Annotated in this window: 51 protein-coding genes (1 of these 51 only partly in view); 18 read left to right on the top strand and 33 right to left on the bottom strand. The window is 73.4% G+C overall.

Going from position 1 to position 57,370, the window contains the following annotated elements; translation table 11 throughout:
* Positions 1–9 precede the first annotated feature (9 nt).
* Positions 10–1,770, bottom strand: coding sequence for a 2-isopropylmalate synthase (gene leuA, locus ID804_RS05815; RefSeq protein ID WP_169078036.1), 1,761 nt, complete (start codon positions 1,768–1,770; stop codon positions 10–12).
* Between the two features lie 287 nt (positions 1,771–2,057).
* On the opposite strand from leuA, the gene ID804_RS05810 reads away from it, so the two are divergent.
* Positions 2,058–3,617 carry a trypsin-like peptidase domain-containing protein gene (locus tag ID804_RS05810; protein WP_169078035.1) on the top strand — a complete coding sequence of 520 codons (1,560 nt, stop codon included), beginning with the start codon at positions 2,058–2,060 and terminating at the stop codon, positions 3,615–3,617.
* A 25-nt stretch (positions 3,618–3,642) separates the two neighbouring features.
* Here ID804_RS05810 and era read toward each other — a convergent pair whose 3' ends face one another.
* The 9 genes from era to hrcA all read right to left on the bottom strand — a co-directional run bounded on the left by era (position 3,643) and on the right by hrcA (position 11,628).
* A complete protein-coding gene (gene era, locus ID804_RS05805) occupies positions 3,643–4,560 on the bottom strand; it encodes a GTPase Era (protein ID WP_169078034.1) in 918 nt (305 codons plus the stop codon).
* 13 nt (positions 4,561–4,573) lie between these two features.
* Complete coding sequence (locus tag ID804_RS05800; RefSeq protein WP_169078033.1) at positions 4,574–5,905, bottom strand: hemolysin family protein; 1,332 nt, start codon at positions 5,903–5,905, stop codon at positions 4,574–4,576.
* Positions 5,902–6,369: an rRNA maturation RNase YbeY gene (gene ybeY / locus ID804_RS05795; protein WP_169078032.1), complete on the bottom strand. Its 468-nt coding sequence runs from the start codon at positions 6,367–6,369 to the stop codon at positions 5,902–5,904. The genes ID804_RS05800 and ybeY overlap by 4 nt, the downstream gene beginning before the upstream one ends.
* Before the next feature lie 3 nt (positions 6,370–6,372).
* Positions 6,373–7,416 carry a PhoH family protein gene (locus tag ID804_RS05790; RefSeq protein ID WP_169078726.1) on the bottom strand — a complete coding sequence of 348 codons (1,044 nt, stop codon included), beginning with the start codon at positions 7,414–7,416 and terminating at the stop codon, positions 6,373–6,375.
* A 67-nt stretch (positions 7,417–7,483) separates the two neighbouring features.
* Entirely contained in the window at positions 7,484–7,861 is a 378-nt protein-coding gene (locus ID804_RS05785; protein WP_169078031.1) for an HIT domain-containing protein, read from the bottom strand.
* A 73-nt stretch (positions 7,862–7,934) separates the two neighbouring features.
* A complete protein-coding gene (locus ID804_RS05780; RefSeq protein ID WP_317451190.1) occupies positions 7,935–8,738 on the bottom strand; it encodes a phosphotransferase in 804 nt (267 codons plus the stop codon).
* A complete protein-coding gene (locus ID804_RS05775) occupies positions 8,735–9,496 on the bottom strand; it encodes a 16S rRNA (uracil(1498)-N(3))-methyltransferase (RefSeq protein ID WP_169078030.1) in 762 nt (253 codons plus the stop codon). The genes ID804_RS05780 and ID804_RS05775 overlap by 4 nt, the downstream gene beginning before the upstream one ends.
* 8 nt (positions 9,497–9,504) lie before the next feature.
* On the bottom strand, positions 9,505–10,608 hold the full coding sequence (gene dnaJ, locus ID804_RS05770) for a molecular chaperone DnaJ (RefSeq protein WP_169078029.1): 1,104 nt from the start codon (positions 10,606–10,608) through the stop codon (positions 9,505–9,507).
* The gene (gene hrcA, locus ID804_RS05765; protein ID WP_169078028.1) at positions 10,609–11,628 is read right to left on the bottom strand and encodes a heat-inducible transcriptional repressor HrcA; all 1,020 of its coding nucleotides are present in this window, start codon (positions 11,626–11,628) and stop codon (positions 10,609–10,611) included. It lies immediately after the preceding gene.
* Between the two features lie 249 nt (positions 11,629–11,877).
* Here hrcA and ID804_RS05760 point away from each other — a divergent pair, with 249 nt between their 5' ends.
* A complete protein-coding gene (locus tag ID804_RS05760; protein WP_169078027.1) occupies positions 11,878–12,273 on the top strand; it encodes a DUF4870 domain-containing protein in 396 nt (131 codons plus the stop codon).
* Between the two features lie 78 nt (positions 12,274–12,351).
* Positions 12,352–12,723: a DUF4870 domain-containing protein gene (locus ID804_RS05755; RefSeq protein WP_223158986.1), complete on the top strand. Its 372-nt coding sequence runs from the start codon at positions 12,352–12,354 to the stop codon at positions 12,721–12,723.
* Between the two features lie 28 nt (positions 12,724–12,751).
* Here the strand turns inward: ID804_RS05755 and hemW are convergent, their stop codons facing one another.
* Positions 12,752–13,990 (bottom strand): radical SAM family heme chaperone HemW, encoded by a 1,239-nt coding sequence (hemW, locus tag ID804_RS05750; protein WP_169078026.1) that lies wholly within the window; start codon positions 13,988–13,990, stop codon positions 12,752–12,754.
* A gap of 233 nt (positions 13,991–14,223) precedes the next feature.
* Here hemW and ID804_RS05745 point away from each other — a divergent pair, with 233 nt between their 5' ends.
* Positions 14,224–14,919 (top strand): HAD family hydrolase, encoded by a 696-nt coding sequence (locus tag ID804_RS05745; RefSeq protein WP_317451189.1) that lies wholly within the window; start codon positions 14,224–14,226, stop codon positions 14,917–14,919.
* A gap of 49 nt (positions 14,920–14,968) precedes the next feature.
* Here the strand turns inward: ID804_RS05745 and ID804_RS05740 are convergent, their stop codons facing one another.
* Together ID804_RS05740 and truB are read right to left on the bottom strand one after the other, a co-directional pair.
* Positions 14,969–15,337, bottom strand: coding sequence for a hypothetical protein (locus ID804_RS05740; protein ID WP_169078024.1), 369 nt, complete (start codon positions 15,335–15,337; stop codon positions 14,969–14,971).
* A 115-nt stretch (positions 15,338–15,452) separates the two neighbouring features.
* Positions 15,453–16,370: a tRNA pseudouridine(55) synthase TruB gene (gene truB, locus ID804_RS05735; protein ID WP_169078023.1), complete on the bottom strand. Its 918-nt coding sequence runs from the start codon at positions 16,368–16,370 to the stop codon at positions 15,453–15,455.
* Positions 16,371–16,403: 33 nt separating this feature from the next.
* On the opposite strand from truB, the gene ID804_RS05730 reads away from it, so the two are divergent.
* On the top strand, positions 16,404–17,414 hold the full coding sequence (locus ID804_RS05730; protein WP_169078022.1) for a ketopantoate reductase family protein: 1,011 nt from the start codon (positions 16,404–16,406) through the stop codon (positions 17,412–17,414).
* Positions 17,415–17,689: 275 nt separating this feature from the next.
* Here the strand turns inward: ID804_RS05730 and ID804_RS05725 are convergent, their stop codons facing one another.
* The 4 genes from ID804_RS05725 to ID804_RS05710 are packed head-to-tail and all read right to left on the bottom strand — an operon-like array spanning position 17,690 to position 22,103.
* On the bottom strand, positions 17,690–18,562 hold the full coding sequence (locus tag ID804_RS05725; RefSeq protein ID WP_169078021.1) for an aldehyde dehydrogenase family protein: 873 nt from the start codon (positions 18,560–18,562) through the stop codon (positions 17,690–17,692).
* Positions 18,559–20,076 carry an aldehyde dehydrogenase family protein gene (locus ID804_RS05720; protein WP_169078020.1) on the bottom strand — a complete coding sequence of 506 codons (1,518 nt, stop codon included), beginning with the start codon at positions 20,074–20,076 and terminating at the stop codon, positions 18,559–18,561. The genes ID804_RS05725 and ID804_RS05720 overlap by 4 nt, the downstream gene beginning before the upstream one ends.
* 3 nt (positions 20,077–20,079) lie before the next feature.
* Positions 20,080–21,093, bottom strand: a complete 1,014-nt coding sequence (gene deoC / locus ID804_RS05715; RefSeq protein ID WP_169078019.1) for a deoxyribose-phosphate aldolase — start codon at positions 21,091–21,093, stop codon at positions 20,080–20,082.
* Positions 21,090–22,103, bottom strand: a complete 1,014-nt coding sequence (locus tag ID804_RS05710) for a sugar-binding transcriptional regulator (protein ID WP_169078018.1) — start codon at positions 22,101–22,103, stop codon at positions 21,090–21,092. The genes deoC and ID804_RS05710 overlap by 4 nt, the downstream gene beginning before the upstream one ends.
* A gap of 173 nt (positions 22,104–22,276) precedes the next feature.
* Between ID804_RS05710 and ID804_RS05705 the strand changes: the two genes are divergently transcribed.
* A complete protein-coding gene (locus tag ID804_RS05705) occupies positions 22,277–23,212 on the top strand; it encodes an ROK family protein (protein ID WP_169078017.1) in 936 nt (311 codons plus the stop codon).
* Here the strand turns inward: ID804_RS05705 and ID804_RS05700 are convergent.
* The 6 genes from ID804_RS05700 to ID804_RS05675 are packed head-to-tail and all read right to left on the bottom strand — an operon-like array spanning position 23,209 to position 30,356.
* Positions 23,209–24,549, bottom strand: coding sequence for an MFS transporter (locus ID804_RS05700; RefSeq protein ID WP_169078016.1), 1,341 nt, complete (start codon positions 24,547–24,549; stop codon positions 23,209–23,211). The genes ID804_RS05705 and ID804_RS05700 overlap by 4 nt on opposite strands.
* 9 nt (positions 24,550–24,558) lie before the next feature.
* Positions 24,559–25,533, bottom strand: a complete 975-nt coding sequence (locus ID804_RS05695) for a bifunctional riboflavin kinase/FAD synthetase (protein ID WP_317451188.1) — start codon at positions 25,531–25,533, stop codon at positions 24,559–24,561.
* Positions 25,530–25,976 carry a hypothetical protein gene (locus ID804_RS05690; protein ID WP_169078015.1) on the bottom strand — a complete coding sequence of 149 codons (447 nt, stop codon included), beginning with the start codon at positions 25,974–25,976 and terminating at the stop codon, positions 25,530–25,532. Before ID804_RS05690 ends, ID804_RS05695 begins: the two co-directional genes overlap by 4 nt.
* Before the next feature lie 15 nt (positions 25,977–25,991).
* Positions 25,992–26,753 carry a DUF1990 family protein gene (locus ID804_RS05685; protein ID WP_169078014.1) on the bottom strand — a complete coding sequence of 254 codons (762 nt, stop codon included), beginning with the start codon at positions 26,751–26,753 and terminating at the stop codon, positions 25,992–25,994.
* Positions 26,754–26,755: 2 nt separating this feature from the next.
* The gene (gene lepA, locus ID804_RS05680; protein WP_169078013.1) at positions 26,756–28,624 is read right to left on the bottom strand and encodes a translation elongation factor 4; all 1,869 of its coding nucleotides are present in this window, start codon (positions 28,622–28,624) and stop codon (positions 26,756–26,758) included.
* Positions 28,625–28,655: 31 nt separating this feature from the next.
* Entirely contained in the window at positions 28,656–30,356 is a 1,701-nt protein-coding gene (locus tag ID804_RS05675) for an amidohydrolase (RefSeq protein WP_169078012.1), read from the bottom strand.
* A gap of 411 nt (positions 30,357–30,767) precedes the next feature.
* On the opposite strand from ID804_RS05675, the gene rpsT reads away from it, so the two are divergent.
* Positions 30,768–31,028 carry a 30S ribosomal protein S20 gene (gene rpsT / locus ID804_RS05670; RefSeq protein ID WP_169078011.1) on the top strand — a complete coding sequence of 87 codons (261 nt, stop codon included), beginning with the start codon at positions 30,768–30,770 and terminating at the stop codon, positions 31,026–31,028.
* Between the two features lie 483 nt (positions 31,029–31,511).
* On the opposite strand, the gene holA is transcribed toward rpsT, so the two are convergent.
* The 5 genes from holA to ID804_RS05645 form a co-directional block, all read right to left on the bottom strand.
* A complete protein-coding gene (gene holA, locus ID804_RS05665; protein WP_169078010.1) occupies positions 31,512–32,555 on the bottom strand; it encodes a DNA polymerase III subunit delta in 1,044 nt (347 codons plus the stop codon).
* Positions 32,556–32,658: 103 nt separating this feature from the next.
* Positions 32,659–35,112 carry a ComEC/Rec2 family competence protein gene (locus ID804_RS05660; RefSeq protein WP_169078009.1) on the bottom strand — a complete coding sequence of 818 codons (2,454 nt, stop codon included), beginning with the start codon at positions 35,110–35,112 and terminating at the stop codon, positions 32,659–32,661.
* Positions 35,109–35,948, bottom strand: coding sequence for a ComEA family DNA-binding protein (locus ID804_RS05655; RefSeq protein WP_317451187.1), 840 nt, complete (start codon positions 35,946–35,948; stop codon positions 35,109–35,111). Before ID804_RS05655 ends, ID804_RS05660 begins: the two co-directional genes overlap by 4 nt.
* Positions 35,949–36,051: 103 nt before the next feature.
* On the bottom strand, positions 36,052–38,634 hold the full coding sequence (leuS, locus tag ID804_RS05650; protein WP_169078008.1) for a leucine--tRNA ligase: 2,583 nt from the start codon (positions 38,632–38,634) through the stop codon (positions 36,052–36,054).
* Between the two features lie 20 nt (positions 38,635–38,654).
* Positions 38,655–40,061, bottom strand: coding sequence for an anthranilate synthase component I family protein (locus tag ID804_RS05645; protein ID WP_169078007.1), 1,407 nt, complete (start codon positions 40,059–40,061; stop codon positions 38,655–38,657).
* 29 nt (positions 40,062–40,090) lie between these two features.
* On the opposite strand from ID804_RS05645, the gene ID804_RS05640 reads away from it, so the two are divergent.
* From ID804_RS05640 to ID804_RS05625, 4 genes are all read left to right on the top strand, one after another.
* Complete coding sequence (locus ID804_RS05640; RefSeq protein ID WP_169078006.1) at positions 40,091–40,960, top strand: aminotransferase class IV; 870 nt, start codon at positions 40,091–40,093, stop codon at positions 40,958–40,960.
* A 136-nt stretch (positions 40,961–41,096) separates the two neighbouring features.
* Positions 41,097–42,707 carry a DUF2510 domain-containing protein gene (locus ID804_RS12190; protein WP_317451186.1) on the top strand — a complete coding sequence of 537 codons (1,611 nt, stop codon included), beginning with the start codon at positions 41,097–41,099 and terminating at the stop codon, positions 42,705–42,707.
* Positions 42,708–42,896: 189 nt separating this feature from the next.
* Complete coding sequence (locus ID804_RS12185; RefSeq protein WP_211161027.1) at positions 42,897–43,709, top strand: DUF2510 domain-containing protein; 813 nt, start codon at positions 42,897–42,899, stop codon at positions 43,707–43,709.
* Positions 43,710–43,915: 206 nt separating this feature from the next.
* Positions 43,916–44,239, top strand: coding sequence for a tryptophan synthase subunit alpha (locus ID804_RS05625; protein WP_169078005.1), 324 nt, complete (start codon positions 43,916–43,918; stop codon positions 44,237–44,239).
* A gap of 64 nt (positions 44,240–44,303) precedes the next feature.
* Here ID804_RS05625 and ID804_RS05620 read toward each other — a convergent pair whose 3' ends face one another.
* On the bottom strand, positions 44,304–46,823 hold the full coding sequence (locus ID804_RS05620; RefSeq protein WP_169078004.1) for a DEAD/DEAH box helicase: 2,520 nt from the start codon (positions 46,821–46,823) through the stop codon (positions 44,304–44,306).
* A 44-nt stretch (positions 46,824–46,867) separates the two neighbouring features.
* A complete protein-coding gene (locus ID804_RS05615; protein WP_169078003.1) occupies positions 46,868–47,713 on the bottom strand; it encodes a CPBP family intramembrane glutamic endopeptidase in 846 nt (281 codons plus the stop codon).
* 147 nt (positions 47,714–47,860) lie between these two features.
* Between ID804_RS05615 and ID804_RS05610 the strand changes: the two genes are divergently transcribed.
* The 4 genes from ID804_RS05610 (at position 47,861) to ID804_RS05595 (ending at position 49,754) form a co-directional block, all read left to right on the top strand.
* Positions 47,861–48,268 (top strand): hypothetical protein, encoded by a 408-nt coding sequence (locus ID804_RS05610; RefSeq protein ID WP_169078002.1) that lies wholly within the window; start codon positions 47,861–47,863, stop codon positions 48,266–48,268.
* On the top strand, positions 48,265–48,867 hold the full coding sequence (locus ID804_RS05605) for a hypothetical protein (RefSeq protein WP_169078001.1): 603 nt from the start codon (positions 48,265–48,267) through the stop codon (positions 48,865–48,867). Before ID804_RS05610 ends, ID804_RS05605 begins: the two co-directional genes overlap by 4 nt.
* A gap of 250 nt (positions 48,868–49,117) precedes the next feature.
* Entirely contained in the window at positions 49,118–49,354 is a 237-nt protein-coding gene (locus tag ID804_RS05600; RefSeq protein ID WP_169078000.1) for a hypothetical protein, read from the top strand.
* Positions 49,347–49,754 carry a hypothetical protein gene (locus ID804_RS05595; protein WP_169077999.1) on the top strand — a complete coding sequence of 136 codons (408 nt, stop codon included), beginning with the start codon at positions 49,347–49,349 and terminating at the stop codon, positions 49,752–49,754. Before ID804_RS05600 ends, ID804_RS05595 begins: the two co-directional genes overlap by 8 nt.
* Here ID804_RS05595 and ID804_RS05590 read toward each other — a convergent pair.
* Positions 49,751–50,185 (bottom strand): GNAT family N-acetyltransferase, encoded by a 435-nt coding sequence (locus tag ID804_RS05590; RefSeq protein WP_169077998.1) that lies wholly within the window; start codon positions 50,183–50,185, stop codon positions 49,751–49,753. The genes ID804_RS05595 and ID804_RS05590 overlap by 4 nt on opposite strands.
* Positions 50,186–50,359: 174 nt before the next feature.
* On the opposite strand from ID804_RS05590, the gene ID804_RS05585 reads away from it, so the two are divergent.
* Positions 50,360–52,294, top strand: coding sequence for a DUF2510 domain-containing protein (locus tag ID804_RS05585; RefSeq protein WP_169077997.1), 1,935 nt, complete (start codon positions 50,360–50,362; stop codon positions 52,292–52,294).
* Positions 52,295–52,328: 34 nt separating this feature from the next.
* On the opposite strand, the gene ID804_RS05580 is transcribed toward ID804_RS05585, so the two are convergent.
* Entirely contained in the window at positions 52,329–53,003 is a 675-nt protein-coding gene (locus ID804_RS05580) for an esterase/lipase family protein (RefSeq protein WP_169077996.1), read from the bottom strand.
* Positions 53,004–53,098: 95 nt separating this feature from the next.
* On the opposite strand from ID804_RS05580, the gene ID804_RS05575 reads away from it, so the two are divergent.
* Positions 53,099–54,601, top strand: a complete 1,503-nt coding sequence (locus ID804_RS05575) for a phytoene desaturase family protein (protein ID WP_169077995.1) — start codon at positions 53,099–53,101, stop codon at positions 54,599–54,601.
* Positions 54,601–55,149 (top strand): SRPBCC family protein, encoded by a 549-nt coding sequence (locus tag ID804_RS05570; protein WP_169077994.1) that lies wholly within the window; start codon positions 54,601–54,603, stop codon positions 55,147–55,149. Before ID804_RS05575 ends, ID804_RS05570 begins: the two co-directional genes overlap by 1 nt.
* On the opposite strand, the gene ID804_RS05565 is transcribed toward ID804_RS05570, so the two are convergent.
* Positions 55,146–57,370 carry the 3' portion of a TM0106 family RecB-like putative nuclease gene (locus ID804_RS05565; RefSeq protein ID WP_169077993.1) on the bottom strand. It continues 1,444 nt past the right edge of the window, so only the last 2,225 of its 3,669 coding nucleotides appear in the window; the start codon falls outside the window, past its right edge — the gene reads right to left on this strand; its stop codon occupies positions 55,146–55,148. The genes ID804_RS05570 and ID804_RS05565 overlap by 4 nt on opposite strands.

Here is a 57,370-nt window from a genome sequence, read left to right as displayed (position 1 = left end):
CCGGGGCGGTCAGGCGGAGACGAGCTCGCGGTCGGGCGACTCGAGCCGGATCGCGCGGTTCACCGCCGACACGACGGCCTTGAGCGACGCGGTCGAGATATCGGCGTCGATACCCACGCCCCAGAGCGTGCGCCCGTTCACCTCGAGCTCGACGTACGCGGCGGCGAGGGCGTCCCCGCCCGCCGAGAGGGCGTGCTCCACGTAGTCGAACAGGCGGATCGCGATGCCCTCCCGCTCCATGATCGAGAGGAAGGCGGCGATCGGACCGTTGCCCGTCGCCGAGACGCCGTCGATCGACTCGCCGTCGCGCAGCGTCACGTCGAGGCGCACCTCGCCCGTCATGTCCGAGGCCGTGCGGGTCGAGAGCAGCTCGAAGCGGCCCCACTTCTCGTCGGCGGAGGCGGCGGGCAGGTACTCGTCCTGGAAGATCGCCCAGATCTGCTCCGAGGTGACCTCTCCGCCCTCGGCGTCGGTCTTGGCCTGCACGACGCCGCTGAACTCGATCTGCAGCTTGCGGGGCAGGTCGAGCTTGTGGTCGGTCTTCAGCAGGTAGGCGACGCCGCCCTTGCCCGACTGCGAGTTGACGCGGATGACCGCCTCGTACGAGCGGCCGAGATCCTTCGGGTCGACGGGCAGGTAGGGCACGGCCCAGAGCAGCTCGTCGACGGGCACGCCCGCGGCCTCGGCCCGAGCATCCATCGCCTCGAAGCCCTTCTTGATGGCGTCCTGGTGCGATCCGCTGAAGGCCGTGTAGACGAGGTCGCCGGCCCACGGCGAGCGCTCGTGCACCTTCAGCTGGTTGCAGTACTCGGCGGTGCGCTTGATCTCGTCCAGATCGCTGAAGTCGAGCTGCGGGTCGATGCCCTGCGTGAACAGGTTGATGCCGAGCGCGACCAGGTCGACGTTGCCGGTGCGCTCGCCGTTGCCGAACAGGCAGCCCTCGATGCGGTCGGCGCCGGCCATGTAGCCGAGCTCGGCCGCGGCGATCGCGGTGCCGCGGTCGTTGTGCGGGTGCAGGCTGAGGATGACCGAGTCGCGCCGCGCGAGGCGCCGGTGCATCCACTCGATCGAGTCGGCGTAGACGTTCGGCGTCGTCATCTCCACCGTGGCGGGCAGGTTGATGATGATCTTGCGCTCCGGCGTCGGCGCGATCTGCTCGATGACGGCGTTGCAGACCTCGAGGGCGGTCTCGAGCTCGGTGCCGGTGTAGCTCTCGGGGCTGTACTCGTAGTAGATCTCGGTGCCGGGCACGGTCGACTCGTACTGCTGGCACCAGCGCGCGCCCTGCAGCGCGATCTCCTTCACGCCCTCGACGTCGGTGCGGAACACGACCTCGCGCTGCAGCACCGAGGTCGAGTTGTAGAAGTGCACGATGGCGCGCTTGGCACCCCTGATCGACTCGTAGGTGCGGGCGATGAGGTGCTCGCGCGCCTGGGTCAGCACCTGGATGGTGACGTCATCGGGGATCAGGTCCTCCTCGATGAGGGTGCGCACGAAGTCGAAGTCGGTCTGCGAGGCGGAGGGGAACCCGACCTCGATCTCCTTGAAGCCCATGCGCACGAGCAGGTCGAACATGATGCGCTTGCGCTCGGGACTCATCGGGTCGATGAGGGCCTGATTGCCGTCGCGCAGGTCGACGGCGCACCAGCGCGGGGCCTGCGTGATGGTCTGCGCCGGCCACGTGCGGTCGGGCAGGTCGACGGGGAGGAACGACCCGTACGGGCGGTACTTGTGGATCGGCATGGCCGACGGCTGCTGACGGTTCTGCATGGGGTGCTCCTGCGGTTCGTAGGTCTGGGGTTTCAGCCGACGACGAACTCCGCGACGAGGGAGGCTAAGGGTCTAAGCCTCGTCGCGGCAGCGAAGAAGGAGCTGGCCGAACACGCTCCCAGGGTACACCCGGCCCGCATCCGCTCAGAACGAGGCGGCGGATGCTCGGCGCACGTCGTTCGTCCTGCGCACCCTGTCGCGAAATCGTGACCTTCTGCTCTGGCCCCTAGCCCCCGACCAGGAGCACGCTGATGCTGACGGCGTTCCACCCAGCCCGAGGAGTCACCGTGGCCCCTGCCTCCGCCCCCGCCTTCCGGCTCGCTCGCGCACGCTCCGGGCGCCGCGCCCTCGCCCTCACGGCAGCGCTCGCCGCCTCGACCCTCGCGCTGACCGGCTGCGTCGGCCTCGGCGACCCCGTCGAGATCGACGCCGCCGACTTCCCCGTGAATCTCGAGCGCGCACAGACGGCGACGCTGCAGATCACCGCACAGGGCGCGTTCTACGAGCCCGGCACGAGCGTGCCCTACGACGGCGGCTGGTTCGGCTCGGGCTTCATCATCGACCGCTCGGGTCTCGCGGTGACGAACAACCACGTCGCGGCGGGTGCGACCTCCTTCGAGATCCGGCCGGGCGGCGGCACGGGTCCGGCGATCGACGCGATGGTCGTCTCGACCTCCGAGTGCCTCGACCTCGCGGTGCTGCAGCTGCCCGAGGGCGAGACCTACCCGTTCATGGCCTGGCGCGACGGCGACATCAGCCCGGCGCTCGAGGTGTACTCGGCCGGCTTCCCCAACGGCACGCCGAACTTCACCCTCACGGGCGGCATCGTCAACACCGCCAACCAGGCGATCGAGTTCAACTGGGCCTCGGTCGACCTCGCGATCGAGCACGATGCCCGCATTCGCGGCGGCAACTCCGGCGGCCCTCTCATCGACGCGCAGGGTCGCGTCGTCGGCGTTAACTACGCCGGCAACGACCTCGAGGACTACAACTACGCGATCGCCCGCGAGCAGGTGCTCGAGGTGCTCGACCGCATGACCGCCGGCGAGAGCGTGCTGTCGCTCGGCATCAACGCCGAGGCGCTGCCGCTCGATGAGCAGACCGGCGAGCCTGTGGGCATCTGGGTGCAGTCGGTGCAGCCGGGCAGCCCCGCCGAGGCGGCGGGCATCGAGGCCGCCGACGTGCTCGTCTCGCTCGACGGCACGCAGCTCGCGCAGCAGGGCACGCTGAGCGAGTACTGCGACATCCTCGACGCCCAGGGCACGGATGCTCCCCTCGAGATCGTCGTCGCCCGCCCGCTCACGGGCGAGGTGCTCGTGGGCCAGGTGAACGGCGAGCCGCTCGTGGTCGAGGGCGGCTCGACACCGGTCGACCCGGGTCTGGAGGAGTTTGTGACGGTGACCGACGACACCGGCGTGCTGTCGGTCGACGTGCCGGCGAGCTGGAGCGACGTGCTCGGCTACGGCGTCGAGTACCCCGACGGCACCCCGTGGGAGACCGTGATCGCCTCGCCGAGCCTGCAGGGCTTCTTCGACGAGACCTCGCCGGGCGTGCTCGTCGCGACGAGCGCCCAGTTCGCCGGCAGCGAGCCGACCGAGTTCCTCGAGCTCACGGCGGAGGATCTGCAGTCCCGCTGCGCGAGCGCCGGCACGGAGGACTACGCCGACGGCTACTACACGGGGCTCTCGGAGGTCTGGCAGTGCGACTCCGGCGCGATCTACTACGTGATCGCGGCGAACTCCGACGACGGCACCCACTTCGTGCGGCTGAGCATGTCGATGTTCGACGAGTTCGACACGACGACGGCCCTCGATCGGGTGCTCAACACGTTCTTCGCCTCGTACTGAGGCGCGAGCATCCGGGCCGCCTGGATCAGAACCCGAGCCGCCCCAGCTGCTTGGGGTCGCGCTGCCACTCCTTGGCGACCTTGACGTGCAGCTTGAGGTAGACGCGCTGCCCGAGCAGCGCCTCGATCTCCTTCCGCGCGCGCGTGCCCACCTCGGTGAGGCGCGCACCGCGGTGCCCGATGATGATGCCCTTCTGACTGTCGCGCTCGACCCACACGTTGGCGTAGACGTCGACGACTCCCCCGCTCTCGCGCTCGGCGACCTCGTCGATCGTGACGGCGAGCGAGTGCGGCAGCTCGTCACTCACGCCCTCGAGCGCGGCCTCGCGGATGAGCTCGGCGATGCGGTCCTCCTCCGTCTCGTCGGTCACGGCCTCATCGCCGTACAGCGGCGGCGAGACGGGCATGAGCGCGATGAGCTGGTCGGCGAGCAGGCCCACCTGGTCGCCCGTGACCGCCGAGAGCGGGATGATCTCGTCCCACTCGCGCAGCTGCGACACGGCCAGCAGCTGCTGGGCGACCTTCGCGGGACCCGCCGTGTCGGTCTTCGTGACGATCGCCACCTTGCGGGTGCGCGGCCAGGCGTCGAGCTGCTCGTTGATGTAGCGGTCACCCGGCCCGATGGGCTCGTTCGCGGGCACGCAGAAGCCGATGACGTCGACGTCGCCGAGGGTCTCCTGCACGACCGCGTTGAGGCGCTCGCCGAGCAACGTGCGCGGGCGGTGCATGCCCGGCGTGTCGACGACGATCAATTGACCGGATGCCCGGTGCACGATGCCGCGGATCGCCCGCCGCGTGGTCTGCGGCTTCGAGCTCGTGATCGCGACCTTCTCGCCCACGAGGGCGTTGGTGAGGGTCGACTTGCCCACGTTGGGGCGGCCGACGAAGGTGACGAAGCCGGCGCGATGCTCCGCTGCGGGGGCTGCCAAGGTGGGGTCGGTCATGGTGGGGCCTCGCTCAGCGGTGGTCGGGATCGGGGGCGGAGGCCGGCGAGGCCGGTGACGCTGCCGAGAAGGCGCGTCGGGCATCCCGCAGCGTCTCGTCGGCCTCGACGAGCACGGTCGTGACGCCCTTGCGGCGGCCCTCCGTGCGCTCGGCGACGAGCACGAGGCCGTCGACCTCGACACGCGAGCCGGCGACGGGCAGTCTGCCCAGGTGCTTGGTGAGCAGGCCGCCGACCGAGTCGACGTCGTCGTCGTCGAGCTCGATGCCGAACAGGTCGCCGAGCTCGTCGACGGGCATGCGGGCGCTCACGCGGTAGCGATCCTCGTCGAGGCGCTCGGAGACGGCGAGCTCGCGGTCGTACTCGTCGCTGATCTCGCCGACGAGTTCCTCGATGAGGTCTTCCATGGTGACGAGGCCGGCGATGCCGCCGTACTCGTCGACGACGAGCGCGAGGTGGTTCGACTCCAGCTGCAGCTGCCGCAGGGCGTCGTCGGCCTTCTTCGACTCGGGCAGGAAGAGCGCCGGCTTCGCCAGCTGCTCGACCGTCGTGGTCGCGCAGGCGTCGGGGTTCTCGTAGGCCAGGCGGGCGGCGTCGCGCAGGTAGATGACGCCGAGCACGTCGTCGGCGTCGTCGCCCACGACGGGGATGCGCGACACGCCCCGCGACAGGAACAGGCTCATCGCGTCGGTGACGGTGAGCTCGCGCTCGACCGTGACCATGTCGGTGCGCGGCACCATGACCTCGCGCACGATCGTGTCGTTGAACTCGAAGATCGAGTGGATCAGCTCGCGATCCTCCACCTCGAGCACGTCGAGGTCGGTCGCCTCGTCGACCATGCTCAGCAGCTGCTCCTCGCTCGAGAAGGTGGCGCTGCGCGGGCGGCCGGGCGTCACCCGGTTGCCGATCGCGACGAGTAGGTCGGCGAGCGGGCCGAGCATGACGCGCACGCCGCGCACGAGCCCGCCGAACAGCCGCAGCATGGCCCGCGGGTGCGCGCGGCCGACGCTGCGCGGGCTCGAGCCGACGAGCACGAAGGAGACGCCGATCATGATGAGCGCGCTCACCGCGAGCGCCCACCACCACCCCTCGAACAGGTCGGCGAACGCGAGCGTGATGAGCACCGCGGCGAGCGTCTCGGCGACGATGCGCAGGAAGTTGACGGCGTTGACGTGCGCGCCGACGTCGTTCGCGACCGCGAGCAGCCGCGCGGGGTGCTTCTTCTGCGAGGCGAGGTCGATAAGGTCGGTGCGGCTCACGACGCCGAGCGCCGCGTCGAGCGACGCGAGCAGGCCGCCGAAGGCGACGAGCACGCCGGCGACCGCGAAGAAGACGACGGTGATCATCGACTGCGTTTGCGCTCGGCGAGCGCGAAGCCCACGAGCACGTCGCGCTGCACGCCGAACATCTCCTTCTCGTCCTCCGGCTCGGCGTGGTCGAAGCCGAGCAGGTGCAGGATGCCGTGCGTTGTCAGCAGCAGCAGCTCGTCCTGCGTGGAGTGCCCGGCCGCCTCGGCCTGCGCGATCGCGACCTGCGGGCACAGCACGATGTCGCCGAGCAGCCCGGGCGGGGCGGGCTCGTCGTCGCTGCCGGGGCGCAGCTCGTCCATCGGGAAGCTCAGCACGTCGGTGGGGCCCGGCTCGTCCATCCACTGCAGGTGCAGCTGCTCCATCGCGCCCTCGTCGACGAGCACGATCGCCAACTCAGCGTCGCGGTGCACGTTGAGGAAGTCGAAGGCGTGCAGCGCGAGCCGCTGCAGCGACTCCTCGTCGACCTCGACGCCCGACTCGTTGTTGATCTCGACGGCCATGGACTACCACCCTCCACGTCGGGGATTGCGACGGATGCCCGCCTGGCGGTCGCGCGGCAGCCCCGCCCGGCGCTCCGCCCGGTTGGCGCCCTCCGCGCCGGTGCCGCGCGCGGTCTCGCGCTCGTGCTGCTGCGCCATGCGCTGCGCGTCGTACTTGGTGTACGCGTCGACGATGCGACCGACGAGCGTGTGGCGCACGACGTCGTCAGAGGTCAGGCGCGCGAAGTGGATGTCGTCGATGTCGCCGAGCACGCGAGTCACGAGCTGCAGCCCACTCGCGCCGGTGGGCAAGTCGACCTGGGTGATGTCGCCCGTGACGACCATCTTCGAGCCGAAGCCGAGACGGGTGAGGAACATCTTCATTTGCTCGGGCGTGGTGTTCTGCGCCTCGTCGAGCACGATGAACGAGCTGTTGAGCGTGCGGCCGCGCATGTAGGCGAGCGGCGCGACCTCGACGACGCCGGTCGCGAGCAGCTTGGGCACGAGCTCCGGATCCATCATCTCGTTGAGCGCGTCGTACAGCGGCCGCAGGTACGGGTCGATCTTGTCGGTGAGCGTGCCCGGCAGGAAGCCCAGCCGCTCGCCCGCCTCGACGGCCGGCCGCGTGAGAATGATGCGGTCGACCTCCTTGCGCTGCAGGGCCTGCACGGCCTTCGCCATCGCGAGGTAGGTCTTGCCCGTACCCGCGGGGCCGATGCCGAACACGATCGTGTTGAGGTCGATCGCGTCGACGTACGCCTTCTGCCCGAGCGTCTTGGGGCGGATGCTCTTGCCACGGCTCGTAAGGATCGCCTGGCTGAGCACGTCGGCGGGGCTGCCGGCGCCCTGCTCGAGGATGCGCGCCGAGCTGGCGACCTCGACCTCGCCGAGGTCGTGTCCGTTCTGGATCATGGTGACGAGCTCTCTGACCAGCTGGCTGGCCGCGGTGACGTCGGCGGGGGTGCCGCCGAGGGTGATCTGATTGCCTCGCACGTGCACGTCGAGGTCGGGGTACTGCTGCTCGAGGGTGCGCAGCAGGCGGTCGTGCGGGCCGAGCAGCCGCACCATGGCGACGCCGTCGACCTCGATCGTTGCGCGGTCTTCGCGGGGGCCGCTCACGGCGGCGCCGGGTTCGTCAGTGGGCAAGCGACCCCTCGTCGAGCCCCCCGGCGAGCACGTGGGCGTGCACGTGGAAGACCGTCTGCCCGGCGTTCGCGCCGGAGTTGAACACGAGGCGGTAGTCGCCGTCGGCGTGCTCGTCGGCGAGGCGCTGCGCGGTCGCGACGACCTCCGCCAGGAGGGCAGGGTCGGCGGCCGCGAGCTCGGCGACGGTGCGGTGCTGCGCCGTCTTCGGGATCACGAGCAGGTGCACGGGCGCCTGCGGCGCGATGTCACGGATGGCGATGAGCCGCTCGGTCTCGAGCACGATGTCGGCCGGGATCTCGCGCGCGATGATGCGCTCGAAGATCGTCGGCGTCGCCGCGGCGGCGTCGGTGGCGTGCTCGGAGGACATGGCCTCCATTCTAGAGCGCGGCTCGCACCCGGCACGGGGCTTGCGTGTTCGCCCTGCGCGTGACGCGGGCGGCTCAGTCGTGGTTCCAGCGGCGTCGCCAGGCGGCCAGGCGCTCCTCGTCGGGGTCGACGCCGTATGCCGCGAAGTACAGCGGCTCGAAGCCGGGGCCGTAATTCCAGGCGAGCGACTGGGCACCGGCGGCGAGGTCGAGCCAGCGGTCGCCGACGCCGAGCGCGCCGACGTCGACGTGCGCGAGCAACGCGCCCCGGGCATCCAGGAGCGTGTTCGGTGCGCACGCGTCGCCGTGCACGACGACGCGGTCGCTCGCCCGGGGCTCGGGGTCGGTCGGCAGCGCGGGGCCGAGCGGTGCCGTGCACGGAAAGGGGCAGTCCGCCGCGCTCAGCGACTCGTGGAGCGCCCGCAACGACTCGCCGAGCACCCGCACGGCGGTGCGCGGCTCGGCGCGCCAGCGCTCGGTCACGGCGCTCTCGCCGGTGAGCGCGCGCGTCAGCAGGTACTCGTCGCCGTCGTCGCTGACGCCCGCAGCGACGAGCTCCGGCGCGGGGTGGCGGCCGGCGAGCCACTCGAGTCGGCGAGCCTCGTCGGCGAGGCTCGGCTCGTCGGGCCAGGCCGCGCGCGTCGCGGCGGGCACCCACTTGAGCACGAGCGAGACCTGGGCGGATCGAGCGGGGGCCGTACCGGTGTCGAGCCGCACCGTCCAGCCGCCGAGCTCGTTGCGCCACAGCGGCGTCAGCGCGGTGCCGGGCGCGAGGCGAGCGGCGAGCGCCCGCAGGGCGGCGGGCGGCTCGGCGCCGTCGAGCACGAGCTGCCGGGCCACGTCCGGCGCCGCGCCGTCTGGGTCGACGGGCGGCGTCACCAGCGGCCGAGCATCCCGCTCAGCACGGCGATGGCGGCGGGGCCCGCGGTCGAGGTGCGCAGCACGGTCGCGCCGAGGCGCACCCCGCGCGCGCCCGCGGCGGTGAGCGCGGCGAGCTCCTCCGGCGCGATGCCGCCCTCGGGCCCGACGACGAGCACGACGTCCCGGTCTCCGTCGCGCAGCGACGCGGCGTCGAGAGCGGTCAGCGGATGCTCGGCGAGCGGATCGAGCACGAGCACCGTCGCCGAGGCGGCGCGGCGCGCGATCGCGGCGGTCGTCGCGAGCGGCTCGACCTCCGGCACCCGTGCCCGGATCGCCTGCTTGCTCGCCTCGCGCACGATCGTCGCCCAGCGCGCGCGACCCTTCTCGGCCTTCGCGGCATCCCAGCGGGAGACGCTGCGCGCAGCCTGCCACGGCACGATCGCGTCGACGCCGAGCTCGGTCGCCGCCTGCACGGCGAGCTCGTCGCGGTCGCCCTTCGCGAGGGCCTGCACGAGCACGATGCGCGGCGCCGGCTCGGGGTGCCGTTCGACGGCGGCGACCCGCAGCGCGACCTCCTGGGCGCTCGCCTCGAGCACCTCGCCCTCGACGACGAGCCCGGCGCCGTCGCCGAGGCGGAGACGCTCGCCGGGGCGCACCCGTGAGACCGTGCTTGCGTGCCGGGCGTCGGGGCCGGTGAGGCGCACGACCGCGCCGACGGGAGCATCCGCCGACGCCAGCTGCGCGGCGAGCGAGTCGTCGAGGTAGAAGTGCGCCACGCGCGGGCCTACAGGTTGAGGAAGCGGTCGCGCAGCTTGGAGAAGATGCCCTGCTGGAAGGTCGAGAACTCCGGCGGCACGGGGCGGCGCGAGCCCGCGAACTCCTGGATGAGCTTCGTCTCTTTGCTGTTGAGGCGCACGGGCGTCACCACCTGGATGCCGATCTTCAGGTCGCCGCGGCCCGAGCCGCGCAGGCGCGTGATGCCGCGCTCCTTCACGGTGATGACCTCGGCGCTCTGCGTGCCCGGCTTGATCTCGACGCGCACGTCGCCGTCGAGCGAGCGCAGCGTCGCCGTCGTGCCGAGGATCGCGTCGGTCATCTGCACCTCGAGCGTCGCGAGCAGGTCGTCGCCCGAGCGGCTGAAGGTGTCGTGCGTCTTGACCTTGATCTCGAGGTACAGGTCGCCGTTGGGGCCGCCGGCCGGGCCGACCTCGCCCTGCCCGGGCAGCTGGATGCGCAGACCCGTGTCGACGCCCGCCGGGATGTCGACGGGGATGGTGCGGCGCGCCCGCACGCGGCCCTGGCCGGCGCACGTCGGGCACGGGCTCGGGATGACCGTGCCGTAGCCCCGGCACGTGCCACAGGGGCTCGAGGTCATGACGTTGCCGAGCAGGCTGCGCACGGTGCGCTGGATCTGCCCGGAGCCGCGGCAGATGTCGCACGTCTGCGGGCTCGTGCCCGGCGAGCAGCACGAGCCCTCGCACGTCTCGCACAGCACGGCCGTGTCGACCTCGAGCTGGCGGGTCGTGCCGAAGACGATCTCGTCGAGCTCGACCTCGACCCGGAGCAGGGCATCCTGCCCCCGTTCGCGCCGGCTGCGCGGCCCGCGCTGCTGCTGGCCGCCGCCGAAGAAGGTCTCGAAGATGTCGCCGAAGCCGTTGAACCCGGATGCTCCGCCGAAGCCGCCCGACCCGCCGAGGTCGTACTGCTGCCGCTGCTGCGGGTCGCTCAGCACGTCGTAGGCGTGCGTGACGAGCTTGAACCGCTCGGCGGCCTCCGCGCTCGGGTTCACGTCGGGGTGCAGCTCGCGCGCGAGCCGCCGGTACGCCTTCTTGATGTCGTCGGCGCTCGCATCGCGGGCGATGCCGAGCACCTCGTAGTGGTCTGACACTTATTCCTCACCGAGCAGCCGGGACACGTAGCGCGCGACGGCGCGGACGGCTGCCATGTTGTTCGAGTAGTCCATGCGGGTGGGGCCGAGCACCCCGAGTGTGGCCGACTGGTCTGCGCCGACCCTGTACGCCCCGGCGACGATCGAGGTCTCGCGCAGCACCTCGTCGTTCTCGCGCCCGATGCGGGTCGAGACGCCGTGCTGGTCGAGCTCCATCTCGCGGAAGAGCTTCAGCAGCGTCACCTGCTCCTCGATCGCCTCGAGCACCGGGTAGACGCTGCCGGCGAAGTCGTGCTCGGTGCGCACGAGGTTCGCCGCCCCCGCGATGACGAGCCGGTCGCTGCGGTGCGCATCCACGTGCCCCAGGAGCGCGTCGCGCACGGCCGACACCGCGGGGCGACGGTCGGGCGCGAACTGCTCGTCGAGCTGCGGGGCGAGGTCGGTGACGTCGCTCAGCGAGCGGCCGGCGAGGGCGGCGTTGATCTTCGCGCGGAGTTCGCCGAGGAAGACCTCGTCGGCCTCGATCGGCAGCTCGATGATGCGCTGGTCGACGCGGCCACCGTCGGTGATGAACACCGTCATGACGCGCGTGGCCGACATCGGCACGAGCTCGACGTGGCGCACGCGGGCGTGCCCGAGCGTCGGGTACTGCACCATCGCGACCTGGTTGGTCAGGCTCGCGAGCAGGCGCACCGTGCGGGCGAAGACGTCGTCGAGGTCGACCGACTGGTCGAGGAAGGCCGCGATCGCCTGACGCTGGGCGGCGCTCAGCGGGCGCAGATCCTGCAGCTGGTCGACGAACAGCCGGTAGCCCTTGTCGGTCGGCACGCGGCCGGAGGAGGTGTGCGGAGCCGTGATGAGCTCCTCCTCCTCCAGCTGCGCCATGTCGTTGCGGATCGTTGCGGCGCTCACGCCGAACTGGTGGCGCTCGACGATCGCCTTCGAGCCGACCGGCTCGCGCGAGGCGACGTAGTCCTGCACGATCGCGCGCAGGACGTGGAGGGCGCGCTCGGAGACCATGGCGCACTCCTTCCCGCTCGGGCCCGCGCGCGCCGCAGCGCGACGCGCGGCTCGGGCTGGCACTCCGACTGACTGACTGCCAATTCTACCCCGCGACACCTCGTCAGGATCATTGCCGGGGCCGCACGCGAGCGCTATTTTGTGCTCGAGCCCGCGTCTCGACGAAGCCTCGCGGTCGAGGCGAGCACGGCGCTCGATGCACCACCTCGGGTTCCACCGTTCATTCGAACTCACGGAAGGCAGCACCCCATGACCGACTCCACCCCTCCCCCCGCTTCGGCATCGGCGGCGCCGCTCAGCGAGGCCGAGGACCGTCAGTGGGCCTCGTTCGCCCACCTCGGCGGCATCCTCGGGCCCCTCCCGGCGCTCATCATCTACCTCGTCTTCAAGGACCGCGGCAGCTTCACGCGCGTCGAGGCGAAGGAGGCGCTGAACTTCCAGATCGCCGCCATCATCGGCTGGGTGGTGCTGACGATCGTCAGCTCGATCCTGACCGCCATCACCTTCGGCATCTTCGGCTTCCTCGCGCCGCTGCTTTACCTGGCCCTGTGGGCCGTCATCGTGATCTTCTCCATCCAGGGCTTCATGAAGGCCAAGGAGGGCGTCAACTACCGCTACCCGGTCTCGCTGCGCCTCATCAAGTAAGTCGCCCGCGAGCCTCGCGAACGGGGCTCGGCCGCTCGGCCGGGCCCCGTTCTGCGTATCGGTGGCAGGATGTCGAGCATGACCCAGCCGCCGCCCGCGAACCCCTACGCCTCGCCCCCGCAGCCGATGCGGCCGGAGGATGAGAAGACCTGGGCCGTGCTCACCCACCTCGGCGGGCTGCTCGTGCCGCTCATCGGGCCGCTCGTGGTCTACCTGGTGCTGCGCGACCGCGGGCCGTTCATCCGCCACCACGCCGCGACGGCCTTCAACTTCCACGCCACGATGACCATCGCGTCGCTCATCGGCGTCGTCACGATCTGGCTCGTCATCGGCTTCTTCATCGTGCTCGCGGTGTCGATCGTCTTCCTCGTGTTCGCGATCGTCGCCGCCGTCGCGGCGGGGCGCGGCGAGTTCTACACCTACCCGCTCGCGATCGGCTTCGTGCGCTGACCCGTGCCGGGCCCCGCCGCGCGAGGCGTCAGTCGAGCAGTCGGCGCACGACGGCGTCGGCGAGCAGCCGCCCGCGCAGCGTCAGCACGACCGTGCCGCGCAGCGCCGCAGCCGGCTCGACGAGCCCGTCGGCGATGAGGCCCGCGACCGCGCGGCGACCCTCCGCCGTGAGCGCCTCGGTCGGCAGGCCGCTCGCCAGCCGGGTCTCGAGCAGCACCCGCTCGACGCGGCGCGTCTCGGCGTCGAGGGTCTCGCGGCCCGCCGCCGGGCTCAGCCCCTCGGCGAGGCGCTGCGCGTACGCGGCGGGGTGCTTGACGTTCCAGAACCGCACGCCGCCGATGTGGCTGTGCGCGCCGGGGCCGACGCCCCACCAGTCCTGGCCCGTCCAGTAGGCGAGGTTGTGGCGCGAGCGGCGGGATGCTCCGCCGTCGTCGGCAGCGAGGGCCCAGTTACTCACCTCGTACCAGCGGTATCCCGCCTCGGCGAGCCGGGCATCCGCCGCCTCGTACAGACTCGCGTGGAGGTCGTCGTCGACGGGCGGCACCTCGCCGCGGGCGATCTGGCGGGCGAGCTTCGTGCCCTCCTCGACGATGAGGGCGTAGGCGCTCAGGTGGTCGGGTCGCGCTGCGAGGGCGACGTCGAGACTGCGGTGCCAGTCGGCCTCCGTCTCGCCCGGCGTGCCGTAGATGAGGTCGAGGCTCACGGCGAGCCCCGCGGCCCTGGCCTCCTCGACGCGGCGCGGCACGTTCTCGGGGTCGTGCGTGCGCTCGAGCGTCGCGAGCACGTGCGGCACGGCCGACTGCATGCCGATGCTGACGCGCGTGAATCCGGCGTCGGCGAGGGTCCGCAGGCCGGCGGCGTCGATCGAGTCGGGGTTCGCCTCCGTCGTGACCTCGGCGCCGGGAGCCAGCGCGAAGAGCCGCTCGACGGCGGCGAGCATGCGGGCGAGGTCGGCCGCGGGCAGCAGGGTCGGCGTGCCCCCGCCGAAGAAGACGGTGCTGACCGGGCGCGGCGACAGGCCGGCGTCGTCGAGCACGCGCGCGGCCAGCTCGAGCTCGGCGATCGCCTGGTCGGCGAAGTCGGACTGCTTCACGCCGCGGATCTCGCTCGCCGTGTACGTGTTGAAGTCGCAGTAGCCGCACCGCACTCGGCAGAACGGCACGTGCAGGTAGACGCCGAGGTCGCGCTGCTCAGCGCCCTCGCGCACGCTCGCCGGCAGCGCCCCGTCGGCGGGGGCCGGGTCGGCGAGGGGCAGAGCGCTGGGCACGCCTCGATTCTCGCAGGGCGCGGTGGTGCCACCCGCCCCCGTGCGGTGTCGACAACTCAGGACGAACGCCGCGCCCCCCGACCCGCGCCGCGTCGACAACTCAGGACGAACCGCCTGCCGACAGGGGTGGCGGATGCCCGGGGCCGGCGTGTCGCGCGCGTCGCGAGCGGATCGTCCTGAGTTGTCGACGCGCACGGCGCTCGGGGGGCGCCGCGGCTGGTTGGATGAGAGCCGTGACCACCACCACGATCCTCTGGGATGTCGACGGCACCCTGCTCTTCAACGCCGCCTCGGGCGGCGGCGAGCTCTACCACCGCGCGGTCGAGCACGCCACGGGCCGCGAGCTGCACCCGCCGCTGCCGCGCGCGCACGGCAAGACCGACGGGCAGATCCTGCACGAGATCCTCGAAGCGTTCGAGCTCGCGCCCGAGCTGCACGACGACGCCGTCGCCGCCCTCGACGCGCTGTCGGCCGAGCGCGCCGCCGCGGGCGACCGACGCGAGATCGCGCCGGGCATCGCCGAGGCGCTCGACGCCGCAGCCGCTCGCGGCTGGATGAACGCGCTGCTCACCGGCAACTCCGCGACGCGCTCGCGGCTCAAGCTCAGCGGCGCCGGTCTCGACCCGGAGCGCTTCGACTGGGCTCGCTCGTTCTTCGGCGACCGCGCCCGCGAGCGCCGCGAGATCACTCTCGCCGCGCGCGCGGCACTGCCCGACGAGCGGCTCGTCATCATCGGCGACACCCCGCGCGACGACGTCGCGGCCGTCGCGGCGGGCATCCCCTTCATCGCGGTCGCGACGGGCGTCTACACGGTGGATGCCCTGCGCGAGACGGGCGCCGTGCTCGTGGTGCCGACCCTCGCCGAGGGGCTCGACGCGGTGCTCGCGGCGATCGAGGCGCTGCCCGCGCCCGGGGCCGCCGCGGCCTGAGCCGGCGCCGGCGTGCGGCGAGCATCCGCGCCCCCGACGACCGCGGCGCTCAGGCGCCCTGCACGAACCAGATCTCGCCCATGCGGTAGACCATGACGGCGACGGCGAGGCTCACGACGCCGAGCACAACCGTCGCCCAGCGGGAGCGATCGACGAGACCCCACACGATCGCAAGCGGCGGCAGCAGCATCGCCGAGATCAGGTAGGCCCAGAACTCGACGATGTCACCCGTCGGCTGGTTGCCGGTCAGCGGCGCGACGATCGCGACGACGATCTGCGCCAGCAGCAGCAGCGCGACGAAGGCAGTGAGACCGTTCGTGAGGTCGCTCGGCTGCCGGCCGATGCCACCGGCGACGAGGCAGACGATGCCGACCACGACGGCGACGGCGACCTGCGCGGTCGTGAACCACTCGATCACGGGGTGCTCCTGGGGCGGGGTGTGCTGGGGGCCGGGGTGTGCTGCGGGTCTGTGTGGGCTGCGGGTCTGATGCGGCGAGCGGGCAGCGCTGCGGGCGAGAACCGGCGGCGGATGCTCACTCGCCGTCGGTCGGGAACCCCACCAGCGTACGGCCGACGCCGCGGCGCACGCTGATGAGCGCGACGAGGCGGCCGCTGGCGTCGATCGCGGCGACCGGCTCGGCGTCGGGGTGCTCGGGCAGCGCGAGCTTCTTGCCGTGACCCAGGTCGCGGGCCTCGTCGTCGGTCGCGCGCAGCACCGGGAACAGCCGCTCGGCGATCGCCGCCGCGGGGCTCAGCAGCGCGTCGCCGTCGGCGGCGAGCCGCTCCAGGTCGACGGCGTCGCGCACGTCGAAGGGCCCGACGCGGGTGCGGCGCAGGGCGCGCAGGTGTCCGCCGACGCCGAGCGCCGTGCCGAGATCGCGGGCCAGGGCACGGATGTAGGTGCCCGACGAGCAGTCGATGCGGGCATCCACCTCGATGGTCGACGCGGTGTCGATGTCACCCGGCAGCCGGCGCACGTCGAGCACGTCGAACGCCGACACCGTGACCGCGCGGGCCTGCAGCTCGACCTGCTCGCCGGCGCGCACTCGGTCGTAGGCGCGCCGCCCGTCGACCTTGATCGCGCTCACCGCGCTCGGCACCTGCTCGATCGCGCCGGTGAGGGCGGCGACGGCGCTCGTGAGCGCGGCGTCGGTGACCGCGTCGAGCGCCGCGGCGGGTGCCGGCTCGCCGAGCGGCTCGCCCTCGGCGTCGTCGGTCGTCGTCGCGCGCCCGAGCACGATCGTCGTCTCGTACGTCTTATCGAGGCCCACGAGGTAGGTCAGAAGGCGCGTCGACGGGCCGACCCCGAGCGTCAGCAGCCCCGACGCGGGCGGGTCGAGCGTGCCCGCGTGGCCGACCTTGCGCGTGCCGAGCGCCCGCCGAGCGCGGGCCACGACGTCATGGCTCGTGAGGCCGAGCGGCTTGTCGACGAGCAGGATTCCGGAGGGCACCGCCCCACGCTAGCGCGGTCGTAGGATGCCCTGGTGCGCATCGCGGTCATCGGGGCGGGGGCGGTCGGCGGCCTGCTCGCCGGGCTGCTGCAGCGCGCCGGCCACGAGGTCGTCGTCACCGCCCGCGGCGAGCATGGCGCGGCGATCGCGCGCGACGGGCTGCGCATCGACGGCGGCTGGGGGGCGTTCACGGCTCCGCTCGTCGTCGTGCCTGCCGTCGCGCCGCCCGTGGACCTGCTCGTGCTCGCGACGAAGGCGCACGACTCGGCCGTCGCACTCGGTGCGGCGACCGCGTGCGATGGTGCGCCCGTGCTCGTCGTGCAGAACGGGCTCGGCGGTGCCGACGCCGTGCGGGCGGCCCTGCCGCACTCCCCCGTGGCCGTCGGCCTGGCGCTCTTCGCCACGAGTCTCGCTGAGCCCGGCCGCGTCACCGTGACCGGCCCTGCCCCGCTCGCGCTCGGCGGCGACCAGCGCGCGGTCGACGTCGCGCTCGCCGCGCTGCGCGACGCCCTGCCCGACGAGGTCACCGTCATCGACGACGTCACCGGCGCGCAGTGGACCAAGCTCGTCGTCAACCAGGTCAACGCCCTGCCGGCGATCACCGGCCTCAGCGTGCAGCAGGTCGTCGCCGCCGACGGGCTGCGGCGCCTGCTCGCGCGCGGCATGATCGAGACGGCCGTCGTGGGCCGGGCGCTCGGGGTGCGGTGGCAGCAGGTCGGCTCCGTCGGCGTGGCGGAGGTCGCCGAGCTGCTCACGGGTGACCCGCAGCGCGCCGAGCGGGTGCCGCGATGGCTCGCCGCGCGCATGGGAGACGTGCCGAATCCGGCGTCGACGCTGCAGAGCATCCGCCGCGGGCGCAGCACCGAGATCGACGCCCTCAACGGGGCTGTGCGGGATGCGGGGGCCGGGCTGCGCATCCCCACCCCAGTGAACGCCGCGATGGTCGCGCTCGTGCACGAGGTCGAGCGCACGGGCCGGTTTCTCAGCCCGGCCGAGGTGCTCGCGCGCGTGCCCGCCGAGCACGACCCGCGCCGCACCGACTGACGCGGTCGCGTCGACAACTCAGGACGATCGCGCGCGGCGCCGCGCGGCATTGCGTCGACAACTCAGGACGATCGCGTCAGATCGTGGCGGAATCGCGCGCAGGAAGCGCGCCGCAGCGCGATCGTCCTGAGTTGTCGACGAGCCGGTCGCGCGATTGTCCTGAGTTGTCGACAGGCGCGCCTGCGCGGTTGTCCTGAGTTGTCGACGCGCGGGGGCGCGGAGAGCGCGGGCCGGCTCCCACCACAAGAGCCGGCCCGCGGGGCACGAGGCGAGCGCTAGAGCATCGCCTTCGTGTGCCAGACCGTCTTCGTCTCGACGAAGGCGGTGATGCGGTCGAGCGACGGCACGGGCGCGCCGCTGACGGGCGGCAGCACGCGCTTGAGCGTCTCGGCTGCGGCCAGCTGGAGGTCGACCCACGAGCCGGAGGCGAGCACGCCCGCGCCGGCGAGGTCGAGCGCGTTGACGTCGGCGTGCGAGGCGAGCCACGGCGCGAGCTCCGCGGGCGAGCCGGTGAGCACGTTGACGACGCCGCCCGGCACGTCGGAGGTCGCGAGCACCTCGGCGAGCGAGATGGCCGAGAGCGGGGCATCCTCGTTCGCGACGACGACGACCGTGTTGCCGGTGAGCACGATCGGCGCGACGACCGCGGCGAGGCCGAGCAGCGAGACGCCTTCGCGCTCCTGCGGGGCGATCGCGGCGACGACGCCGGTCGGGTCGGGCACCGAGAGGTTGAAGTAGGGCCCGGCGACGGGGTTGCCGTTGCCGACGACCTGCGCGTACTTGTCGGCCCAGCCGGCGTACCAGACCCACAGGTCGATGGTCGCGTCGACCTGCGCGCCCGCGGCGGCCGCCGACACGCCCTCCGAGCGCGAGATCTCGTCGACGAACTGCGCCCGGCGCCCCTCGAGCAGCTCGGCGATGCGGTAGAGCACCTGGCCGCGGTTGTAGGCGGTCGCACCGGCCCACTTCGCCTGCGCGGCGCGGGCGGCCACGACGGCGTCGCGCGCGTCCTTCCGCGAGGCGAGCGACGCGTTGGCGAGGAACTCACCCTTCGGCGTCGTCACGACGTAGGTGCGGCCGCTCTCGCTGCGCGGGAAGGCCCCGCCGATCGCGAGCTTGTACGTCTTCGGCACGGTGAGTCGGCTCACTTCGCCACCGCCTTCCGGCTCTTCTTCTCAGATCGTGAAGGGGCGGATGCTCCCGCCGACAGCGACGGAGCCTCCCAGCCGTTCGACTCGAGGTACGCGGCGAGGCCCTGCCGGCCGCCCTCGCGGCCGTAGCCCGACTCCTTGTAGCCACCGAAGGGCGAGGAGGGGTCGAACTTGTTGAAGGTGTTGGCCCAGACCACGCCCGCACGCAGGCGGTCGGCGATCGCGAGCATGCGCGAGGCCTTCTCCGTCCAGATGCCGGCCGAGAGGCCGTAGGGGGTGTTGTTGGCCTTCGCGACGGCCTCGTCGGGCGTGCGGAAGGTCAGCACCGACAGCACGGGGCCGAAGATCTCCTCCCGCGCGATGGTGTGGGCGGCCGAGACGCGCGTGAAGATCGTGGGCCGGAACCAGAAACCCTTGTCGGGCACGGTGCAGTCGAGCTGCCAGCGCTCGGCGCCCTCGTTCTCGCCGGTGTCGCTGAGCGTGCGGATGCGCTCGAGCTGCGCGGCCGAGTTGATCGCGCCGATGTCGGTGTTCTTGTCCAGCGGGTCGCCGAGGCGCAGGGTCGACAGGCGGTGCTTGAGCTTGTCGACGACCTCGTCGTGCACCGACTCCTGCACGAGCAGGCGGCTGCCGGCGCAGCACACGTGACCCTGGTTGAAGAAGATGCCGTTGACGATGCCCTCGACGGCCTGGTCGATCGCGGCGTCGTCGAAGACGATGTTGGCGGCCTTGCCCCCGAGCTCGAGCGTGAGCTTCTTGGGGGTTCCGGCGACCTGGCGCGCGATCATCCGCCCGACGTTCGTCGAGCCGGTGAAGGCGACCTTGTTGACGTCGTCGTGCGTGACGAGCGCCTGACCGGTCGAGCCCGGGCCCGTGACGATGTTGACGACGCCAGCAGGAAGGTCGGCCTGCTGCAGGATCTCGGCGAACAGCATCGCGGTGAGCGAGGTCGTCTCGGCGGGCTTGATGACGACGGTGTTGCCGGCGGCGAGGGCGGGTGCGATCTTCCACGCGAGCATGAGCAGCGGGAAGTTCCACGGGATCACCTGCGCGGCGACGCCGAGCGCGCGCGGGTTCGGGCCGAGGCCGGCGTACTCGAGCTTGTCGGCCCAGCCGGCGTAGTAGAAGAACCACGCCGCGACGAGCGGCACGTCGACGTCGCGGGTCTCGCGGATGGGCTTGCCGTTGTCGAGGCTCTCGGCGACGGCGAGCTCGCGGGCGCGCTCCTGCACGAGCCGCGCGATGCGGAAGAGGTACTTGCCGCGGTCGCTGCCCGACATGCGCGACCAGACGGTCTCGTAGGCGCGGCGCGCGGCGGCGACGGCGCGGTCGACGTCGGCGGCGTCGGCCTGCGCGATGCGGGCGATGACCTCCTCCGTCGCGGGCGAGATGGTGTCGAAGACCTCCCCGCGCCCGTCGACGAACTCGCCGTCGATGAAGAGCCCGTACTCGGCCTTGAGGTTGAGGATCGCCGTCGATTCCGGCGCGGGAGCGTACTCGAGGAAGCTCATGGGTCAGTCCACCGTCACGTAGTCGGGGCCACTGTAGTGACCGGTTCGCAGTTTCTGGCGCTGCAGCAGCACGTCATTGACGAGGCTCGAGGCGCCAAATCGCCACAGGTGCGGCGTCAGCCACTCCTCGCCGACGGTCTCGGCGACGGTGACGAGGTAGCGCACGGCGTCCTTCGAGGCGCGGATGCCGCCGGCCGGCTTCATGCCGACCTTCTCGCCGGTGAGGCGGTGCCAGTCGCGGATCACCTCGAGCATGAGCAGCGTGACGGGCAGCGTGGCCGCGGGGCTCACCTTGCCCGTCGAGGTCTTGATGAAGTCGGCCCCGGCGAGGATCGCGAGCCAGGATGCCCGGCGCACGTTGTCGTATGTGACCAGCTCACCCGTCTCGAGGATGACCTTGAGGTGGGCGTACGAGCCGTCGGGCCGGCGGCAGGCCTCCTTGACGGCGACGATCTGGTCGAAGACGAGCCCGTAGCGGCCGGAGAGGAAGGCTCCGCGGTCGATGACCATGTCGATCTCATCGGCGCCGGCGGCGACGGCCTCGCGCGTGTCGGCGAGCTTGATGTCGAGGCTCGCGCGACCGGAGGGGAAGGCGGTGGCGACGGCCGCGACCGAGACGAGGCCGGCATCCGGGTCGCCGTGCAGGGCGCCGAGGGCTTCGACGGCGTACGGCACCATGTCGCCGTAGACGCAGACGGCGGCGACGCGCGGCGTCGTCGGGTCGCTCGCGTCGGGGGTGACGGCCTTGGCGACGAGCGAGCGCACCTTGCCGGGCGTGTCGGCGCCCTCGAGGGTGGTGAGGTCGCACGTGCGGATGATCGTGTCGAGGGCCCAGGCCTTCGAGCTGGTCTTGATGGAGCGCGTCGCGAGCCCCGCGGCGCGCTGCTCGAGGCCGACGGCGTCGACGCCGGCGAGGCCCTCCAGGTGCAGGCGCAGCGCCTTCTCGGTGAGGTCGCCGCCGAGCAGCCGCACGGCGCGATCGGCCGGGGCGAGAGCGACCGGGTGGTCGATGGTCATGAGTGGTGGCCTCCGCTGGTGGGGCTGGTGGTGCTGATGGTCTCGGTGGGGTCGTCGCCCTCGTCGAGCAGGGCGCGCGCGGTGTGCTCGTCGGTGACGATGACCGAGCACAACCCGTGAGTGACGATGGCGCGGGCGACGGGATGCTTCGATTCGCCGCCGATGACGAGGATGCTCGAGCGCGCTGCGCGCAGCTCTTCGAGGCTCAGGCCGAGCGTGCGCGCGTCGAGCTCGGGGTCGGCGATGGTGCCGTCGGCGGTGATGTAGCGCCCGATGACGTCGCCGACGGCGCCGCGCTCGACGAGCGCCGCGATGTCGTCGCCGGTGAGGTAGCCGCTGTCGACGTGCACCGAGCTGAGGTCGGCGACGCCCGCGCTGAACAGGTAGGCGGCCGCGCCGCGCGCCATCTGCACGACGCCGCCGACGGTGCGGTCGCTCTCGATGGCCTTCTTGGTCTCGAGCCGCTCGAGGATGGCGGGGCTCGGCAGCAGGGTCGCTTGGCCGCCGGCCTTCTGGGCGATCATGACGGCGGTGCTCGCGGCGGTGCCGGGTCGCTTCGACAGGCTCACACCGCCGTTGATCTGCACGACGTTGACGCCCGTGGCCCAGCCGACGGGCAGGGCCTCGGCGACCTGGTGCAGCGTGCGTCCCCAGCTGACGCCGAGCAGGCGCGGCACGGGGCGCACGCTCACGAGGTAGTCGGCGGCGGCTTCGGCGACGCGGGCCTGCAGCTCGATGGGGTCGGCGGGCGCGGGCACGACGATCGCGTCCTGCAGGCCGAAGCGGGCGCCGAGCTCGCGCTCGAGCGAGAGCCGTCGGGCGCGGGGGTGCACGATCTCGATGCGGATGATGCCGCGCTCGCGCGCCTGGGCGAGCAGTCGGCCGACCTTCCAGCGCGTGACGCGCAGGATGGCGCCGATCTCGTCCTGCGTCTTGTTCTCCTCGTAGTACAGCTCGGCAGCGCGGACGGCGAGCAGCTCATTGGCTGCGGCGCTCTCCGTGGACACCATGGCTCTCCATCGGTCGAGGGTGAGGCGATCGGTACCGCTTCAGGCTAGGCGCGCTCGTGCACCGCGACCAACATCTGTTGCGCCACTGCTCAGATGAGCAGGAGCCGGCGGATGCCCGCACGCGCGCTTGGCTACGCTGAAGCCGTACCCGCCCGCGAGAAGGAGCTGCGCCCGTGACCGACTACGCCCTCGCCGTCGACCTGGGCGGCACGAAGGTGGAGGCCGCGCTCGTCGCGGCCGACGGCACCGTGCTGCCCGGCTCGCGCCATCGCCGGCCCACGGGTGCGACCGCGACGGCCGCCGAGCTCGCGACCTCGGTCACGGAGGCCGTCGAGGCCGCGCTGGACTCCGCCTCCTCCCCCGACGTCGAGCTGCTCGGCGCCGGCATCGGCTCGGCGGGCCCGATCGCGGGGCGCAGCGGCAACGTCTCGCCGCTGAACCTCGCCGCCTGGCGCGACTACCCGCTCGGCGCCCTCGTGTCGGCCCTGCTGCCGGCCGCGCTGCCGGTCACCCTGCGCATGGACGGCATCTGCATCGCCCTGGCCGAGGTGTGGGTCGGCGCGGCGCGCGGCGAGCGCAACGTCATGGGCATGATCGTCTCGACCGGCGTCGGCGGCGGATTGATCCTCGACGGCCGCGTCATCGCCGGACCCTCGGGCAACGCCGGGCACATCGGTCATGTCGCGGTTGCCGGCTTCGACGACCGCTGCGCGTGCGGCGCGCGCGGCTGCCTCGAGGCGGTCGCCTCGGGCCCGCGCACGGTCGCGTGGGCGCGCGAGCACGGCTTCGCGGGCGCGACCGGCGAGGAGCTCGCCACTGCGGCGGCCGGTGGGGATGCGACGGCGCGCGCCGCGATCGAGCGCTCGGCGACCGCGGTCGGCCGGGCCATCGCCTCCGCCAGCGCTCTCGTCGACCTCGATGTCGTCGCGATCGGCGGCGGCTTCAGCCACGTCGCGCCCGACTACGTCGACCTCGTGCAGCGCGCCGTCACCGGCCACAGCGACTTCGGCTTCGTGACCTCGACGCGCGTCGTCGCCTCCGGGCTCAGCGGGGAGGGGCCGCTCGTGGGCGCCGCCGCGCTCGTGCACCAGGCGCACCTGGTCGACTAGCGCGCGGCGAGCCTCGCGAGCTCGTCGTCGATGAGTTCACCCGAGCGCAACCACGGCACGGCGATGAGGGCGGCGAGCGCGGCAGCCAGCAGCACCGCGATGGCCGGCAGCCAGCTTCCCGTCCACTCGTGCAGCAGCCCGAGCGCGATCGGCGCGACGGCCGCGATGGCGTAGCCGACCGACTGCACGAAGCCGCTCACCGTGACCGCGCGCAGCGAGGTGCGGCTGCGCAGCGAGATGAGCGCGAGGCACATCGGGAACATGACCTGCCCGACGCCGAGCGCGACCATCCAGAGGGGTGTCGCGGCGGTCGGCGCGAGGGCGAGCCCGCCGAACCCGATGACGAAGCTCACCACGCCGACGACGACGATCGGCACGGGCGAGCGCAGCCGCGCCGTCAGCACCGGGGCGACGAGCGACAGCGGCAGTCCGATGATCGCGAACAGCCCCACGAGCGCGCCCGCCTCGGCCGCGCCGACTCCGGCGAGGTCGGCGAGGATCAGCGGCATGAGCGCGAAGGTCGAGTAGGCGGTGACGCCCGACACGGCGAAGGGCACCGTGATGCCCCAGACGACGCGCGAGCGCGCGAGACGCCTGAACTCGCGGCGGTCGGGCTCGACGACCGGATCGGCCTCGGCGGGAGCATCCGCCGCCCCGTCGCTGTGGGAGGCAGTGCGCGTCGCCACGCCTCTGGATCGGCCGTCGGCCGTGACGACCGAGACGGGCGCCGTCACCACGGGGTGCGGCGGGCGCACCGCGAGCACGAGCCACGGCACGAGCGCGATCACGCCCGCGACGCCCCACAGCGCGAGCGACACGCGCCAGCTCGTCGCGTCGGCGACGGGCACGGCGATGAGCGGCGGCAGCGCGGTCGAGATCGACATCATCGTCGCGTAGGCGGCCGTCACGGCGCCGATGCGACCGGGCGCGTAGCGCTTCACCGCGGGCGGCAGCAGGATGTTCGCGAACCCCGCGCCCATGAGCACGAGCGTCGTCGAGCCCAGCAGCGCCAGGTAGTCGGGCGAGACGCCGCGCAGGAGGTGCCCGACGATCATCGCCACGACGGCGACGAGCAGGGCGCGCTCGAGCCCCAGTCGGTGCGCGACCCACGGCGCGACGACGCCGGAGAGCGCGAAGGCGACCGGCGGCACGACGCCGAGCAGGCCGAGCGCTGAGGCGTCGAGCGGGATGTCGGCGTCGATGCGCTCGGCGAGCGGCGCGAGGCCCGCGACCGCCGTGCGGATCGTGAGGGCGAGCAGCACGATGCCGAGCACGCCTAGCAGGCGCCCACCGCGGGGCGAGAGCAGGCGGGGGTCGGTCACCGAGGGGGCAGGCACCGGTGCAGTCTAGGCGTGGGCGGCCGTGGGCTCCGACCCGGCGGCGGGCGGCACGGGCACGCCGAGCACCGCTCGGATCTGCTGCTCGTCGACGCCCATCTGGGTCGCGAGCGCCTCGGCGGAGGGGAACTTCTGCATGCCGCGCATCCAGCGCACGAACTCGAGCTCGACGACCTTGCCGTAGAGGTCGAGCCGCACGTCCATCGCGTGCGCCTCGATTGTCTTGTCGGGCACGTCGCCGAAGGTCGGGTTGTTGCCGACGCTCGTCGCCGCGGGGTAGCGCACGCCGTCGACGTGCAGCCATGTCGCGTAGACGCCATCGGCCGGGATGTATCCCTCCGCGTTGTGCGCGAGGTTCGCCGTCGGGTAGCCGAGGTCGCGCCCGCGCTGATGGCCCGGCACGACGAGCGAGCGGATGCGGGGGTAGCGCCCCAGCGCCTCCGTCGCCTCGTCGAGGCGGCCGGCATCGAGCGCCTCGCGGATGCTCGTCGACGACACGCGCTGCCCGTCGAGCACGCACACGTCGTCGAGCACCTCGACCGTGAAGCCGAAGCGCTCGCCCTCCTCGCGGAGGGTGTCGACGGTGCCGGCGCCGCGGGCTCCGTAGCGGAAGTCGCTGCCGACGACGACCTCGGCGGCGTGCAGGCCGTCGACGAGCACGGCGCGGACGAACTCCTCCGGCGACTGCGCGGCGAGCTCGCGCGTGAACGGCAGCACGACCACGAGGTCGGCGCCGGCGGCGATGAGCGCCTCGGTCTTCTGCGCCACGCTCAGCAGCGGCGCGGGCGCCCGGTCGGGCGCGAGCACCGCGGCGGGGTGGCGGTCGAAGGTCACGACGACGACGCGCCGATCGCCGGCGCGCTCGCGCATGCCGTCGAGCACGGCGCGATGGCCGCGGTGCACGCCGTCGAACTTGCCGATCGTCACGATCGAGGAGCGGTCGTCGAGCGGCAGCGCCTCGAGACCGTGTAGCACGGTCGTCACGAGGCGGCCCCGGAGCGGGCATCCGCCGCGGGGGCGTCGCTGTGGGCGCGACGCACGCGACGCAGCCACAGGAGGCCGAGCACCGGCAGCACGAGCGGGATGAACACGTAGCCCTGCCCGAAGCGCGACCACACCGTGTCATCCGGGAACAGCACCGGGTCGACCAGGCTCAGCACGCCGACCGCGAGCACGCCGACGAGCTCGAAGCCGATCGCGGCGACCGCGACGCGGTAGGCGGTGCGCCCGCGCGCGACCAGGGCGACCGTGGCGACGACGTAGACGACCGCCGCGAGCGCGGAGAGCGCGTACGCGACCGGCGCCTCGTCGAGCTTCGTCGCGATCTGGTACGCCGAGCGGCCCGTCGCGGCGAGCGCGAGCACGGCGTACACGACGACGAGCACGCGGCCGATGCCGGACGCCGTCGGGCGGGGTTCGTCGGTCACGGCTCTCAGCGTAGGTCAGGAATCCTGAGCGTCGGGGCGAGGCTCGCCCGCCTCGAGCGCGGGCGGCTCGTCAGCGCTCGAGACCCCCTGCTGCAGCCGCTGCGAGGGCAGCACGGTGCCGCCCTCGATGGGGCCGGAGAGCGCCCGCACGAAGCGGCGCGCGACCGTACGCCGCGCCGCCGAGAGCACGGGCGCCGTCACCGCCCAGAGCGGCGAGCCGGGGCGCGCGAAGCTGCGCACGGTGAGCCAGACGCCGCCGTCGGGCTCGCGCTCGAGCAGGAACGACTCCTCGCCCGAGAGCGGATGCCCGGCGAGGGTGCCGACCGCGAGCAGCACGCGATGCTCCGCCTCGTCGCGCAGCACGACCCGACCCGGCAGCGGCAGCAGCAGGCGCGAGCCCAGGGCGGGGCCGACGACGATCGAGTCGCCGGGGCGCAGGTAGCGCTCCCCCGACGGCGAGAACTCGTCATCGGGCACCTCGAGCGTCGCGGCGCCCACCGGCTGGCCGGCCTCGTCGTAGCTGACGGGCAGGTAGTGCGCGGCATCCTGCTCGCCCGCCGCCGGCACCACGCGCACGGCGAAACCCGCACCGCGGTAGACGCCGCCCGTCAGCAGCTGCTCGACGGCGTGCTGCCAGCGCGCGTCGCCGTGGCCGACGCGGCCGCGCAGCTGCAGCGGTCGGAACCCGCGCGGCGGGTACTGCAGGAGGTCGACTGCCTGCGTGCCGCCCACCGAGCCGTAGGTGACGCGGCGCTCGGCGAGCGGAGGGCGCGCCACGGCTACTTCTTCTCCTTCTTCGACTCCACGTCGCCGGAGAGCGCGGCGATGAAGGCCTCCTGCGGAACCTCGACGCGGCCCACCATCTTCATGCGCTTCTTGCCCTCCTTCTGCTTCTCGAGCAGCTTGCGCTTGCGGGTGATGTCACCGCCGTAGCACTTGGCGAGCACGTCCTTGCGCATCGCGCGGATGTTCTCGCGCGCGATGATGCGGGCGCCGATCGCCGCCTGGATGGGCACCTCGAACTGCTGGCGCGGGATCAGCTCGCGCAGGCGGCCGGCCATCATCGTGCCGTAGGCGTAGGCCTTGTCCTTGTGCACGATCGCGCTGAAGGCGTCGACCTGCTCGCCCTGCAGCAGGATGTCGACCTTGACCAGGTCGGCCTCCTGCTCACCGGCGGGCTCGTAGTCGAGGCTCGCGTAGCCCTGCGTCTTGCTCTTGAGCTGGTCGAAGAAGTCGAACACGATCTCGCCGAGCGGCAGCGTGTACTTCAGCTCGACGCGATCCTCACCGAGGTAGTCCATCGAGCGCATCGTGCCGCGGCGGCTCTGGCAGAGCTCCATGATCGCGCCGACGTACTCCTTCGGGGCGAGGATGGAGGCGTTGACGATCGGCTCCATGACCTTCTCGATGCGGCCCGTCGGGTACTCGCTCGGGTTGGTCACCTCGACGGTCTTCCTGTCCTCCGTCGTGACGTTGTAGATCACGCTCGGGGCGGTCGTGATGAGGTCGAGGTCGAACTCGCGCGCGAGGCGCTCGGTCACGATCTCCAGGTGCAGGAGGCCCAGGAACCCGCAGCGGAACCCGAAGCCCAGCGCGACCGACGTCTCCGGCTCGTACTGCAGCGCCGCGTCGGAGAGCTTGAGCTTGTCGAGCGCGTCGCGCAGATCGGGGTAGTCGCTGCCGTCGATCGGGTAGATGCCGGAGAACACCATCGGCAGCGGGTCGGTGTAACCCGGCAGCGCCGTCGTGGCCGGCTTCGCGGTGCTCGTGATCGTGTCGCCGACCTTCGACTGCCGCACATCCTTCACGCCCGTGATGAGGTAGCCGACCTCGCCGACCGCGAGTCCCTTGCTCGGTGCGGGCTCGGGGCTCGAGACACCGATCTCGAGGATCTCGTGCGTCGCCTTCGTCGACATCATCTGGATGCGCTCGCGCGGGTTGAGCCGCCCATCCACCATGCGCACATAGGTGACCACGCCGCGGTACGGGTCGTAGACGGAGTCGAAGATCATCGCGCGCGCCGCCGCGTCGGCGTCGCCGACCGGGGCGGGGATGCGCTCGACCACGCGGTCGAGCAGCTCTTCCACGCCCATGCCCGTCTTGCCACTCACGCGCAGCACGTCGTCGGGGTCGCCGCCAATGAGCTGCGCGAGCTCGCGCGCGTACTTCTCCGGGTCGGCGGCGGGCAGGTCGATCTTGTTGAGCACCGGGATGATCTCGAGGTCGTTCTCGAGCGCCAGGTACAGGTTCGCGAGCGTCTGCGCCTCGATGCCCTGCGCGGCGTCGACCAGCAGGATCGCGCCCTCGCACGCGGCGAGGCTGCGGCTCACCTCGTAGGTGAAGTCGACGTGGCCGGGGGTGTCGATCATGTTGAGCGCATAGGTCTGCGGGCTCGCGCCGTCGCGCGACACGGCCCAGGGCATCCGCACCGCCTGGCTCTTGATGGTGATGCCGCGCTCGCGCTCGATGTCCATGCGGTCGAGGTACTGCGCGCGCATGTCGCGGTCGGAAACGACGCCCGTGATCTGCAGCATGCGGTCGGCGAGCGTCGACTTGCCGTGGTCGATGTGCGCGATGATGCAGAAGTTGCGGATCAGCGTCGGGTCGGTGGCCGCGGGGGCGAGCGGCGTGAGGGCGCGAGGAGACATGTCGCGCCATTCTCCCACGCGCGAGGTCGGCTCAGCGCGCGGGGCTGGCGTCGTCGTCGGGCGCGCGCAGGTCGCCGTCGGCGGGTGCCGCCGTGACGGGCAGGCGCGGGATGCCCGCGAGGTATGTCTGCCGGATCGTCACGCTCGGCAGCTCGCGCGCGGGCACCCGGCGCGGGTCGCTCGCGAACCACACCAGATCGGCGCTCGCGCCCGGGCGGATGCCGCCCCAGCCGCCCTCGCCGTCGGCGAAGGCCTGGTGGGCGACGCCCGCCGAGTAGGCGGCGAGCGCGAGCTCGACGGGCAGGATCTCGTCGGGCATCCACCCTTCGGCCGGATCGCCCTCGGGAGTCTGGCGGGTGGCGGCGACCGCGATGCCCTCGCGGGGGTCGCCGCTCGAGACGGGCCAGTCCGAGCCGAAGGCGAGGCGCGCGCCCGACTGCAGGAGCGTGCGCAGGCGGTACTGCTGCGCCGAGCGCTCGGGGCCCAGTCGCGGCATCGTCAGCTCGGTCATCGACGCGTCGAGCTGCGCCCACAGCGGCTGCATGACCGGTATCACGCCCAGCGGGGCGAAGCGGGCCAGATCGACCGGGTCGACGAGCTGCGCGTGAGCGATGACCGGGCGGCGGTCGCGGGCGCCGTTGACGCGAGCCGCGTGCTCGATCGCGTCGAGCGCCTCCCGCACGGCGCGGTCGCCGATCGCGTGGATGTGCACCTGGAAGCCCGCCGCGTCGACCGCCTGCACCGCCTCCGCGAGGCGCTCGGCGCCCCACACCGACAGGCCGTGGTCGTGCAGCGTGGCGCAGTACGGCTCGAGCAGCGCGCCCGTGCCGCCCTCGATGACGCCGTCGGCGAAGAACTTCACCGTGCGCGCCGAGAGCAGCGGGCTGCGGGCCGCGACGACACGCGCGCGGGCGGCCACGAACTCGGGCAGCTGCTCGTGCAGCCGGCGGGGGTCGGCGTAGAAGGCGAGGTTCGTGCGCACCGGCAGCGCGTCGGCGGCGACCGCCTCGAGGTAGGCGTCGACGTCGGCCGGCTCGACCCAGGCATCCTGCACCCACGTCACGCCGCGCTCGAGGAAGTACCGGCCCGCTCGGGTCAGGGCGCGCACCCGTGCCTCGACCGGATGGTCGGGGATCACGCCCGCCACGAGGTCGGTCGCGCCCCACTCGCGCAGCGTGCCGAGGGGCGAGCCGTCGTCGCGGCGCGGGATGCTGCCGAGCTCGGGCTCGGGCGTGCTCGCGTCGACGCCCGCGAGCTCGAGCGCCCGCGAGTTGACCCACATGGTGTGGTAGTCGTTGGCGCGCAGCACGACCGGCCGATCGGGCACCGCCTCGTCGAGCCAGCGGGCGTCGAACAAGCCGTCGGGCGCGAGGCTCGCGTCGTAGGAGGCGCCGACGATCGCCGGCAGCTGCGGATGCTCGGCCGCAAACCGCCGCACCGCCTCGACGATCTCCGCGACGCTCGAGCAGCCGGTGATCGCCGGGCCCTCCGCCTCCAGCCCGCCGAAGATCGGATGCGCGTGCCCGTCGCCGAACGACGGTGCGAGGAACCCGCCCTCGAGGTCGACGCGCTCCACGGCGCCCGGGCCACGCACCTCGTCGATCGCGGCCGCACGGGCCAGGGCGCCGAGCCCGGTCTCCGCGACCACGCCGTCGATCACCAGCAGCGCGGTCGTCGCGCCGTCGTCGGTGCCCGTCCAGACGGTGCCGGAGGTGAAGAGCGTGACGGTCACGGGCGTGCTCCTTCGGGCCGCGGCGCTGCGGCGGGAGATGGGGTGGGATGGGGTGGGATGGGGTGGGATGGGGTGGGATGGGGTGGGATGGGGTGGGATGGGGTGGGACGGGGCGGGAGTCGAGCGGGGTCGGGCGGTGCGCGGGCGAGGCCGTGCGGCCCGTCGTCACCGTAGCGCGCGGCTCGCGCGGGCGGGAGCCCCGCGGCGAGCATCCGCCGCCTCGCCCCGCCGGCGCCGCGCCTCGCCCGAACCGGCGCGATCACTGGTAATGTTCTCTGTTGGCTTGCGTGTCAGGAAGCCCTCTCTCCTCCGACACGGATTGCGGCTGGGATCAGTTCGCCACCGGGCACCGCCCAGGCACCCCCACCCCGGCCGCCACACTCACACCGTTCCACTCGAAGAAAGACAGTCATGGCGAACATCAAGTCGCAGATCAAGCGCATCAAGACCAACCTCAAGGCGCAGGAGCGCAACAAGGCCGTCAAGAGCGAGCTCAAGACCGCCGTGCGCCGCACGCGCGAGGCCATCGCCGCGGGCGACAAGGCCGCCGCGACGGAGGCGCTCGTCGTCGCCACCAAGAAGCTCGACAAGGCCGTGAGCAAGGGCGTCATCCACAAGAACCAGGCCGCCAACCGCAAGTCGGCGATCGCCAAGAAGGTCGCCGCGCTCTAAGCATCCCGGCTCTCGCGGCGCGCGCCTCCCGCGCGGCCGCGCCGCTCGAAGCCCCGCTCCGCCTCCTGGCGGGCGGGGCTTCGTCGTTCAGGCGTGCGCGGGCTCGTGGGCGGGCCGCGCCGCGCTGCCCTGCGGGAGCGCTGGGCGCGCGGTGAGCGTGTCGACAACTCAGGACGATCGCGTTCGCGCGCGGCCCGGCTCACCGACCGGTGGCGGATGCTCGCGCGAAGGGCTGGGGATCGTCCTGAGTTGTCGACGCGCGAGTGGGTGGGTTGCACGGCGTCGGGCCCCGTCCGCACGAGCAGCACCCGACGAGAGCGCGAGGGCTGCCCGCCCCGCTGGTGTCGACAACTCAGGACGATCGGGCCTGGGCGCACGCGCCACTCCCGCTCGCGGGCGGGTCCGCGCGGTGCCAGCACGAGTTCGTCCTGAGTTGTTGACGCACGGCTCGCGGCGGAAAGCCGCGGCGGAGCGCGGCGCGCGTCAGGCGGGCGGCAGGCCGCGGCTCGCGACCACGCGCACGAGGGTCTCGAGCGCGTAGATGGGGTCGCGCGAAGCGCCCTTGACCTGCGCGTCGGCCTCGGCGACCGCGAGGATCGCGCGACCCAGGCCCTCCTCGCCCCAGCCCTGCAGGTCGCGGCGGGCGCGGTCGATCTGCCAGGGGGCGAGCCCGAGCTGCCCGGCGAGCTGCCCGCCCGAGCCGCGCGAGCCGCCGACCTTCGCCATGGTGCGCAACTTCATCGCGAACGCCGCGACCATCGGCACCGGGTCGGCTCCGGTCGCGAGCGCGTGCCGCAGCAGCGCGAGCGCCTGCCCGTACTGGCCGGCGATCGCCGCGTCGGCGACCGCGAAGGCGTTGGTCTCGACGCGCCCGCCGTAGTACTTCTCGACGACGGCGGCGGTGATCTCACCCTCGGTGTCGGCGACGAGCTGCTGGCACGCGCTCGCCAGCTCGGCGAGGTCGTCGACGAACGCGCTCACAAGCGCCCGCAGCGCGGCCGGAGCGATCGAGCGGCCCGCGTGCCGGAACTCGGCGGCGGCGAAGTCGTAGCGGTCGGCGTCGCGCTTGAGCTCGCCGCACACGATCTCGATGCCGCCGCCCTGCCCGCCGCGAATGGCGTCGAGCATCTTCTTGCCGCGCACTCCCCCGCCGTGCCGCAGCAGCACCACGGTGTCGTCGGCGGGCGCGGCGAGGTAGTCGAGCACGTCGTCGAGGAAGGCGTCGCTGCACTTCTCGACGTTCTCGACGCGGATCAGGCGCGGCTCGCCGAAGAGCGAGGGGCTCGCGAGGGTGAGCAGCTCGCCGGGCGCGTACCCGTCGGCGCGCAGGTCGTGCACCTCGAGGCTCGCATCCTGCTCGCGCAGGGCATCGCGCAGCACCCGGCTCGCACGGTCGGCGAGGAACGCTTCGGGCCCGGTGACGAGCACGACGGGCGCCGGCCGGATCTCGTGCCACGCCAGCTGCGGGATGGCCGCCTTCGCGCCGCTCTTCGCCGTCGAGCCGGAACGCGAGCGGGCGGCGGGCATGGTCCTCCAGGGCGACGATCGACGGATGCTCGGCGCACGCGCGATCGGCGCCGAGCCGCACTGCCGAGGCTGCGGGTGACCCGGCCGCGGCGGCGCGTTCAGCCTAGCCGGGCCCGCCGACGTCGGGCCGCTCGCCGCCACCCGCCTGCCCGTCAGTCCTCACGCTCCCGTGCTCCGTCCACACCCTCCAGCCGCCCTCCCCCGCCGGTGCGATGAGCACGAGCCCGTGCTCGTCGCTGCGCAGCGATGCTCCCCCGGCGTCGGCCACCATCTCCAGGGCCTCTGCAGTGGGATGGCCGTACCCGTTGTCGGCGCCGACGCCGATGAGCCCGAGCACGGCGCGCGCCTCGGCGTACACCTGCGGATCCTGGTCGCTCGAGCCGTGGTGGCTGACTTTCACGACGTCGACGGGCGCGAGCGTCACGCTGCCGCGCAGCGACTGCTGCGCCGCCGCCCCGAGGTCGCCGAGGGCGAGCATGCTGGGGCACGAGCATCCGTCGCCGGGTCGCCACTCGAGCACGAGGCTCGCGTCATTGCCGGGGCTCACCCCGCGATGGTCGGGCGGCCACAGCGCCCGCCAGGCGTAGCCGCCGAGACTGCCGCGGGCTCCGGCGGTGATGCGCTCGACGCGGGCCCCGCCCGCCGCGAGCCGGTCGAGAATCGCCTCGTCGCGCGCTCCGTCGGTCGGACCACTCAGCACGACCCCGACCCTGCCCTGTACGGCGTCGACGCCGCCGACGTGGTCGGCGTCGAAGTGGGTGAGCACGAGCAGGTCGATGCGCTCGATGCCGAGGTCGTCGAGGCACGCGGCGAGCGGCTCCGGGTCGACGCCGGCGTCGGTGAGGGCGACGCGCCCGCCCGACCCCACGAGCACGGCGTCGCCCTGCCCGACGTCGCACTGCGCGACGACCCAGTCGGCCGGTCGGCCGAGCCGCCCGAGCGCGTGCGCCCCGGCCGTCGCGCCGAGGGTCACGACGAGCGCGGCGACGACCGCGTGCCCGACGGCGCGCCGCAGGCGCGCGCTCGGCAGTCGGCGCGGGATGCCCGCCGCGGTGAGCGCGCCCACCGTGAGCCCCACGAGCAGCAGGGCTCCGATCGCACCCTCGGGCCACGGCACGCTCGAGCTCGGCAGCCCGCTCGCGACGGTCGCGATGCCCGCGATCCAGGTCGCCGGCACCCACGCGATGGCCGCGAGCGCAGTGGCTAGCCACGGCAGCACGGGCGCCGCGAGGCACGCGAGCATGCCGACGATCGTGGCGACGGGCGCGGCGGGGGCGGCGAGCACGTTCGCGGCGACCCCGACGAGCGGCAGCTCCGGGGCGAGCAGCACGAGCACCGGCTGGCACGCGAGCTGGGCGGCGAGCGGCACGCCGATCCACAGCGCGACGAGGCGCGGCATGACGGTCGAGAGCCGCTCGGCGAGGGGCCCGGCGAGCACGAGCAGCGCCGCCGTCGCGAGCACCGAGAGCGCGAACCCGTAGTTGCGGGCCGTCCACGGGTCGAGCACGAGGATACCCAGCACCGCCGCGCCGAGCACGGGGACCCCGCGCGCGGCCCGCCCGCTCGCGAGCGCGAGCAGCACGACCGCCGCCATCACCGCGGCGCGCACGACGCTCGCCTGCGGGGTGACGAGCACCACGAAGCCGCCGAGGGCGCCGAGCGCCGCCGCGACGCGCGCACCGCGCGGCCACCGCGCGAGCGCGCCAAGCCCCAGCACGATGCCGACGACGATCGCGCAGTTGGCGCCGGAGACCGCCGTGAGGTGACTCAGCGAGGAGCGCTTCATGGACTCGTCGAGCTCGTCGTCGACGGCCGAGGTGTCGCCGATGGCGAGGCCCGGCAGCAGGGCGGCGCCGGGCCCGGGCAGTGCGGCCGCCACGGCGAGGAAGCGCTCGCGCAGGGCATCCGCGCCGGCGATGAGGGGCGGCGGGCGCTCGACCGCCTCGAGCTCACCGAGCGGGCGGGCGAGCGCGACGCGATCGTCGCCGGGTTCGAGCGGGATGATCCGCACGAGCCCCGACCAGCGGCTGCCGAGCGGTGTGCGCTCGTCGAGCTCGAGGCCGAGCATCCGCACGGGCACGCGTACCTCGACGGGGGCGCCGTCGCGATCGAGGGCGCGCACGATCGTCGCGTCGGCGCTCGTCGCGGGCGGCACGACAGTCTCGTCGAGCGCGAGCACGACCTCGAGCGGTCGGCCGGCCGTGACTGCGTCGGCGACGGCGGCGGGCGACCTCGCCGGAGCCAGCAGCGCGACGGAGGACGAGAGCACCCCGACGGCGGCGAGGGTCGGCAGCAGCAGCGCCGCGGTCGCGCGAAGGGGCGGCGCCCAAAGCCGCGGGCGCGCCGCGCCCGCCCGGCGCCCCGCGATCGACCGGCGACCCCCGATCACGGTGAGCACCGCGACCCCCGCGAGCCCGAGCGCCCCTGCCGCGACCCACGCCGCGGCCTGCGGCACCCCGACGAGCACGATCGTCGCGACCCAGCCGAGCGCCGCGGGCAGCGCGAGTCGCACGTCGACGCGCTCGGCTCGCCGCGCGACCGACCCGGCCCCGCTCACACCGTCACCAGGTCGCGGAACCCCGCGAGCGTCTTCTCGCCGATGCCGGCGACCGTGAGCAGCTCGTCGACCGCGCGGAACGGCCCGTTCTCGTCGCGCCAGGCGAGGATGCGCGTCGCGAGCGCGGGGCCGACCCCGGGCAGCGTCTCGAGCGCCGCCGCGTCCGCGGTGTTGAGGTTGACGAGACCCGCCGCACCCGAGCCGCCGGCACCAGCCGCCCCGACACCAGCCCCGGCACCAGCCCCTGCACCCGCCCCGCCCGGCCCGCTGCCCGGCGCCGCCCCGGCGGGCAGCTCCTCCCCCACGGCCGGCACGTAGAGCTGCTCGCCGTCGACGAGCTCACGGGCGAGGTTGATGCGCGCGACGTCGGCCGCGTCGGTCGTGCCGCCGGCCGCGGCGATCGCGTCGATGACGCGGTCACCGACGTTCACCTCGACGATGCCGGGCCGGGCGACGGCGCCGAGCACGTGCACGATGACGGCGGCCTCGCTCGGCGGCACCACGGCATCCGGATCGGCCGCCGAGCCGTCGACACCCGCCGCGGGCGACGGATCCGCCGAGCCGGGCGCGACGACGCTGACCGCCCCGCCGGGCGTCAGCAGCGAGACGACGACGGCGGTGCCGAGGCCGAGCAGCCCGAGCACGACGACCGCACCGACCGCGGCCCGCACGCGCGGGCTGCGGCGCGGGGGCCCGGCCTCCGAGGACGACGATCGCGCGCCCGCGCCCGCGCCCGCGTTCCCGCGAGCGTCGCCGGCCGAGACCGACGCGAGCGCAGAGAGCCACGGCTCGGGCTGCGCGGCCGACGGCTCGCCCGTGTCATCCTGCGCTCGCACGCGGGAAGGCTAGGAGGTCACCGACACCGCTCGCCGGGCATCCGGTCGATCGGCGGGCGCGCCCGCCGCACCGCCCCCTGGGGAGGAGCAGCGCGCCGCGCGACTAGCCCTTCGTGGCGATGCTGACGACCTTCGGCGCGCGCGTGATGACCTTCACGACCTGGCGCTCGCCGATCGCGCGCTGCACGGCCGCCGAGGCGAGCGCGAGCGACTCGAGCTCGTCCGCCCCGATCTGCGGCGAGACCTCGAGCTTGTCGCGCACCTTGCCGTCGACCTGCACAACCGCCGTCGTCGACTCCTCGACGAGCAGCAGCGGGTCGGCCTTCCGCCAGCCGGCGAACGCCACGAGCCCCTCGCGGCCCCGGGCGACGTCGCGACGCCCGAGGCGCTCCCACATGTCCTCCGCGGTGTACGGGGCGAACAGCGACAGCGCGATCGCGACGGCCTCGACGGCTTCCCGAACGGCGGGATCGCCCGCACCGGGGCCGGAGTCGACGGCCTTGCGGATGGCGTTCACGAGCTCCATCGTGCGCGCGACGGCGACGTTGAACTTGAAGGCCTCGATGAGCGGCGGCACGTCGGCGAGGAAGCGATGCGTCACGCGACGCAGGGCGATGTCGCCGAGCGCGGGGTCGGCATCCACCGCCGAGGTCACCTCGCCGGCGAGACGCCAGGCACGCGCGAGGAACTTCTGCGAGCCCGTCACCGAGACGTCGCGCCAGTCGATGTCGTCCTCCGGCGGGCCGGCGAACGCCATGGTGAGGCGCACGGCGTCGACGCCGTACTGGTCGAGCTCCTCGGTGAAGTAGACGAGGTTGCCCTTCGACTTCGACATCTTCGCGCCGTCGAGAATCACCATGCCCTGGTTCAGCAGCGCGCTGAACGGCTCGGTGAAGCTCACGTATCCGAGGTCGAAGAGCACCTTGGTGATGAAGCGCGCGTAGAGCAGGTGCAGGATGGCGTGCTCGACGCCACCGACGTACTGGTCGACGGGCGCCCACTTCTCGGCCTCGGCCGGGTCGAAGGCCTGCGTGTCATCGTTCGGCGACAGGAAGCGCAGGAAGTACCACGACGAGTCGACGAAGGTGTCCATCGTGTCGGTGTCGCGGCGCGCCGGCCGGCCGTCGGGCGTCGTCGTCTCGACGAACGAGGCGACGCTGCCGAGCGGCGAGGTGCCCTTGGGCTTCATGTCCATGCCCTCGGCGTCCGGCAGGCGCACCGGCAGCTGCTCGAGCGGCACCGGCACCTCCTCGCCGTCCTCGGTGTACATGATCGGGATGGGCGTGCCCCAGTAGCGCTGCCGGCTGATGAGCCAGTCGCGCAGGCGGTAGGTCTTCGCGGCGCGGCCCGTGCTGCGCTCCTCGAGCAGCTCGATCGCGCGCTTGATGGCGTGCTGCTTCGACAGCCCGTCGAGCGGGCCGGAGTTGATCATGCGGCCGTCACCGGCGAGCGCCTCGCCCGTCGCGGCGGGGTCGAGGGCGGGGATGTCGCCGGCCTCCATCATCTCGGGCGTGATGACGGGGATGGCGCCCGTGACGGGCGCATTGGTGTCGACGACCACGCGCACGGGCAGGTCGTAGCGCCGCGCGAAGTCAAGGTCGCGCTGGTCGTGCGCGGGCACGGCCATGATCGCGCCGTGCCCGTAGTCGGCGAGCACGTAGTCGGCCGCCCAGACGGGGATCCGCTCGCCGTTGACGGGGTTGATCGCCCACCGGTCGAGGAAGACGCCGGTCTTCTCGCGCGAGGCGTCCTGCCGGTCGATCTCCGACTTCTTTTGCACCTGCTCCAGGTAGTCCTGGAAGGCCATGCGCACCTCGGGGGTCGAGCCCGCGGCGAGCTCGGCGGCGAGGTCGCTGTCGGGCGCGACGACCATGAAGGTCGCGCCGAAGAGCGTGTCGGGGCGCGTGGTGAAGACCGTGACGGGGCTGTGGTGGCCCTCGATGACGAAGTCGACGTCGGCGCCGGTCGAGCGGCCGATCCAGTTGCGCTGCATTGTCAGCACCTTGGCCGGCCATGACCCCTCGAGCTGGTTGAGGTCGTCGAGCAGGCGGTCGGCGTAGTCGGTGATCTTGAAGTACCACTGCGTGAGCTTCTTCTTCACCACGACGGCGCCGGAGCGCTCGGAGGTGCCGTCGGGCAGCACCTGCTCGTTGGCGAGCACGGTCTGGTCGACCGGATCCCAGTTGACCCAGCTGTCCTTCCGGTACGCCAGTCCCTTCTCGTACATCTTCAGGAACAGCCACTGGTTCCAGCGGTAGTACTCGGGGTCGGAGGTGTGCAGCACGCGAGTCCAGTCGAAGGATGCCGCGTAGCGCTTCATCGAGGCGCGCTGCTGGGCGATGTTGTCGTAAGTCCAGCCCCGCGGGTCGACGCCGCGCTTGATGGCGGCGTTCTCGGCCGGCAGGCCGAAGCTGTCCCACCCGATGGGGTGCAGCACCTGGAAGCCCTGCTGACGCCAGTACCGCGCGACGACGTCGCCGAGCGCGTACACCTCGGCGTGGCCCATGTGCAGGTCGCCCGAGGGGTAGGGGAACATGTCGAGCACGTACTTGCGGGGCCGCGCGTCGCTCGGGTCGTCGACCGAGAACGGCTCGAGCTCATCCCAGATCGGGGTCCAGTGCGCCTCGATGCGGTGCGGGTCGTAGTCGTGCTCGGCGCGGTCGTCGTGCGGGCGGTTCTCGGTCACTCGTCGATCTTACGGGGGGCTCACAGGGAGTCGGCCGCGCCGAGAGCGCGCAACAGCGCCCTCGCCTTGAGCCGCATCTCGGCGACCTCCGCCTGGGGGTCGCTGAGCGCGGTCACGCCGCCGCCCGCCCCGATCGTCGCGACGGATGCCCGCCCCGAGCCCTCGACGAGGATGGAGCGGATCACCATCGCGAGGTCGGCCGAGCCGTCGGCGCCGAGGTACCCGAAGGCGCCCGAGTAGACCCCGCGCGCGCCGCCCTCCCACCGCTCGAGCAGCTCGATCGCGCGCCGCTTGGGCGCCCCCGTCATTGAGCCGGCGGGGAAGCACGCGGCGATGGCGTCGAGCGCATCGAGCCCCTCGCGCAGCCGCCCCTCGACGGTCGAGACGAGCTGGTGCACCTGCGGATACGTCTCGACCTCGAGCAGACCGGTGACGACGACCGAGCCGACGGCGCAGACGCGCTGCAAGTCGTTGCGCATGAGGTCGACGATCATGAGGTTCTCGGCGCGCTCCTTGTCGTTCGCGGCGAGCTCGGCGGCGAGGGCGGCGTCGGCGGTCGCGTCAGCGCCGCGCGGGCGCGTGCCCTTGATGGGCCGGGTGCGGGCGAGCAGGCCGTCGGCGGTCGGCTCGACGCGCAGGAAGGTCTCCGGGCTCGCACTGACGAGCGTCGCCTCGCCGATACGCAGCAGGGCGCCATGGTGAGCGGTGCTCGACCGCCGGACGCGCCGGTACAGCTCGAGCGCGTCGCCGGGGTCGTCGACGCGCGCCTGCGAGGTGAGGCACAGCTGATACGCCTCGCCGTCGCGGATCGCCGCCTGGCACCGCCGCACAAGCTCCGCGTAGCGCGCGTCGTCGTCGCGCCAGTGCGCCGTGCGCGGGGCTGGGTCGACGATCGGGGCGGCGGATGCTCGGCGCGCACCGTCGACGACCTCGACCATGCGCGCGCGCCAGTCGGCGAGCTCGCCGACCCAGGCTCCGGTGCCGTGCGGGTCGAGCGCGACGAGCTCGACCGCGCCGGTGGCGTGGTCGAGCGCGAGGCCGCGATCGAGGGCCAGCCATGAGGCGGCGTGTGCGGCGGGCACGGCCGGGGCGGGCATCCCCATCGTCTCGGCACGCAGCTCGTACCCGAACCAGCCGATGAGGCCGAGCGGCGGCGCGGCGCCCTCGGCGGGCGCGAGCCGCGGCAGGGCGGCGAGCGCTGCGCGCAGCTGCGGCAGCACGGGCTCGCCGGGCGCGAGGCGCACCCGCTCGCCGTCGACGGAGAGGAAGGAGCGCCCGTCGCGTGCGCCGAGCCCGGAGTCGAGCCAGACCAGATCGGCCGTGGGGTGCGCGGCGGCGAGGGCGAGCAGCACGCGCTCGGCGAGCTCGCCGGCCGGGAGGTCGTCGGTCGCGGGCGCGAGCCGGTGCCGCAGGAGCCCGTGACGCATACCCTGAATCCTATGAGCGGGAGTCGACCGTGAGCGGGGCGCCCGCCGAGGGGCTGCTGCACTGGCGCGGCACGGGCGACGGCGTCGCGGCGTGGACGACCGTCGACTGGTGCGACGTCGGCGCCGGTGCGCTGCTCGCCGCCGACTCGTGGCGCGTCGTCGACGGGCGGGTGCGGGGGCTCGACCGTCACCTGGCGCGGTTCTCGGCGGCGATCCGGCCGCACCGGCCCGAGCGCGAGGTGCGCGCGTTCTGCGAAGCCGTCGTGGCGGCGCTGCCGCGGGAGGGCGACCACTTCCCCCGCGTCGAGCTGCGCGCGCGGAGCATCCGCTCACCCTTCGACGGCCCCGGCGAGCCCGCCACGGGGCTGAGCCTGCGGCTGCGACCGACGCCGCCCACCGCGGAGGAGGTCGTCGTGGCGACCGCCCCGCACGATCCGCGCACGCGCCCGCTCGTGAAGGGGCCCGACCTGGATGCCCTGCAGCGCCTGCGCACCGCCGTGCAGCCGCTCGGCGCGGGCGAGGCGATCATCGTCGACGGCGACGGCGTCATCGTCGAGGGCGCCTACTCGGGCCTGGTGTGGTGGCGACCCGACGGCACGCTCGTGGAGCCGTCGGCGGCCCGCGCCCGCATCGCGAGCGTGACGACGGCGCTGCTGCTCGACGCGGCCGCCGCCGACGGGGTGCGCATTGAGGCGGCGGATGCCCGACCCGACGACCTTGACGGCTGCGAGCTGTGGGTGCTCAGCGCCCTGCACGGGCTGCGCGTCGCCAGCTCGTGGGTGAACGGCCCGTCGCTCGTCACGGAGCCGGGTCGGGCGGCGCGCGGCCGCGCGTGGCTCGCGGCGGCCGAGCGCCCCCTCCCTCCTCCCTTCGGTACCGACCTGCCCCGAGTGACCTAAGGCAGGCTCGTGGGCCGCTGTCCCCCGGGCGGGGGACACCCTGACTGGGGCGGAGAGGACCCTCCCGCCGGCCGTGGACAGACCCCTACACTGAACCCAGTCGGGCGAGGGGTCCGGCCTGATGAGGGGGCGAAACGTGTCGGACGACGACTACGGAAGGGTGCCGGCTGGCTGGTATCCCGACCCGCTCGGTCTGCCGCAGCTGCGGTGGTGGGACAACCACGCCTGGACCGAGCATGTCTCCGACGCGCGGCAGCCGATGGTGGCCCAGCCCGCCCCGACGACCTTCGCCGACGACGAGCTGCCGACGCGGCGCTCGCGCCGCAGCGCCGACTCGGCCACCGACGCCGGCGACGGTGGCGGCGGCGACCGGGCGCTCGCGCACGTGCTGAAGGCGCTGCCCGCTCCGACGACCGACTCGATGCCCGCGCTCATCGAGCCCGAGCCCGAGCCCGCGGTGTCCGCCGCGCCCGCCGCCGACCCCTTCGCCTTCACCGAGCCCGTTGCGGCGAGCGAGCCGATCGTGCCGCCGACCGCGGCACCGACTGCGGCCCCCTCGGCTGCGCCCTTCGTGCAGGCCGAGCCGGTCATCCCGGCCGCTCAGCAGGCCGCCCCGCAGGCGCAGCAGCAGCCCGCCGCGCAGCAGCCGGCCGCGAACGCCTTCCCCGGCTTCGACATCCCGACGAGCGAGTCGGCGATGCGTGACGCGCAGTGGATCCCGATGCAGGAGCCGCGCGAGCAGCAGCCGACCCACGCGCCCGGCCCCGTGTCGGCCTCGAGCGCCGTCAACCACTCCTCGCCCGGCTCGGTTCCCGGGGCCCCGGCGAGCGGAGGCTGGCAGCCGTACTCGGCCCAGGCCGCGACTTCCTCGCAGGCTTACTCGGCGCCGCAGACCTCGGCCCCGCACCCGCAGGAGCAGTGGGGCGCGAGCCCGTACTACGCGCAGCACGCCCTCTTCCAGGATTCTCCGCCGCAGCAGCCCTCGGCCTCGCGCTACAACTCGGCTCCCGGCACGGGCAGCGCGGCCGGCTGGGGCTCGGCCCCGGGCGCGCCCCAGTACGTGCCGTTCGTGCCCGAGTCGCCCGTCGCCGCAATGCGTCGCGGCGCGATGATGCCCGGCGCCGCTGGCCCCGTGCCGCACGTGCACACCGGCGCCGCGTGGGCGATCGCGCTGCTGCCGATGCTGCAGCTGCTGCTGAGCCTGCTGGTTGTCGCGGCGTTCACGAGCGGGCTCGAGCTGCCGATCATCACGGCGATCTGGCTCGCGCCGATCCCCGTCGTCGTCGCGCTCGCCTTCTTCGACCAGCGCTCGCTGAAGAAGCGCGGCATCGACCGGCCCGCGGGCTGGTGGTGGGCGATCCTCGGCGCGCCGATCTACCTCGTGCTGCGCGCCGTCAGCCTCGCCCGCTACTCCGGTGCCGGCTTCGCGCCCGCGGCAGTGTTCCTGCTGCTCGTGGGCCTGCAGGTCGGCGCGATCGTCGCGGTGCCCGGCCTGCTCATCTCGGCCGTGCCGCAGGTGTTCGCCGCGGAGGCTGCGAACACACTCGAGCTCAACCTGTCGACGCTCGGCTCGCCCGCCGACGTGACGTGCGCCAACAACCCGCCGCTGTTCATCGGCCAGCAGATGCGCTGCGAGGCCGTGAACGCCGACGGCACCACGTTCTTCCCCACGGTGAGCCTGCAGCGCGCCAACGGCTGGATCACGTGGCAGGTCGACGACTGGGGCGTGTACAGCTTCGTCGAATAACGAACACCGACCAGGTTCGCGCTCTTCCTGCGGGCGCACTCGAGAACCTAGGCTCCGCTGCAGGAACCACAACCGAACATCGAGCAGCACCAAGTCGCGTCGGACCCGAACATGCGCGACAGCACCCCTCGCAGCCGCGAGGGGCGGGTTCCGAACCGGTCGGGGGACCGGGAGACACCTGGGGGAACAATGACCATCACCGCACCGTCCCGCGTGCCCGCGGGCTGGTACCCGGATCCACTGAGCCGCACGGGCAGCGAGCGCCGCTGGTGGGACGGCGAGAAGTGGACCGAGTACACCGCGCCCATCGCCGTCATCGCCAACGTCGCCGAGCCGGTCGCCACGACGACCGTGCAGTCGCCGACGGGCCCCGTGATGGTGCACGGCTCGGCCGCGACGCCCACCGCGCGCGAGTCGGCCCGCATCGCCGAGTCGATGCCGCTGCACACGATCGTGACCGCCTCGAGCCCCACCTGGGACGAGTTGCCCCGCGTCTCGGCGGCGACCGTGTTCTCGCCCGACATCGTGCTGTCGGACGTGGTGCCCGCCGAGTTCCAGGAGGCGTACGTCGCGCCCCCGGCGCGCCCGAAGATGGCCGACACCTTCGCCACGAAGGTGCACACGAGCGCCATCTGGCTGTTCGCGCTGCTGCCGATCATGCACGCCGGCGCCGTCTACTACGCGCTCACCGGCCTGCCCCACTACGCGCCGTTCTCCTCGAGCGCGGCCCTGCTCGGCCTGCCGTTCGTGCTCTACGCGGCGCTCGCTGCCCGCGACGCGCGCGCGCTGAGCGACGACGGCCACCTCTCGACGGCGCCGTGGGGCCTCGCGCTCATCGCGCCGCCGGTGTACCTCGCGGTGCGTGGCGTGCAGGTGTCGCGTGCGACGGGCGCCGCGCCGTGGCCGCTGTTCCTGTGGGTGCTCGTGCAGGCCGCGGTGATCGCCGCGTGGTGGTGGTTCTCGCCCGAGACCCTCGCCGCGCTGCCGACGCTGCTGCCCTGATGACCGGGCCCGGCGCTTCTCCGCACCGGGCATCCGCCCCTGCGCCCCGCAGGGAACGCGACGCGCGCCCCCGCGCGCGCCGTGCGCCGCATCGTCGCGGCGACCTCCCGAAACCCGCTGGCCGCGCGCGCCGCACCGCTTGCCCACCGCGCCGGCCTGATCCCCCGCTGAGTGCTCACCCCTCGGGCCCGACCTAGGCTCGAGGGGTGAGCCGCTCCCCCGACGCATCGCACTCCCGCCGCCGTGGCGCGAGCCTCGAGGTGCTGCGTGCGGAGGCGAACGACGAGCTGCAGACGGTTGTCTGGGAGCGCCTGCGCGACGGCGAGGACCCGTGGGAGTTCATGGAGGAGCTGCCGACGGTGGACGAGCTCGTGGTGTGGATGCTCAGAGCCGAGCTCATCCGGGAGGACGGCGATCGGCGCCCCTCCGCCGCGCGCGACTACCGTCTGCTGCGCCAGATCGCGCTCGACCACCCGCCGCTCACCCGCACGGTGTGGACGATGCTCGGGCGTCTCGACCAGGCGAGCTGAGCGCCGCACACCGCGGCGGCGCAGACCCCTCGAGCGGCCGCAGCCCCTCCAGCCGCCGCACTGCCTAGAGTCGCCGCAGCCCCTCGACCCGCAGCACCGCGACGCCCTGATCCTCGCTCTCGTCGAGCAGCACGTGGGCGTCGATGCCCCAGTCGTGATCGCCGGCCGGGTCGTCGATGACCTGCCGCACGCGCCAGGTGCCGGGGGCATCCGCCGGGTTCTCGTCGATCTGCACGAGGCCGGGGCTGCGCGCCGGCCCGCCCGTGCCGATCGCCTCGTGCTCCGCGTAGTAGGCGTCGAGCGCCTCGGGCCAGCCCGCCTGGGGGTCGAGCTCGACGAGCTCGTCGTCGCGCTCGAGGGCGGCGAGCTGCACGCGCCGGAACAGTTCGTTGCGCACGAGCACCATGAACGCCCGGCGGTTGGTGAGCACCGACGGCGGCGCGGGCGGGATGACCGGCGCCTCCTCGTCGGGCTGCGGGTTGGCGAGCTTCTCCCACTCGTCGACGAGGCTCGAGTCGACCTGCCGCACGAGCTCGCCGAGCCAGGCGATGATGTCGCGCAGCTCCTCCGTCTTCGCCTCGTCGGGCACCGTCTGCCGGATGGCGCGGTCGGCGTCGGAGAGGTACCGAAGCAGCAGCCCCTCGCTGCGCGCGAGGCCGTAGAAGCTCACGTACTCGGCAAAGGTCATGGCGCGCTCGAACATGTCGCGCACGACGCTCTTCGGCTTGAGCTCGACGTCGCGGATCCACGGCTGGCTCGACGCGAACGTCTCGAACGCCTCGCGCAGCAGCTCGGCGAGCGGCTGCGGGTGCTCGACCTCCTCCAGCAGCTCCATGCGCTCGTCGTACTCGATGCCCTCGGCCTTCATGCGGCCGACCGCCTCGCCGCGGGCCTTGAACTGCTGCTGCGAGAGCACCGGGCGGGGGTTCTCCAGGGTCGCCTCGATGACGCTCACGACGTCGAGGGCGTAGTGGCCGGTGCCGACCCCGCCGGTCCCGTCGGAGGGGTCGAGCAGGTCGATGACGGCGAGCGCGAACGGCGACAACGGCTGATTGAGCGCGAAGTTCGGCTGCAGGTCGACGGTGAGGCGGATGCTCGGCGCGCCCTCCCCCGACCGATCGACCTCGACGACCTCCGCCCGCAGCAGGGTCTTCGCGATGCCGAGCGCGCGCTTCACGAGCTCGCGCCGCCGGTGCGGCGGCTCGTGGTTGTCGGTGAGCAGCGCCCGAGCGCTGCCGAAGACGTCGCCGCCGCGGGCGATGAGGTTGATGAGCATCGCGGCGCTCACCTGCATGCGGCTCTCGAGCGGTTCGGGCGCGCCGCCGACGAGGCGCTCGAAGCTCGTCTCGCTCCAGGTGACGAAGCCGGCCGGCGCCGCCTTGCGCACGATCTTCCGCTTCTTCTTCGGGTCGGTCCCTGCCTTGGTCGTCGCGAGGTGGTTCTCGACCTCGTGGTCGGGCGCCTGCACGACGACGAGACCGGCGATGTCGTACCCGGCGCGACCGGCGCGCCCGGCGATCTGGTGGAACTCGCGCGCCGTGAGCTGGCGCATCCGCTCGCCGTCGTACTTGCTGAGGGCGGTGAGCAGCACGGTGCGGATCGGCACGTTGATGCCCACGCCCAGGGTGTCGGTGCCGCAGATGACGCGCAGCAGCCCGCGCTGGGCGAGCACCTCGACGAGGCGCCGGTACTTCGGCAGCATGCCGGCGTGGTGCACGCCGATGCCGGCGCGCACGAGGCGGCTGAGGGTCGAGCCGAAGCCGGTCGAGAACCGGAAGTCGCCGATCGCGGCGGCGATCTCGTCGCGCTGCTCGCGAGAGACGATGCGGATGCTCGACAGCGCCTGCGCGCGCTCCATCGCGGCGGCCTGACTGAAGTGCACGACGTAGATCGGCGCCTGCCGCTCGTCGAGCAGGGTCTGCACGGTCTCGTGCACGGGCGTGCGCACGTACTCGAAGGTGAGCGGGATCGGCCGGTCGGTGTGGGTGACCTCGCTCACCGGCCGCTCGGTGCGACGGTGCAGGTCGTCGGCGATCGCGCTCATGTTGCCGAGGGTGGCGCTCATGAGCAGGAACTGCGTGCGCGTGAGGGTCAGCAGCGGCACCTGCCACGCCCAGCCGCGATCGGGGTCGGCGTAGAAGTGGAACTCGTCCATGACGACGACGCCCGCCGGCAGGTCGGCGCCGTGCCGCAGGGCGAGGTTGGCGAGGATCTCCGCGGTGCAGCAGATGATCGGCGCATCGGCGTTGACGGCCGAGTCGCCCGTGACCATGCCGACGCTCTCGGCGCCGAAGACCTCCACCAGCTGGAAGAACTTCTCGCTCACGAGCGCCTTGATCGGCGCCGTGTAGTAGGTGCGCTGCCCCTGGGCGAGCGCGATCGCGTGGGCGGCGAGCGCGACGAGGCTCTTGCCCGAGCCGGTCGGCGTGGCGAGGATCACGTGGGCGCCGGCGACGAGCTCGAAGATCGCCTCCTCCTGCGCCTCGTACAGCGGGCGACCGCCGGCGGCCGACCACGCGGCGATGGCGTCGAACGCGGCGCCCGCCTCGAAGGGCCGGGGCAGGGCATCCATCAGCGCACTCATCGCGCCCAGTCTGTCAGCCGCCGCCTGCGCGCCCGACGGCCGGCTCAGTACAGGAAGATCGGCAGGGCGGCCGGGTCGTGCGCGTGCACGATGACGAGGAACACCACCAGGTCGAACAGCAGGTGCACGATGAGCACGAAGGTGAGGCTCTTCGTGCGGTGGAAGAGCATGCCCTGCACGAGCGCGAACGGGATCGTCAGCAGCGGCCCCCACGCCTGGTAGCCGAGCTCCCAGAGGAAGCTGACGAAGATGATCGCCTGCAGCACGTTCGCCAGCCACGGGCGGAAGTGGCGCAGCAGCAGGGCGTAGCAGGTGCAGATGAAGAAGAGCTCGTCCCACGTGCCGACCGCGTTGACGCCGACGAAGAGGCGCGCGATCTCGCTCGGCGTCTCGACGTCGGGCCAGTTCTCGTAGACGCCCGAGGTGAGGAAGTAGAACGGCAGAATGAGCCAGCCGAGCGCCGGCACCGCGATGAGGTAGATCTTCTCGCCGCGGCTCCAGCGCCGACCGCTGCGCCACGGGAACCGGATCGCCCGCCGGCGGTACACGAACCGGTCGACGATGAACGGCACGGCGACCGCGGCCGTGAACACGATGCCGAGCAGCACGATGTTGCCCCAGCTGATGTCGGCCTTGACGCTCACGAGGCTCACGATCGTGATGCCCAGGCCGATGAGCAGCAGATCCTGGAACAGCCGCCGGTCGACGAGCAGCGCCGCGACGAGTGAGGCCACGAGCACGACGTAGCCGACCGGCCGGAACGGCGCGTCGAAGAACCCGTACAGCACGACCGCCGACGCGGCGACGCCGAGGGCCGGCCACAGCTTCGCGCTGAGCGGCCCGGCGGGCGGGTCGAGGTCGACGGGGGCTGCGGCGACGGCGGCGGGCATGCGCCCATCCTGACGTGTGCGGGCTTGGTCTGGGCCGAGCGTTCGGGCGGGCGACCGTAGGCCCGCTCCGGTCGCCTGTCTACCCCCTGGGCTGAGCGCGCGCCGAGGGTCAGAGTGGTCGCGTTCCCCCGATGGAAGGAGACCGCGATGAGCGAGCACGACATCCACAACGACGGCACCACGATGGGCGAAAACCCGGGCGCCGAGGGCGACTTCGGCGCAGGGCAGGGCCAGGAGGGGCAGAGCGCCGACTTCGCCACCGGCCACCCGCACGGCACCGAGCAGCCCCGCGCCGACGAGGTGATCGAGGACGACATGGATGCCGCGGGTGAGGACGAGCCCATCCCCGGCATCGACGACAGCGACGGAGGCCTGCTCACGACGGGCGACGCCGACGCCTCGCTGCTCGAGACGCCCAACGACTACGACGAGGGCCAGACCGTCACCGGAGGCCTCGACGACGGCATCGAGAACAACTTCGACGAGGGCCAGGCGGGTGGCGGGGTTCCCGGCAACCACGACCACCACGCCGGCGGAGAGGGGATGACCCCGTGACCCACCACGGCGACGAGAGCCAGCACCTGCACGACCACCAGGGCGACGTCCAGCACGGCGACGCGCCCGTGGGCGGCACGCTCGGCACCACGGGCACCGAGGGATACGGCACGCCCGAGCAGGTCGTCGGCGACGAGCTGCACACCGACGAGCGGGCCCAGACGGCCGAGGAGAGCGTGTCGCGCGGCACGATCGGCGGCCATGTTCCCGGCGCGCTCGGCGTGGCCGGCCTCGGCGAGGATCAGCGAGGGGCCGGGCTCAGCCCGAGCCCCGACGAGCTCACCCCCGCCGAGCGCGACATGGGTGCCGGCCCCGGCGCCGACGTCGGCTCGCTCGACGCCGGCGGCGCCGACATCCCCCGCGACGAGGTCACGAGCGACGGCGGCGTCTCCGCCGACCCGCTCGACGGCCAGAACGCGACCGGCGGCTACGGCGACGAGTCGACCGGGTTCTCCGACGAGGGCTCGACCGACGAGGCGCCGCAGGGGCAGCGCGGCACCGAATTCCGCGACAGCGAGAACCTCGTCGACCGCGATCTCGTCGATCGCGACCCGGGCGAGGACGCCACGACGATCAACGGCGGCAACACCGACCGTTGATGCGAGCGATCGTCGGCCGCGACGGCGGCGGCTCGCGGCGGTGCACCGCGAGCGACGACCGGCATCGTGACGGGTGCGCGGCCGACGATCAGCACTCCGGCCCGGTGGTGGCCACGCCCCGCCGAGCCGAAGGGCCGCAGCGCACTCAGGGCTGAAACGCTGCGGCTTCGGGCGCCCCTCCCACCGATCAGGAGGGGCGCCCTTCTCGACCTCTCTCCACGTTCCGCTCCCCGCTCGAAAGGCGACCGACATGGATGCTCACACCGACGGCCACGCAGGCGACGACCCCGTCGCCCACGACATCGAAACCCGCAACCCCGACTCCGGCGACGTCGTCGCGGGCGAGCAGGTGCTCGACGAGGGCCACGTCGCCCCCGACCAGGATTTCGCCGACGACGACGAGGCCGACCCCGACCAGGACGCCGGACCTTCGCGCCTCGCGCAGCACCGACCCGACGAGCCGGCCGAGGGGAAGACCGATGTCTGACGCACGCGAGCAGGATCACGACCGCAGCCACCTCGGGCCGAGCGGCGGCGACGACCTCATCGCCGACGCCGTCGAGGATCAGCAGTACACCGAGGCCAACGACCCGACCGTGACGCGCTTCGACGCGGGCGCGGGCGGGGTCGCCGAGTCGCGCGACGACACCTCGTTCTCGATCGACCCGGACATCGCCCAGACGCCGCCCGATCAGCCGACGGCCGACCCTCGCGGGCCGGAGGCCGGCCCCGAGGGGCAGCTCGACGAGAGCGACGGCGACGGCGCGGGCGGCGGCCCACACCGAGGTGCGCCCGAGGGTGTGCAGGAGCCCGCCGAACAGCGCCGCACCGCCGCCGACGAGCGCAGCGACGCCGGGGCCCCGCCCGCCGTGGAGGAAGCCGGCTAGGCCGCGCCGGGCTCCACCCAGCGCCACATGCCCCGCATGTCGTCGGAGCCGAAGCCATGCTCGGCGTAGAGGTGCTCGGCCTCGGGGCTCGCGAACAGGCCGACCCACGCGCGTGACGGCGCGACGAGCGCGACGTGCTCGAGCAGGTGCTCGACCAGCCGCGCCGCGAGACCGTCGCCCTGGTGGTCGGGGTGCACGAGCACGTCGTGGATCATGAAGTACTTCACGCCGTCGCCGAGCAGCCGCGCCATGCCGACGGTTTCGCCGTCGCGCACCGCGACGACCCCGTGCAGGGTCGCTTCGAGCGACTGCCCGATGGTCGACCAGTCGAAGTGGTCGAGCCACCCGACCGACTCCGCGAGCGCGTGCAGCTCGTCGAGGGTCGCACGGCGGCCGACGAGCGTTGCATCCTCGTACTGCTCGATCGTCATCAGGGATGCTCCTTCGCTCGTCCGCCGCGACGTTCGGGCCGGTCAGCCCGCTTTTCGCCTTCCGAATGGTAGACGGGTCTGCCCCCCGCTTACGGGGGTACTCCCAGCGAATTCCTCGACTTAGACTCGGCCCGAAGTCGTGCGCGCGCGCACGTGATTCCGGGGGGAATGATCATGACTGAGACGTCGTCGGGGGGCTCGCTGCCGCCCGCTGGCTGGTATCCGGATGCCGGGGGGCCCGGGTTCGCTCGCTGGTGGGATGGCTCCGCCTGGACGGAGCACGTGCAGGCCCTCGGCCCCGCGCACGCCCAGCCGGTCGCCCACGACATGTCGAAGCCCATCACGCCCGTGAGCCTGGGCTCGCCCGGCCCGATCGGCGTCGGCGACGACCCGGTCGACATCGTGCGACGCCTGCAGGATGCGGGCGAGCCGGCACCGGTCTCGCCCGTCGACTTCGCGACGGGGCAGCACGCGACCTCCTCCTATCTGCACGACGGCCCGAGCGGCCCGGCCGCCTCCGGCCCCACCGCGTCGGGCGGAGGCGGCGAGCTCGTCCTCAGCCGCCGCCAGCGCCGCGAGCTCGAGTCGCGAGGCGCCCTCCTCGAGGCGCCCGTGACGGTCGCACCCGAAGCGACCGTCGCCGAGCGCCTCGCCGAGGCGGGCACCGCGGCCTCCGCCGCGCCCCGCGCCTCCGTCGTGCCGCCCTCGCCGGCGCCGACCATCCCGCCGCCGGGCGCCGCCGGGTTCGCTGCGGCGCCGGCCGTGGTCGAGCCCGCTGTCGTCGAGCCCGCTGTCGTCGAGCCCGCTGTCGTCGAGGCCGCCGCGACCGCGCCGACCCCCACGCCTGTCGCCGACGCCGTCGCCGCCCCCGTCGACCCGAGCGTCGCGGCCGCCGCCGAGCGCGCCGCCGCGATCGAGGCCCGCAAGCGCGGCCGCCGCGCCGCTGCGGGCGAGGCGCTCGTCACCGACGCCCCCGCCGTGACCCCGCTCATCGCTGCCGCCGTCGCCGCGCAGCCGCCCGTCATCGTGCAGACGCCCTCGAGCGCGTTCGGCACGATGACGAACCCGAACGGCGTGGGCGACCCCGCCGACGCCGCCCCGACTCTCATCGGCGACTACCCGATGTCGGCGAGCGTGCTCGGCGTCGAGCTCTCCGACGAGGAGCAGGCCGAGCTGCTGCACGGCGGCCCGACCGTCACGCCCGAGTTCGAGGTGCTCGCGCCGGCGGCTCCCGTCGCGACCCCGATCGTGGAGCCCGCGCCGGCGCCGCTCGCCGGCCTCACCGGCCCGCAGCGCATCGCCTCGCAGGCGGTCGCGGCCTCGGCCGGGCATCCGGCATCGGCGGCCCCGGTGCAGCCGGCCGCCTTCGCGCCGAGCGACGCCGCCCCGCCGGCCCCCGTCTCGGCCGCCGCGACGGCCGCCGCCACCGACTTCGATGCGATGCTCGCGATGGCGCCGCCGCCCGAGCCTGGCACGGCCGCGGCGCCCGTGTCGGCCGTCGCGCGCGCTCCGCTCGCCGCACCGTTCGCGGGTCAGGCGAGCGAGCCGGGCCCGATGCGCGGCCGTTCGTTCGCCGAGCCGACCGCCGACGGCGAGCCCGGCTCGGTCGACTTCGGCCCCATGGGGCGCACGTGGCCCGGCTCGGTCGCCTCGGCGCCCGCGAAGGCGCCGCGCGCGGCGACGGGCGCGTCGTGGATGCTCGCCCTCCTGCCGCTCGCCGGCCTCCCGCTCGCCGCGATCGTCTTCGCGCAGGGCCTCGTCGGCCTCGTGCCGGCGCTCGCGGGCGTGCTCGGCCCCGTCGCGAGCGCGGTGGATGCCGGCATCTCCTACCTGCCGGCCGCGATCGCCCCGTACGCGGTGCTGATCGTCGTCGGGCTCCTGCTGCTGCTGTCGCTCGTGCTCGCCGCCGCCGACGGCGCGGCGCTCAAGCGTCGCGGGCACGCGCGCCGCGCGACGCCGGTGCTGGGGCTACTCTCGCCGCTGCCGTACCTCGCGGCGCGGGCGATCGCGCTCAAGGGCGCGGGCGGTGCGGCGTTCGCGCCGGCCGTCGTCGCGCTCGTGCTGACACTGCTCGTCGCGGCCGTGCCGGTCGCGGCGGTGCTGTTCTAACGACGCTGGGCTGCTCTCACAACGCGATACCGCTCTAGCTCCGCGGCGAGGGCTCGGCGGCCCAGCGCGCGACCTCGTCGAGCAGCAGCGGGTCCTCCAGCACGCGGAAGTGCCCGACGAGCGGCAGCTCGACATTCGTGGCGCCGTCGAGCCTGCTCGAGCCGGGGATGTACTGGTCGAAGGCGCTGTAGATCGACACGATGCGCGCGTTGACCTCGGTCGCCTGCGCGAGCGTGCGGATCACGGGCCGATCGGGCGCGAACTCGCGCCACGCCGACACGGCGTAGCGGGCGAGCGGGCTGCCGGGGAACGGCGTGTTGATGGCGATGAGCCGCGCGATGCGCTCGTCGCGGTCGTCGACGGTGAGCATGTGCTTGCCGATGAGACCGCCCTTGGAGTGCCCGACGACGACGACGTCGCGCAGGTCGAGCTCGTCGAGGTGCTCCTGCACGAGGGCCGCCGTCTCGCCGATGGGCTCGCGGTTGAGGCCGAGGCGCTCGAGGTAGTGCACGGCGTGGCCTTCGGCGGCGAGTCGCTCGCCGAGCGCCTCGAGATAGTGCCAGGTCTCGAACACGCCGGGAATGAGCAGCACGGGCGCCTTGACGCCGGCGCCGGGCGCGGGCGGCGCCATGCCGACCCGGATCGAGCGCCAGCGACTGCGGGCGACGAACCCGTAGTCGCGGATGAGCCCTCCGGTGCGTTCGAGCATGCCTCCAGTGTGCGCGTCACCGCCGACAGCGCGACAGGGGCTTGCGCGTCGCAACCCCCTCCCCCGCGCTCGGGTGCCGGGCCTAGGGTCGAAGCATGAGCGATGCGCGCGCGACCGGCTCGAGCTCGGCCTCCGGAACCCCCGACGCGATCGTCGTCGGCTCGGGGCCGAACGGCCTCGCGGCGGCCGTGACGCTCGCCCGGGCGGGGCTGGAGGTGCTCGTGCTCGAGCGCGCGTCGACGATCGGCGGCGGCGCCCGCAGCGGTGCGCTGACGATCCCCGGCTTCACACACGACCTCGGTTCGGCGGTGCATCCGCTCGCGCTGTCGTCGGGCTTCTTCCGGCGCTTCGAGCTGGCCAAGCGCATCCGCCTCATCGTCCCCGAGATCTCGTACGGACATCCGCTCGATGGGGGCAGGGCGGGGCTCGCCTACCGTGACCTGGAGCGCGCCGTCGAGGCGCTCGGCGCCGACGGCCCCGCGTGGCGGCAGCTATTCGCGCCGCTCGTGCAGAACGCGCACCGCCTCGCGCAGCTGACGGGGTCGCCGCTGCTGCAGCTGCCGCGGCATCCGGTGACGCTGCTGCGGTTCGGGCTGCGGGCGCTCGAGCAGGGCCTGCCGTCGTGGAACGTGCGCTTCGCCGACGAGCTCGCGCCGGCGATGCTGTCGGGGCTCGCAGCGCACTCGATCCGGCCGATGCCGAGCCTGTCGACGTCGGCGGCGGCGCTCATGCTCGGCACGACGGCGCACGCGCGCGGCTGGCCGATCCCGCAGGGCGGGTCGCAGGCGATCACGGATGCCCTCGCCGATGATCTGCGCGCCCACGGCGGCTCGATCGTCACGGGTGCGGAGGTCGGCGACATCCGCGAGCTGCCCGCCGCGCGCGCGGTGCTGTTCGACACGAGCCCGCGCGCCCTCTCGCGCATCGCCGGCGACCGGCTGCCGAAGGGCTATCGCGAGCGGCTGGAGGGCTATGAGTACGGCAACGGCGTCGCGAAGGTCGACTTCGCGCTGAGCGGGCCGGTGCCGTGGGCCAACGAGGAGCTGCGCCGCACGCCGACCCTGCACCTGGGCGGCTCGCGCGAGGAGATCGCGGCGGGCGAGGCCGAGGTCGAGGCGGGCCGGCACCCGGAGAGCCCGTACGTGCTCGTCGCGCAGCCGACCGTCGTCGACCCGACGCGCGCGCCGGAGGGGCAGCACACGCTGTGGGCGTACACGCACGTGCCGCACGGGTCGACGGTCGACCGCGAGGAGGCGATCGTGGCGCAGATCGAGCGGTTCGCGCCGGGGTTCCGGGAGCTGATCCGGGCATCCTCGAGCCGCACGGCGGCGCAGATGCAGCAGCAGAACGCCAACTACCTGGGCGGCGACATCGCGGTCGGCGAGCCGACGCTCGCGCAGCTCGTGGCGCGGCCGGTGCTGTCGCGCGAGCCGTGGCGCACCCCGGCTGCGGGCGTGTACCTGTGCTCGTCGGCGACGCCGCCAGGGCCGGGCGTGCACGGTCTGGCCGGCTACTACGCGGCGCGGTCGGCGCTGCGGCACGAGTTCGGGTACGACCTGCACCCGTATCTGGGCACGGGGTCGCCGGGGGGTTCGTGATGTCGGTGAACGTGGCGGTGATGCGGTGCTCGCCCGAAGCAGTGTTCGCAGTGCTGGCGGATGCGTGGGTGTTCCCGACCTGGGTGGTGGGCGCGTCGCGCATGCGGGGTGTCGACGGCGCGTGGCCGCAGGTGGGGTCGCGGCTGCATCACTCGTTCGGCGTGTGGCCGCTGGTGGTGGACGATGCGACGACGGTGCTGGAGTGGGATCCGCCGCGGAGGGCGGTGCTGCAGCCGGCGGGCTGGCCGCTGGGCGAGGCGCGCGTCGAGCTCGATGTGCGGCCGCGCGGCGTTGACGCGTGCGTGGTGCGCCTTCGCGAGTTCGCGGTGCGGGGCCCTGGGCGGCTGGTGCCCGATGCGGTGGCGGATGCTCTGCTGCGGGTGCGCAATCGTGAGACGCTGCGCCGCCTCGCGCACATCGCGCAGGGCCGCGCGCAGAACCGCGAGGCGCTCGTCTCGGGTCGCGCACCGGAGTCGGTGCCCGAGGTGGTGCCGGGGCCGGTGCCGGGGCCGGTGCCGGAGCCGGCACCGGAGCCGCGCGAGGGCTAGCCTCGGCCGACGCCGGCGTCGGGGCTGCCCGCTTCCAGCACCCGCAGGAAGGCGCTGAGTTCGGCGACGCCGGTGGGCGTGTGGGGCAGGTGCTCGGTGAGGGCGGGTGAGTGCACGAGGTAGGCGGCCCATTGGGCGCGCGAGATGGCGACGTTGAGTCGGTTGCGGTTGAGCAGGAACTCCATGCCTCGGGGTGCGTCGCCGGGGCTGGAGGTGGCCATGCTGACTATGGCGATGACGGCTTCCTGGCCTTGGAACTTGTCGACGGTGCCGACGCGGGTGCCGCGGTGGCCGGCGGCGTCGAGGGCGACGCGCAGCTCGTGCACCTGGGCGTTGTAGGGGGTGACGACGATGATGTCGTCGTCGGCGAGGAGGCGCTCGGGCTGGTCGCCGTCCTGCCAGGCGGCGCCGAGCAGCTCGTCGACGAGCGCGACGACGGCGGCGGCCTCTTCGAGGCTGGCGACGACGTTGCCTTCGTGGGCGACGGCGACGGGGTGCAGGCCGGGCGCGGGGCCGTCGAGGTGCCGGCGGGCGGCGCTGGGGTGGGCGTGCAGGCGACCCTCGTACGAGAGGTCGCTGACGACGGCGGCGAGGGCGGGGTGCACGCGGCGGGTCTCGGCGAGGAAGTAGCCGAGTTCGGCGGGCAGCACGTCGTGCCCGTCGCTGAGGTAGCTGAGGGCCGAGCCGTCGATCGGCTCGGGGTGGCTGCCCTGGCTGACCTGGGGCAGCTGCTGGGGGTCGCCGAGCAGCAGCAGGCTGCGGGCGCTGACGGAGGTGGCGATGGTGGCGGCGAGCGAGAACTGGCCGGCTTCGTCGATGACGAGCAGGTCGAGCGCGCGGCGGCCGACGCGGGCGGGGTCACTGAAATCCCACGCGGTGCCGCCGATGACGTAGCCGCCGGCCTGGCTGGCGGTGTAGGCGCCGAGCGACTTGGAGCCATTGGGCAGCACCGTGTACTGCCGTAGCGCGGTGCTCTCGGCGTGCTCCTCCCCCTGTCGGGCGGCTTTGGCGACCTGGGTGGGCGGGAGTCCCGCGGCGACGACGGTGTCGAGCATGTGCTCGACGGTGGCGTGGCCCTGCGCGACGACGCCGATGCGCCAGCCGTGCTCGGCGACGAGGCGGGCGATGACGCGCGAGCCGAGGTAGGTCTTGCCGGTGCCGGGCGGGCCCTGCACGGCCAGGTAGGAGTGGTCGAGGTCGAGCAGGCTGGCGACGACGGCGCTGATGCGGTCGGGCTCGGCGTCGGCGGCGGTCTCGACGGGGGCGAGGCCGCGGCCGCTGCGGGTGGCAGGCTGGCGGCGCAGCAGCAGGTCGACGGCGGCGTCGCGCGGCAGCGCGGGGGCGGCGTTCGCGAGCTGCTGCCCCCACTCCTCGATGGCGGGCTTCTGCTTGCCGGGGTCGGGCGGCGCCGCGGGGGTGAGCGCGATGGGGATGTCGTCGTACTCGGCGACGGGAGCGCCGGAGCGGTCGGTGGCGAGGGTCTCGGTGATGACGACCTCGTCGTCGTCGACGCGCTCGAGCGTGACGCTGCGGGCGGGGCGGCTGCCGGGGTCGCGCGGGTTGAGCGGCAGCGGGGCGGGATGCTCGTAGACGGCGTAGGGGCCGCTGCGGCCTCCGGGGGTGGGGCGACTGCCGGGCGCCCACTGCCCGCGGAGGCGCAGCTGTCGGCGCAGGGAGCGCTGCTTGCCGGTCTTGCTCCAGTCGGTCTGCTGATGCGGAGCATCCGGGTCGACGATGAAGACGTCGCGCGTGTCCTCCCAGTCGGCGAGGGGGCTGGCGAGGCGGTCGAAGTGCTCCCACCAGAAGGTCTTGTGCTCGCGGCGGTGGTAGTCGATCGCGGCCGCGGCGTAGTGGTAGAGCCGCTGCTCGGGGGTGCGGTCGGCGTCGGGCACGTGCTCGCCGTCGGGGCCGGCGGCGAGGGCGATGAGCGCGTCGTGCAGGGGTGAGGCCTCGATGACGGGGCCGGTGAGAGTGTCGTCGTCACTGACGCCGTCGTCGGTGCCGGCGGGCCCACCGTCAGGCGTGTCACCCGGCCCATCGTCTCCCCCGCCGTCGTCGCCGGGCTGGTCGGGGCGGGGATAGGCGCGCAGCCAGTCGGCGAGCTTGCGGGTGCTGATGCAGTCGGCGCGGTTGTAGTCACCGATGTTGTCGAGGATGCGCTGCGCGTCGGCGGCGTCGGCGGCGTCGCCGGTCTGCAGCAGGTCGCGGGCGCGCACGTATT

This window comes from Microcella alkalica, assembly GCF_014595885.1.
GTDB classification, from domain to species: Bacteria; Actinomycetota; Actinomycetes; order Actinomycetales; family Microbacteriaceae; genus Microcella; species Microcella alkaliphila_B.
The sequence above is the reverse complement of the archived record's forward strand: the minus strand, read 5'-3'. Positions and strand labels throughout refer to the sequence as shown.

What these genes read in the sequence shown, in the direction of transcription:
- hrcA (WP_169078028.1), bottom strand. Translation starts at nt 11,628, where the DNA reads ATGGTCTCCGAGCGCGCCCTCCACGTCCTGCGCGCGATCGTGCAGGAC.
- leuA (WP_169078036.1), bottom strand. Translation starts at nt 1,770, where the DNA reads ATGCAGAACCGTCAGCAGCCGTCGGCCATGCCGATCCACAAGTACCGC.
- rpsT (WP_169078011.1), top strand. Translation starts at nt 30,768, where the DNA reads ATGGCGAACATCAAGTCGCAGATCAAGCGCATCAAGACCAACCTCAAG.
- ID804_RS05595 (WP_169077999.1), top strand. Translation starts at nt 49,347, where the DNA reads ATGTCTGACGCACGCGAGCAGGATCACGACCGCAGCCACCTCGGGCCG.
- ID804_RS05790 (WP_169078726.1), bottom strand. Translation starts at nt 7,416, where the DNA reads ATGGTGCGGCTGCTCGGCCCGCACGACCGCCTGCTGCGCACCCTCGAG.
- ID804_RS05620 (WP_169078004.1), bottom strand. Translation starts at nt 46,823, where the DNA reads ATGAGTGCGCTGATGGATGCCCTGCCCCGGCCCTTCGAGGCGGGCGCC.
- ID804_RS05720 (WP_169078020.1), bottom strand. Translation starts at nt 20,076, where the DNA reads ATGAGCTTCCTCGAGTACGCTCCCGCGCCGGAATCGACGGCGATCCTC.
- ID804_RS12185 (WP_211161027.1), top strand. Translation starts at nt 42,897, where the DNA reads ATGACCATCACCGCACCGTCCCGCGTGCCCGCGGGCTGGTACCCGGAT.
- ID804_RS05645 (WP_169078007.1), bottom strand. Translation starts at nt 40,061, where the DNA reads ATGCGTCACGGGCTCCTGCGGCACCGGCTCGCGCCCGCGACCGACGAC.
- ID804_RS05710 (WP_169078018.1), bottom strand. Translation starts at nt 22,103, where the DNA reads ATGGTGTCCACGGAGAGCGCCGCAGCCAATGAGCTGCTCGCCGTCCGC.
- ID804_RS05580 (WP_169077996.1), bottom strand. Translation starts at nt 53,003, where the DNA reads ATGCTCGAACGCACCGGAGGGCTCATCCGCGACTACGGGTTCGTCGCC.
- ID804_RS05615 (WP_169078003.1), bottom strand. Translation starts at nt 47,713, where the DNA reads ATGCCCGCCGCCGTCGCCGCAGCCCCCGTCGACCTCGACCCGCCCGCC.
- lepA (WP_169078013.1), bottom strand. Translation starts at nt 28,624, where the DNA reads ATGTCTCCTCGCGCCCTCACGCCGCTCGCCCCCGCGGCCACCGACCCG.
- ID804_RS05585 (WP_169077997.1), top strand. Translation starts at nt 50,360, where the DNA reads ATGACTGAGACGTCGTCGGGGGGCTCGCTGCCGCCCGCTGGCTGGTAT.
- ID804_RS05590 (WP_169077998.1), bottom strand. Translation starts at nt 50,185, where the DNA reads ATGACGATCGAGCAGTACGAGGATGCAACGCTCGTCGGCCGCCGTGCG.
- ID804_RS05610 (WP_169078002.1), top strand. Translation starts at nt 47,861, where the DNA reads ATGAGCGAGCACGACATCCACAACGACGGCACCACGATGGGCGAAAAC.
- ID804_RS05800 (WP_169078033.1), bottom strand. Translation starts at nt 5,905, where the DNA reads ATGATCACCGTCGTCTTCTTCGCGGTCGCCGGCGTGCTCGTCGCCTTC.
- ybeY (WP_169078032.1), bottom strand. Translation starts at nt 6,369, where the DNA reads ATGGCCGTCGAGATCAACAACGAGTCGGGCGTCGAGGTCGACGAGGAG.
- ID804_RS05755 (WP_223158986.1), top strand. Translation starts at nt 12,352, where the DNA reads ATGACCCAGCCGCCGCCCGCGAACCCCTACGCCTCGCCCCCGCAGCCG.
- era (WP_169078034.1), bottom strand. Translation starts at nt 4,560, where the DNA reads ATGACCGACCCCACCTTGGCAGCCCCCGCAGCGGAGCATCGCGCCGGC.
- ID804_RS05575 (WP_169077995.1), top strand. Translation starts at nt 53,099, where the DNA reads ATGAGCGATGCGCGCGCGACCGGCTCGAGCTCGGCCTCCGGAACCCCC.
- ID804_RS05785 (WP_169078031.1), bottom strand. Translation starts at nt 7,861, where the DNA reads ATGTCCTCCGAGCACGCCACCGACGCCGCCGCGGCGACGCCGACGATC.
- holA (WP_169078010.1), bottom strand. Translation starts at nt 32,555, where the DNA reads ATGCCCGCCGCCCGCTCGCGTTCCGGCTCGACGGCGAAGAGCGGCGCG.
- ID804_RS05760 (WP_169078027.1), top strand. Translation starts at nt 11,878, where the DNA reads ATGACCGACTCCACCCCTCCCCCCGCTTCGGCATCGGCGGCGCCGCTC.
- deoC (WP_169078019.1), bottom strand. Translation starts at nt 21,093, where the DNA reads ATGACCATCGACCACCCGGTCGCTCTCGCCCCGGCCGATCGCGCCGTG.
- ID804_RS05600 (WP_169078000.1), top strand. Translation starts at nt 49,118, where the DNA reads ATGGATGCTCACACCGACGGCCACGCAGGCGACGACCCCGTCGCCCAC.
- ID804_RS05570 (WP_169077994.1), top strand. Translation starts at nt 54,601, where the DNA reads ATGTCGGTGAACGTGGCGGTGATGCGGTGCTCGCCCGAAGCAGTGTTC.